This is a genomic window from Noviherbaspirillum soli, from assembly GCF_015352955.1.
Lineage (GTDB): Bacteria > Pseudomonadota > Gammaproteobacteria > Burkholderiales > Burkholderiaceae_D > Noviherbaspirillum_A > Noviherbaspirillum_A soli.
Genome location: NZ_JACYOX010000004.1, coordinates 115,344 through 173,014, shown reverse-complemented (window position 1 = coordinate 173,014; position 57,671 = coordinate 115,344). Strand labels below are relative to the sequence as shown.

The window sequence follows — 57,671 nt, the reverse complement described above, 5'->3', positions numbered from 1 at the left end:
TGGCGCCGGGAACGGGCCGGCCATGGCCTTGACCGTGTTGCGCGAGAACTGCAGGAAGCCTTCGTAATTCGGGTAGTCGATCCTGATGTCGCGCACCTTGGGCAGCGGACGCACATCGGCGACCTTGTTGGCAAAGGCGACCGCGCCCTGCATCAGGTCGCCGTCGATCATCTGGTCGAACAGCTTGGTCTTGGCCAGCTTTTCCGAAGGCACAGGGGTGCCGGAGACGATCATGTTCAATGCCATTTCCAGGCCCACCACGCGCGGCAGGCGCTGGGTGCCGCCTGCGCCCGGCAGGATGCCCAGCTTGACTTCCGGCAGCGCGATCTGCGCGCCCGGCACGGCGACGCGGTAATGGCAGCCCAATGCCAGTTCCAGGCCGCCGCCCATGGCGACGCTGTGAATTGCGGCAACCACAGGCTTGTCGGCGTTCTCGATCGTGCGGATCACGGTATGCAGCGTCGGCTCGGCCATGGCCGCAGGCGTGTTGAATTCCTTGATGTCGGCGCCGCCGGAGAAAGCCTTGCCGGCGCCGGTGATGACCACCGCCTTGACTGCGGCGTCATTGAGCGCCTTGTTGACGCCATCGACGATGCCCTTGCGGGTCGACAATCCAAGGCCATTGACGGGAGGGTTGGCAAGGGTAATGACGGCAACAGCGCCATTGACTTGATATTCGGCAGTCATGTCTCTTCCTTTTAAATTGATGAAGCCTGTGTTGATCCTGTGTTGCGGTGTGGTCATGCGGCGCTGGCACGGGCATTCCAGGGCCAGGCCCGCATGAATGGGCATGCCAAAAACACAGTGCCAAACTATACCGCAGAAAAGAACGATCGTATTATTTCAAATGAAAAAAAAGCGACGCCGGCAGAGGTGCCGGCGCCGCCCTGCCCGCCTTACTGCATGGCGGGGCGCTTCATCTGGCACGAGGTGGGCTGGGCCGCGACGAAGGCATCCACCTTCTGGTCGGTGCGCCAACCATAGCCGGTGTTTTCCTGATCGTATTTCACATCCTTGCCATTGACCTTGACCCAGGTCGCGATGTAGAGCGGCTGCTGCAACTGGTGGTCGGCCTTGCGCATTTCCACTTCGCCATTGAGGCTCTTCAGTTTCATGCCTTCCATGGCGAACGCCACCTTGACCGGGTCGGTGGTCTTGGCCTCATTGAAGGCCTTGGCCAGCATCGCGATGCCGGTGTAGGTTGCCATCGCGTAGTAGTCGTCGTTGTACTTCTTCTTGAAGTTCTCGACGATTTCCTTGCCGACATAGCCTTCATTGTTGACGTTCCAGTAGCCCACGTACTTGACGCGGTCGGCGCCGGCCGCGCCCATCGCGGTCGGCACGCCGGTGGTCGAGCCGTAGTAAGTATAGAAGTCGGCCTTCAGGTCGGCATCCTTGGCAGCCTTGATCAGCAGCGCCAGGTCAGCGCCCCAGTTGCCGGTCACCACCGTGTCGGCGCCGGACGCCTTGATCTTGGCGATATAGGGCGAGAAGTCCTTCACCTGGCCGATGGGATGGAGGTCGTCGCCAACGATCTGGATATCCGGGCGCTTGCGCTTCAGATAGTCCTTCGCTGCGCGGGTGACCTGGTGGCCAAAGGAATAGTTCTGGCCGATGATGTAGACCTTCTTGATCTCCGGCTTCTTGGCCATGAAGCTGGTCATCGCCTCCATCTTCATGTCGGAATTGGCATCGATGCGGAACTGCCAGAAGCTGCACTTGCTGTTGGTCAGGTCGGGGTCGACCGCGGCGTAATTGATGTACACCACTTCCTTGCCGGGGTTGCGTTCATTGTGCTTGTTGATCGCGTCCAGCAAGGCGGCGGCAGCGGCCGAGCCATTGCCCTGGGTCACATAGCGGTAGCCCTGGTCGATCGCGCTCTTCAACTGCGACAGCGATTCCTGCGGGCTGGCCTTGTTGTCGAAGCCGACCACCTCGAAGGTATGGGCGCCGGCCCATTTTTCCTTGTTGGCGATGTCGGCAATCATCTGCCAGCTGTTGAGAATGCCCTGGCCCACCGGCGCGAACGGCCCGGACAGCGGGTCGATGAAAGCAATCTTGATCTTGTCCGCCAGAGCCGCGGACGGCAGGCAGGCAGCGACGAGCGAAGCGATGACAAGCGAGCGAAGTTTGATAGCCATTTTTGTCTCCGTATAAGAATTAATGGACTGCACTGACTTCTGGTAACGCACGGTAACGCACTTTGATTCTAGCGACTTCCCGACCAAACCCAAACGTGTTTCATTGCCTCCTGTTCGTCAGACTTCGAGCCATTCGCGGCGCACCGCCGCATTGGCGCGCAGATCCGCCGGCGTACCCTCGAACACGATGGAGCCATGCCCCATCACATAGACCCGCTGCGAGATTTCCAGCGCGATCGCCAGCTTCTGCTCCACCAGCAGCACCGAAATGCCGCGATCCTTCAGGGTGTTGAGATACTGCGCCACCAGGTCGACGATCTTCGGCGCCAGCCCTTCGGTCGGCTCGTCGATCATGATCAGGTCAGGGTCGCCCATCAAGGTCCGGCACAGGGTCAGCATCTGCTGCTCGCCGCCGGACAGCACGCCGGCAGCCGTATGCTGACGCTCCTTCAGACGCGGAAACATTTCGTACATGTCCGCCAGCGACCAGCGTGATTTCCTGCCTTTCTTCTCTCCCAGCAGCAGGTTCTGCTCCACCGTCAGGGTCGGGAAGATGTCGCGGTTCTCGGGCACGTAGCCCAGGCCCTTGTAGGCTATCCGGAAGGCCTTCTCGCCGATGATTTCCTCGCCCTTGAAACGGATCGAACCGGTCGCCTGCACCTGCCCCATGGCCGCCTTCACGGTGGTGGAGCGCCCTACGCCGTTGCGACCCAGGAGGCTGACGATCTCGCCCTCTCCTACGGTCAGGTCAACGCCATGCAGCACATGGCTCTTGCCGTAATAGGCATGCAGATCCTTGATTTCCAGCATCGCCTTGCTCATGCATGTTCCTCCGCCGGCGCATGGCCGCCCAGATAAGCTTCCTGCACCCGGGCGTTGCCCCGGATATTGGCCGGCGTGTCGCAGGCGATCACTTCGCCATAGACCACGACGGCGATCTTGTCGGCCAGGCCGAATACCACGCTCATGTCATGCTCCACCATCAGCAGCGTCTTGCCCTCGGTGACCCGGCGGATCAGTTCCACCGCATGGTCCGACTCGGAGCGGCTCATGCCCGCTGTAGGCTCGTCGAGCAGGATCACATCGGCGCCGCCGGCGATCGTGATGCCGATCTCCAGCGCGCGCTGCTCGGCATAGGTCAAGAGGCCGGCGGCGGTATTGCGCCTGCGGCGCAGGCCGATCTGCTCCAGCACCGCTTCGGCCCGCTCATGGGCGTCGCGCAGGCCGTTGAGCCGGTTCCAGAAGGAATACTTGTAGCCAAGCGACCAGAGCACCGCGCAGCGCAGATTCTCGTACACCGTCAGGCGGTGGAAGATATTGGTGATCTGGAAGCTGCGCGACAGCCCGCAACGGTTGATCTCGAACGGCTTCATGCCGACGATGCTCCGACCGTTGAGCAGGATGTCGCCGGCGCTGACGCCGAAGCGACCGGAGATCAGGTTGAACAGCGTGGACTTGCCGGCGCCATTCGGGCCGATGATGGCGTAACGCTCGCCCTTGGGTACCTGCAACGTGGCGCCACGGATGATTTCGGACTTGCCGAAACTCTTGCGCACGTCCTTCAGCTCGACGGAATAAGCGCTCATGCATGCTCCTTGCGGATCAGTTCTTCGATTTCCAGGTTGGCCTGATCCCAGGCCTGCCGGAAGGCGGGACGGCCGCGCCAGAACATCAGCGCACCAACCGCGACCAGTACCAGCGCGATCAGCCAGCCGGTGACGCCCGCGGCATCGACCTCGGCGCCGAACAGGCGCATCACGGTGCCATTGGCCGACTCCAGCGTCAGGTGATACAGCATTTCGATCACCATCACGCCGCCTATGCAGGCAAGCAGCGTGGCCGCGATCATCAACAGCAGCCGTGGCGCGACCATGCCGAAGCGCTTGTAGACCATCAGCCGCAGATTCATCATCAGGATGCTGGCAATGCCGCCGGGCGCATACATCACGATCACGATGAAGAAGACGCCGAGATACAGCTGCCAGGCCTTGGTGAAGTCCGACAGCAGCACGGTCAGGAACACGCCTACCACCGCGCCGATCAGGGGGCCGAAGAAGAAGCCCACGCCGCCGATGAAGGTAAAGAGCAGGATGGCGCCGGAGCGCACGGCACTGACGTTTTCCGCGGTGACGATCTCGAAGTTGATGGCGGACAGCCCCCCGGAAATGCCGGCGAAGAAAGCCGACAGGATCAGCGTCAGGTAGCGCACCCACTGGGTGTTGTAGCCGATGAATTCCACCCGCTCCGGATTGTCGCGCACCGCGTTGATGATGCGGCCAAGCGGCGTCTGGGTGAAGGCGAACATGCCGACCGTGCTGATGAACAGCCAGAACGCAATCAGGTAGTAGACCTGGATCTGCGGACCGTAGCTGATGCCGAACACCTTCTCACCCATCACCCGGTTGGTCGAGATGCCGCCCTCGCCGCCGAAGAAGTCGGGAAACATCAGCGAGCAGGCAAACACCAGTTCAACGATGCCCAGCGTGATCATCGAGAAGGTGGTGCCGGACTTCTTGGTGGTGACATAGCCGAACAGCACGCCGAACAGCATGCCGAAGACGCCGCCCACCAGCGGGATCAATGACACCGGTATCGGCAGGCTGCCGCCGCTGGCCAGGTTCATCGCATGGATGGCGAAGTAGGCGCCCAGCCCTGAATACACCGCATGGCCGAAGGACAGCATGCCGCCCTGGCCCAGCAGCATGTTGTATGACAGGCCGAAGATCATCACCGTGCCCATCTGGCACAGGATGGAAAGCGAGGCGCCCTTGTTGAAGATCAGCGGCGCCACCACCAGCAGGATGGCGAACAGGCTCCATACCAGCCAGCGGCCCAGGTTGATCGGCGCAAAGCGCATCGACGTCGTCGTGACGGAAGTGGTGTTGCTCATGATCGTGCTCATCCTTCCCTCGTCCCCATGAGACCTTTCGGCCGGAATATCAGTATCAGCACCAGCAGCAGGTAAGGCAGGATGGGCGCTGTCTGTGCAATCGTCAGGTTCAGCACCGAGAAGCCGGGCGTGCCGGGGCCGATGCTCAGTCCCAGACCTGAAAACAGCGTGACCAGTGAATAGTCCAGGGCCACCGCGAAGGTCTGCAGCAGGCCGATCAATAGCGACGCCACCAGAGCCCCTACCAGCGAGCCCATGCCGCCGACCACCACCACCACGAAGATGATGCTGCCCACCGTGGCCGCCATGCCCGGCTCAGTGACGAAGGCATTGCCGCCGATGACGCCGGCCAGGCCCGCCAGCGCACAGCCGCCGCCGAAGACCAGCATGAACACGCGCGGCACATTGTGGCCAAGCGCCTCCACCGCATCGGGGTGGGTGAGCGCCGCCTGGATCACCAGGCCGATGCGGGTGCGCGTGAGCAGCAGGTAGATCGACACCAGCATCAGCAGCGCGATGAACATCATGAAGCCGCGATACATCGGGAAGGTCGTGGTGTAGAGGGTAAACAGCGGCCCGTCCATTTCGGCCGGTATCGGATAGCGCACCGCGGCGCGGCCCCAGATCAGCTGCACCAGTTCTACGATCACATAGGACAGGCCAAAGGTGAACAGCAGCTCGGGTATGTGCCCATACTTGTGCACGGTGCGCAGTCCATAGCGCTCCACCACGGCGCCCACCACGCCCACCAGCAATGGCGCGATCACCAGCGCCGGCCAGAAGCCGATCTTGGCGCTGATGGTATAGGCGAAATACGCGCCCAGCATGTAGAAGCTGGCGTGCGCGAAGTTGAGCACGCCCATCATGCTGAAGATCAGGGTCAGTCCCGATGACAGCATGAACAGCAGCAGGCCGTAGGCAAGCCCGTTAAGCAAGGTAATTAGCGTGAATTCCATCCGACTTCCCCTTGATGCAGATACATACAGCGAGGTCCGGCGCGTGCGCGTTACGGCGCGACATGGCGTGATGTGCCTTGCGACGATGCAAAACGCCATCGCCGGGATCTCGGGTTGATGGCGAACCGGCGCAGTGAGTCGCGCGCCGGCCGCCGCTGGATCAGGCCGCCAATGCCGCCGCTGGCGCGGCGACGCGGATGTGGGCAGGACAGGGAGGGCTGTGTGCGGGCGTAGCGCCGCTGGTGCGTGCAGTCATGCTGTCTCTTCCTTATAGGTATTTTGTGTTTTGACTATATCGGCGCGAATGCCGACTGTAAAGCCGCATTCGCGCCTGACTGGCATTATTCAGGCACCAGGCAAAACATGGTCGCGGAAGCTTTCACGGATGCGGTTCTTCAGCACCTTGCCGGTGGCGCCGATCGGCAGAGCATCGATGAACGCGACATCGTCCGGCGTCCACCACTTGGCGATCTTGCCTTCGTAGAAGGCCAGCAGTTCCTCCCGGCTGACATCCATGCCAGGCCGCTTCACCACCACCAGCAGCGGGCGTTCATCCCACTTAGGATGGAACACGCCGATGCATGCCGCCTGCAGCACCGCCGGGTGCGACATCGCGATGTTCTCGAGGTCGATGGTGCCGATCCACTCGCCGCCGGACTTGATCACGTCCTTGCTGCGGTCGGTGATCTGCATGTAGCCTTCCGGGTCGATGGTGGCGACGTCGCCGGTCGGGAACCAGCCATCTTCCAGCACGTCGCCGCCCTCGCCCTTGAAGTAGGATTCGATCACCCATGGGCCCCTGACCAGCAGGTTGCCGTAGGTCTTGCCATCCCAGGGCAGCTCCTTGCCGGCATCGTCGACGATCTTCATGTCCACGCCGAAGATCACATGGCCCTGGCTCTCCAGCTTGGCCTCCTTGGCTTCTTCCGGCAGGTCCATGTGCTGCGCCTGCAGGGTGGCGGCGGTGCCCAGCGGCGACATTTCCGTCATGCCCCAGGCATGCACCACTTCGATATCGTACTTGTGGCGCAGTGTCTTCATCATTGCCGGCGGGCAGGCCGAGCCGCCGATCACGGTGCGCTTGAAGCTGGAGAAAGCGAGATTGTTCTGCGCCACGTAATTGAGCAGGCCCAGCCATACCGTGGGCACGCCGGCCGAGAAGGTCACTTTCTCCGACTCGAACAGTTCATAGAGCGACTTGCCATCCAGCGCGGGGCCGGGAAAGACCATCTTGGCGCCGGTCAGCGGTACCGAATACGGCAGGCCCCATGCATTCACATGGAACATCGGCACGACTGGCAGCACCGCATCGCGTCCGGATACATTCAATGCATCCGGCATGGTCGACGCATAGGAATGCAGCATGGTCGAACGGTGGGAGTACAGCGCGCCCTTGGGATTGCCGGTGGTGCCCGAGGTGTAGCACAGGCTGGAGGCGGAGTTCTCGTCGAACAGCGGCCATTCGTAGTCATCGGAATTGTTCTCGATGAGGTCTTCGTAGCACATCAGGTTCGGGATGGCGCTTTGCGCCGGCATGCGGTCACGGTCGCACAGCAGGATATAGCCCTTGATGGTCTTGCAGTGCTGCGCCACCGACTCGATCAGCGGCAGGAAGGTCAGCTCGAACAGCAGGTACTGGTCTTCCGCATGGTTGGTGATGTAGGCGATCTGGTCGGGATGCAGGCGCGGGTTCAGGGTATGCAGCACCGCGCCGGAGCCGGATACCGCATAGTAGGCCTCGAGGTGCCGGTAGCCGTTCCAGGCCATGGTGGCTACCCGGTCGCCCATGCCGACGCCGAACCCCTTCAACGCATTGGCCAGCTTGCGCGAACGGGTATGGCAGTCGTGATAGGTATAACGATGGATGTCACCTTCGACCCGCCGAGACACGATCTCGTTCTTTCCAAAATACCTGTCTGCGTGCTTGATGATGCTGGAGATGAGCAGCGGCTGGCTCATCATCTGCCCCATCAGGGGGCTGCGGGGATACTCCGACATCTGGTCTCCTGGGCTGTTGTAAATGGTGTCACGGATTCTGGTACGACCGTACTAAAACCGTCAATCACTTTCGATGCTGCGACGCATCAACCCCAGCCCAGGCAGCTATTTCATTCGACGGCAGCGCGATAAATCGAGTTTTTCGGCTTTGCCATCACGCGCCGCAACATGGGCTCGAAAAAGCTCAGCGGCAAGGTGTCATAGTCCGGATCGAAGGCCGGCGCATCGTACTTCTCGCAGAACTCCAGCGTCCGGTCATACAGCGGCTGGCCAGCGAACTGGTCGCGCAGGTTGCGGTCCAGCCCAAGATGGTGAAAGAAGTAATAGCCCTGGAAGACGCCATGCTTTTCCACCATCGCCAGGTTCTCCGGGCTGACGAAAGGCTTCAATATCGCCGCGGCGATGTCGGGATGATTGAAGCTGCCCAGCGTGTCGCCGATATCGTGCAGCAGCGCGCAGATCACGTATTCCTCGTCCTTGCCGTCGCGGTGGGCGCGGGTGGCCGTCTGCAGGCTGTGCGTCAGGCGATCCACCGGAAAGCCGCCGCAGTCGCCTTCGAGCAGGCGCAGATGCGCCATCACGCGGTCTGGCAATACGGCCGAGTAATCCCTGAATTCCCTGGAGATGATGGCCCAGTCGGCAGCGGTGCCGTCCTGCATGTCGCGGAAGGTGGCGCGCGCTTCCGGCTTGTCCTTGATGTTTTCCATGTCGTCTCCTCAATCGCGCCAGGATGTATCGACCCGGTCCAGCCGGCGCAGCAGCCCCGGCCATGCCAGCATCCCGCCTTGCGATTTGGTCGCCACCTTGGACTGCCGCATCGCGCCGTCGATGATGGCTTGCGGAATCATGGTCAGTTCGCCGCCGCCGGCCTGGGCACGGATCTGGATGTTGCAGGCCGCCTCAAAAATGTACATGTTCAGGAAGGCATCGGCGATCGTCTTGCCCACGGTCAGAAGGCCATGGTTGCGCAGCATCAGGTAGGTGTTGCGGCCGAGGTCCTCCACCAGGCGCGGCTTTTCCTCTTCGTTCAATGCTACGCCCTCGTAGCCGTGATAGCCCAGGCTGGAAAGCACGAAGATGGATTGCTGCGACAACGGCAGCACGCCGTTCTTCTGGGCCGATACCGCCACGCCATTCAGGCTGTGGGTATGCAGCACGCACAGCGCGTCATGCCGGACCGCATGCACCGCGGAGTGGATGGTGAAACCGGCCGGATTGATCGGGTAAGGCGAATCGTCCAGCTTGTTGCCATGGATATCGATCTTCACCAGCGAGGACGCGGTGATCTCGTCGAACATCAGGCCATAGGGATTGATCAGGAACTGGTCTTCGGTGCCGGGCACGCGGGCGGTGATGTGGGTAAACACCAGGTCGCTCCAGCCAAAGTCCGCCACCAGGCGATAGCAGGCGGCCAGGTCCTGGCGAACCTGCCATTCCTCGGCCGAGACGCGCTCGCGCAGGGAAGGAAAGCTCAAGGTTTCGGGTGCGTTCATATCGGTCTCTCTCATGTCTGTCAAAATACGGGCGCCGCCGCCGGCTGCGCGCTTCGGTTGTTCTGCGAACCGTGGGCGACAAGTATCGACGCAGTACAGGTGCCCAGACTGTCAACTCTTTAACATTTGCATGCCCTCACCCGCGAAATCCGATATCGACAAGGCCGCCCTGCTGCGCGAGTCCTGGCTGGCCGACCTGCCGGACGATGTAATCAACGAAGCCGCCCGCTGCGGCTCGCTGCGTCTCTATGCCGACGCCGAACTGGTGCATGCCCGCGGCGACGCCTGCGACGGCTTCTACACAATCGCCAGCGGATCGGTGCGCTTCACCCGGGCCACGGCGGACGGCCATACCACCACCATCGCCGTGATGGAGCGACCCAACTGGTTCGGCGAGATCTCGATGTTCGACGGCCTGCCGCGCACGCATGACGGCCATGCTGCTGGCCCGACCGTCCTGCTGTACCACGCCCGCACCGACTTCCATCGGCTGCTGATGCGGCATCCGGCAATCTACGAGCGCTTCGCCCGCATGCTGGCGCTGCGCCTGCGGGCGACCTTCGACCTGGTCGAAGAGGCGGCCGTGGCGCCGCTGGCGCAGCGCCTGGCGCGCCGGCTGCTGGAACTGGCGCAGCTGCAGCCGTCGGCGATGTCGGCCGCCGTGATCCCCCGCGGGCGGGAAGTGCCGCTGACCCAGGAGGAACTGGGCCATCTGCTGGGCAAGTCGCGCCAGAGCATTGCCAAGCAGTTGCGGCTGTGGGAACAGGACGGCCTGGTGCAGACCAAATACGGACGGGTGTTCATCGAGGACCCGCAGGCCCTTACCCGCATTGCCTATCCGGATGGCCGCATGGGCCGCCGGGCACGAAAGACGGCGCAGGCGGTCTCATTTCCAGCAAGCGACGCCGATGTCGCGCACAACAGGACCCTCAATGACAGCAAACACTGATTCAGGCACGAAACGCTCTATCGACCAACTGCCCCTGGAACATTCCTACGCCGCCCTGCCGCCCGCCTTCCATACCCGGCTTCAGCCTACGCCGCTCAGCAAGCCCTACATGGTGTGCGGCAGCGCAGCGGCAGCGGCACTGATCGGCCTGGACCCGGCCGAGTTCAGCAGGCAGGAATTCATCGACGTGTTCAGCGGCAACCGCGTCCTGCCGCAATCACAGCCGTTGGCGGCGGTCTACTCCGGCCACCAGTTCGGCGTCTGGGCCGGGCAACTCGGCGATGGCCGCGCCATCCTGCTGGGCGAAGCCGCGGCGCCCGGCATGCCGCCGCCGGGCCGGCTGGAATTGCAGTTGAAAGGCGCCGGCATGACGCCCTACTCCCGGATGGGCGACGGCCGCGCGGTGCTGCGCTCATCGATCCGTGAATTCCTCTGTTCCGAGGCCATGGCAGCGCTGGGCATCCCTACCTCGCGCGCGCTGTGCGTCACCGGCTCCGACCAGCGGGTAATGCGGGAAACGCCCGAAACCGCCGCCGTGGCTACCAGGATGGCGCCGAGCTTCGTGCGTTTCGGCTCCTTCGAGCACTGGTTCTACCAGGGCCGGCACGATGACCTCAAGATCCTGGCCGACTATGTGATCGAGCGCTGCTATCCCGAACTGCGCGACCAGGCGCAGCCCTACCATGCCCTGCTCGGCGAAGTCACCCGGCGCACCGCGGAGATGATCGCCGGCTGGCAGGCAGTGGGTTTCATGCATGGCGTGATGAACACCGACAACATGTCCATCCTCGGCCTGACACTGGACTACGGCCCGTTCGGCTTCATGGAAGCCTTCAACCCCAAGCACATCTGCAACCATACCGACCAGCAGGGTCGCTACGCCTACAGCATGCAGCCCCAGATCGGCCACTGGAATTGCTATGCGCTTGGCCAGGCGCTGCTGCCGCTGATCGGCGATGTCGAGGAGACCAAGGCGGCGCTGTCGGTCTACGAACCGGCCTTCAAGGCAAGGATGGATGCGCTGCTGCATGCCAAGCTGGGCCTTGCGACGGTCGAGGAAAACGATAGTGCGCTGTTCGACAAGATGTTTTCCATCATGACCGACAGCCACGTGGACTTCACACTTTTCTTTCGCCGGCTTGGCCATCTGCGCAGGGACAATGCGGCAGGCGACGAACCCATCCGTGACTTGTTCATCGACCGTGCCGCATTCGATGACTGGGCAGTACAATACCGCGCAAGGTTGCTCAGTGAAAATAGTAACGATATGCAACGACGCCTTGCAATGCATCGCGTCAACCCCAAATATGTGCTTCGAAACTATTTGGCCCAGGTGGCAATCGAAAAGGCCCAGATAAAGGACTTTTCGGAAGTCGCAAGACTGCTGGCGGTGCTGGAACGGCCGTTTGACGAGCAGCCTGAAAACGAACAGTATGCAGCGCTGCCGCCCGACTGGGCCAGCGAACTGGAAGTCAGCTGTTCTTCCTGAAACAGGAAAGCGAGAGAGACCATGACCGAGAAAGTCAGGAAAACCGATGCCGAATGGCGTCAGATGCTGGACCCGATGGAATACCAGGTCACGCGCCACGCGGCCACCGAGCGCGCCTTCACCGGCCGCTACTGGGACCATCATGAACATGGCGTCTATACCTGCGTCTGCTGCGGCACGCCGCTGTTCGAATCCGATGCGAAGTTCGAGTCCGGCTGCGGCTGGCCCAGCTACTTCCGTCCGCTGAACCCGGAAAACGTCACCGAGAAGATCGACCGCAGCCACGGCATGGTGCGCACGGAAATCCTGTGCAACGTCTGCGATGCCCATCTCGGCCATGTCTTTCCGGACGGCCCGCCGCCCACCGGGCTGCGCTACTGCATCAACTCCGCCTCGCTGCGGTTCGATCCCACACCGGAACAAGGGCACAGCCGATGAAGTTTCTGTTTGACATGTTCCCGGTCATCCTGTTCTTCGGGGTGTTCAAATGGGGCGAAGGCCATGCCGACGCCGCCCAGGCCATGGTGGGCCAGTATCTGTCCGGGCTGGTATCCGGCGGCAGCGTCGGGCCGGAGCAGGCGCCCATCCTGCTGGCCACCGCGGTGGCCATCATCGCCACCATCGCGCAGATCGCCTATCTGCTGGTCCGCGGCCGCAAGGTCGACGGCATGCTCTGGGTATCGCTGGCCATCATCGTGGTATTCGGCGGCGCCACCATCTATTTCCACAACGAGGCTTTCATCAAGTGGAAGCCGACCGTGCTGTACTGGGTGTTTGCGGTGGTGCTGATCGGCGCCCAGCTCACCATGGGCAAGAACCTTATCCGCCTGATGATGAAGGCGCAGATCGACCTGCCCGACCCGGTCTGGAACAGGCTGAACCTGGCCTGGGCCGGTTTTTTCGCAGCGATGGGCGCGCTCAACCTGTATATCGCATTCAGCTTTCCGACATCGGTATGGGTCAACTTCAAGCTGTTCGGCTTCATGGGCCTGATGATCGCCTTCGTGGTCGCGCAGACCATGTTCCTGTCCAAGTACATCAAGGATCCGGGATGAGCCGCATCGACCGCATGACCGCCTTGCTGCAGGCTTCCCTGGCGCCGCTGGAATGCCGGATCGAGGATGATTCGGCGCTGCATGCCGGCCATGCCGGCGCCGCTTCCGGCGGTGGACATTACCGGCTGCGTCTCGTATCCTCGCGCTTTGAAGGTCAGTCAAGAATTACGCGTCACCGGCTGGTGTATGATGCGCTGCAAGAAATGATGCAGCAGGAAATCCATGCGCTCGCCATCACCGCCCTGACACCTGCCGAAGCCGGCGCGGCACCATAGCCGCCCTCTCGTTACGTATCAATCCCGCAATATTATTTCCCCAACTCAAGGAACAGACATGACCTTAAAACCCGCTCGCCTGCTCGTCTTTCTTCTCGCAACTGCCGCAGTGCCTGCAATGGCCCAGAACCTCGCGGTTGTCAATGGCAAGCCGGTGCCTTCGTCCCGCGCGGACGCCATGATCAAGCAGATGGCAGCGCAGGGCCAGCAGGACTCGCCGCAGCTGCGCGCGATGGTCAAGGAAGAACTGGTCAACCGCGAAATCCTGATGCAGGAAGCCGACAAGCTGGGCCTGTCGTCCTCGCCGGAAGTGAAGAACCAGATGGAAATGGCGCGCCAGTCCATCGTCATTCGCGCCCTGGTTGCCGATTACGTGAAGAAGAACCCGGTCAGCGAAGCCGACATGAAGGCCGAGTATGACAAGTTCAAGGCCCAGGCCGGCGACAAGGAATACCATGCCCGCCACATCCTGGTGGAAAAGGAAGAGGACGCCAAGGCCATCATCGCCAAGCTGAAGGCGGGCGCCAAGTTCGAAGACCTGGCCAAGCAATCCAAGGACACCGGTTCCGCTGCCAATGGCGGCGACCTCGACTGGGCGCCGCCGAGCGCCTTCGTCAAGCCGTTCTCCGACGCCATGACCTCGCTGCAAAAAGGCCAGATCACCGAGACCCCGGTGCAGACCCAGTTTGGCTACCACGTGATCAAGCTGGAAGACTCCCGCCCGGCCAAGGTGCCGTCGTTCGAGGAAGTCAAGCCGCAGATCGCCGAGTCGCTGCAGCAGCAGAAGCTGCAGGCTTATCAGCAGGAACTGAAGAAGAAGGCAAAGATCCAGTAAGACGCTGTACCGTTTGCACGGCTCTTCGAAGCCCCGCCTGGTTCAGGACGGGGCTTTTTTATTGCCCGCACGGCAAGGGCATCTTATAGGGTGCAATAACCCAAAGGGGCATTGCAGCGGACCGCCGATCAGGGACAGCGTCTGGTACTTTCCCGGTTTTTGATGCCCCCGCTTCTTGCGACGAACGGTGCAATGCCCTTCGGGTATTGCACCCTACTCACAGCGCGGTTGGCATTGCGGCTGCAATGGCGCGATGCGCCTTTTCTTTGCGCACATCCCTTTAGCGCGTCACTAAATTTCCGTTAACGAGGAAAGCCTATCTTCCGGCCTACTGTGGAACATTGAGTGAACGACATGGACGACGCGCATATCAACGCAACCCTGCACAGCCTCTACTGGCACGCGGGCGGCCGCAAGACCGCCGGCGTCACCGCAATGCTGCGACGCATAGTCGATGCTGGCAGCAATCTGCAGCGGCTACGCGCATTTCCGGCGGATTTCGAAGATATCGTCCTGGCATTGCTTGCCAGGGACAGCCTGATGCTGGATGAAGAGTTCCGGCAGGACCTGCTGGAACTGGCTTGCGAGGCCTGCCATGCCAGGCTGGCGACATGCCTGTTGGCAGGCGAACTCGCGCTGACCACGGAAAACGCCGCATTGTGCATGGCCATCGCGCTCCGCCACGGCCATGTCGCGCTGCTCGACTGCCTGCTCAACGCAGGCGTGTCCGTGCATGGCAGCGACGCGTCCGGAACGCCCATGTTGAGCCACGCGATCGCTACCGGAAACAGCGCCGCGATCGAGCGCCTGATCGCATCCGGCGCCCGCCCGGATGCGCAGGGCCATGCGCTGGCCACGGCCGCCATCCACGGCGATGCCGAACTGCTGCAGATGTGCCTGGCACATGGCGCATCGCAGCAAGCGCTGGACGATGCCTTCGCCATGGCGGTCGCCGCGCAACAGCCGGACGCCATGGCAATCCTGCTGAACGCCGGCGCAAGCGCCGAGGCGGCATTGCAACAAGCCCGGCAACGGGGCGATGAGGATGCCTCGGTGCTGATCCGCGCGGCGCTGTTTGCCCAGGGGAACTACGACCAGCTGCTGTCGCCGGAAGAGATCAGGGTGGCGGCGCTTGCCCTGCAGACGCCAGCCGCCCTCGACAAAATGCCTTAGCCGACCCACACCCGCGCATTGCGGAACATGCGCATCCAGGGCGTGTGCTCGCCCCAGCCATCGGGATGCCAGGACTGCTGCACCGTGCGGAATACCCGTTCCGCATGCGGCATCAGCACCGTGAAGCGGCCGTCAGGCGTGGTGACCGAGGTAATGCCCTGCGGCGAGCCGTTCGGGTTGTATGGATAAGCTTCCGTGTGCGCGCCTTTGTTGTCGACGAAGCGCATGGCCACCAGTGCGTCGGCCAGGCTGCCGGTCTGCGAGAAATCCGCATGGCCTTCGCCGTGGGCCACCGCGATCGGCGCCTGGGTGCCGGCCATGCCCTGGAAGAAGATCGACGGCGAATCGGCCACTTCCACCATCGCGAAACGCGCCTCGAACTGCTCGGAACGGTTGCGGGTGAACTTCGGCCAGGCATGGGCGCCGGGGATGATGGACTTCAGGTTGCTCATCATCTGGCAGCCGTTGCAGATGCCCAGCGCAAAGGTGTCGCCGCGGTTGAAGAAGGCGGAGAACTGCTCGGCCAGCTGCATGTTGAACAGGATGGTCTTGGCCCAGCCCTCGCCCGCGCCCAGCACGTCGCCGTAGGAAAAGCCGCCGACGGCGATCGCGCCCTTGAAGTCGGCCAGGCGGGCGCGTCCGGCGATCAGGTCGCTCATGTGCACGTCCACGGCTTCGAAGCCGGCCTTGTGCATCACGTAGGCGGTTTCGATGTGGGAATTGACGCCCTGCTCGCGCAGGATGGCCACCCGCGGCCGGGCGCCGGCGCCGATGAAGGGCGCGGCCACGTCCTGCTCCATGTCGAAGCTGACCTTGGGCGTGATGCCGGGATCGGCCGCGTCGTTGATGCGCTCGTATTCGGCGTCGGCGCAGGCCGGGTTGTCGCGCAGGCGGGCGATGCGCCAGCTGGTTTCGCTCCATAGCTTCTGCAGCGCCATGCGCGGCTGCTTGTAGATCACCTTGGCGTCGCGGGTGAATTCGATGTCGTCGCGCGGATTGGTCTTGCCGATGATGTGGCTGACCGCGCCCAGGCCGAATTCGCGCAGCACATTCATCACCTCTGACTTCTGCTCTGCGCGCACCTGCAGCACCGCGCCCAGTTCTTCGGAGAACAGCGCGCGCAGCGTCAGCTCGTTGCGGCGCTCGCCGACCTGGGTTGCCCAGTTCTTGGAGTCGCCCCAGTCGGAGGCATGCTCGCCTTCCATGGTCAGGATGTCGAGGTTGACCGACACGCCGGCGCGGCCGGCAAAGGCCATCTCGCACAGCGTGGTGTACAGGCCGCCGTCGGAGCGGTCATGGTAGGCCAGCAGCCGGCCTTCATCGTTCAGGCGCTGGACGGCGCCGAAGAAGGCCTTCAGCTGCTCCGGGCTGTCGACGTCGGGCGCCTGGTTGCCGATCTGCTGCATCACCTGCGCCAGCACCGAGCCGCCCATGCGGTTGCGGCCGGCGCCGAGGTCGATCAGGATCAGCGAGGTGTCGCCCAGGTCGGTGCGCAGCTGCGGCGTCAATGACTTGCGCACGTCGGTAACACGTGCAAAGGCGGAGACGATCAGCGAGACCGGCGAGGTCACGGCCTTGGCCTGGCCATCGGCCTCCCTCCAGGTAGTGCGCATGGACAGCGAATCCTTGCCGACCGGGATGCTGATGCCCAGCGCCGGGCACAGCTCCATGCCGACCGCCTTCACAGTGTCGAACAGCGCCGCGTCCTGGCCAGGCTGGCCGCAGGCCGCCATCCAGTTGGCCGACAGCTTCACGTCCGACAGCGCGGCGATCGGCGCGGCGGCGATATTGGTGATGGCTTCGCCGACCGCCATGCGGCCGGACGCCGGGGCGTCGATCACGGCCAGCGGCGTGCGCTCGCCCATCGCCATCGCCTCGCCGACATGGCCTTCGAAGCTCATGGTGGTGACCGCGCAATCGGCCACCGGCACCTGCCACGGGCCGACCATCTGGTCGCGCACGGTGGTGGCGCCGACGGTGCGGTCGCCGATGGTGATCAGGAAGGACTTGTCGCCCACTGTCGGCTGGCGCAGCACGCGCTCGGCGACCTCTTCCAGCGCCATGCCGGTCAGGTCGACCGGCGGCAGTTCGACGGCGACGCGGCTGACGTCGCGGTGCATCTTGGGCGGCTTGCCGAGCAGGACATCCATCGGCATGTCGACCGGATTATTGTCGTTCTGAGGATCGATTACTTTGAGCTGGCGTTCCTCGGTGGCATGGCCGACCACGGCGAACGGGCAGCGTTCACGCTCGCACAGGTACTGGAACAGCGCCAGGTTTTCCGGGGCGACGGCCAGCACGTAGCGCTCCTGCGATTCATTGCTCCAGATCTCCTTGGGCGCCATGCCGCTCTCTTCCAGCGGCACGCGGCGCAGGTCGAAGATGGCGCCGCGCCTGGCGTCGTTGGTGATTTCCGGGAAGGCGTTGGACAGGCCGCCGGCGCCGACGTCATGGATCGACAGGATGGGATTGTCGCCGCCCATGGCCCAGCAGGCATTGATGACTTCCTGCGCGCGCCGCTCCATTTCCGGGTTGCCGCGCTGCACCGAGTCGAAATCGAGGTCGGCGGTATTGCTGCCGGTGGCCATCGAGGAAGCGGCGCTGCCGCCCATGCCGATGCGCATGCCCGGGCCGCCCAGCTGCACCAGCAGGCTGCCGACCGGCAGTTCTTCCTTCTTCGTATGCTGCGCGGCGATGTTGCCGATGCCGCCGGCGATCATGATCGGCTTGTGATAGCCGTACACGGTGCCGCCGACGTTCTGTTCATAGCTGCGGAAATAACCGCCCAGGTTGGGCCGGCCGAATTCATTGTTGAAGGCGGCGCCGCCGAGCGGGCCGTCGACCATGATCTGCAGCGGCGACACGATGCGCTCGGGCTTGCCGTAGATGCCGCCCTGCGCATGGGCATCGCGGGCCGCCGCCGGCTGGGCCACGTCGCGCGCGTTTTCCCAGGGCTGCACCGCATGGGTCAGCATCAGGTTGGACACCGTGAAGCCGGTCAGGCCTGCCTTGGGCTTGGCGCCGCGGCCGGTGGCGCCTTCATCGCGGATCTCGCCGCCGGCGCCGGTGGAGGCGCCCGGGAAGGGAGAAATCGCGGTCGGGTGGTTGTGGGTTTCCACCTTCATCAGGATATGGGTCAGCTCCTCGCTGGCCTGGTAGACATTGCCCTCCTTCGCGCCGCGCGGATAGAAGCGCTGCACCTGCGCGCCCTCGATCACCGAGGAATTGTCGCTGTAGGCGACGATGGTGCCCTGCGGATTCAATTGATGCGTGTTGCGGATCATCGCGAACAGCGACTTGTCCTGGCGCTCGCCGTCGATGGTCCAGTCGGCATTGAAGATCTTGTGCCGGCAGTGTTCGCTGTTGGCCTGCGCAAACATCATCAGCTCGACGTCGGTCGGATTGCGCCGGGCCTGGGTGAAGGCCTGCAGTAGGTAATCGATCTCGTCCTCCGACATCGCCAGGCCCAGCTCGGCATTGGCCGTCACCAGCGCCGCCTTGCCGCCTTCCAGCACATCGACGAAGGCCAGCGGCCTGGCGGCCAGTTCGCGGAACAGGCCGACGGCATCGTCGGCGCTGCGCAGCACCATCTCCGTCATGCGGTCGTGCAGCGCGGCGGCAACCGGCAGGGCGCTGCCGTCAGCCAGGCGGCGCGCGCCGCCCAGCAGGCCGGACTTCACCGTGACGCGGTAAGCCACGCCGCGCTCGATGCGGTGGATATGGCTCATGCCGCAGTTGTGCGCGATGTCGGTGGCCTTGCTCGCCCAGGGAGAGATCGTGCCGAAGCGCGGGATCACGACGAACAGGTCGCCTTCCTGCTGCTCGCCGGCCGGCTCGCCATAGGTCAGCAAGGCGCCGAGCCGCGCCGCCTCGTCGCCGGACAACGCGCTGGCGGCGTCGATGAAATGCAGGTAGCGGGCGGAGACGCCGGTAATGGCGGCATCGATGCCTTGGAGCTGGGTCAGCAAACGTTGGGTGCGAAAGGCGGACAGGGCATTGGAGCCCGGCAGAATCAGCATGGCGAGAAGAGAGTTGATGCACCGCGGCTAGTGTGTTTCATCCGCCGTGCGGGTTGCGTCGGGAAAACGCGATTATAACCTGCCGCATCGGACTGCCGATCCGGCATCGGCACAAGCCGATGCTTGGCTGGACAGGGGCCACCTGCGGTGCTTTTGACATTACGATGGACAAGCCAAGTCAGTCGTGTTAGTTTCCACTGCAATTAAGAAGCTTGAATATTTCCAAGGAAAGGCCTTTATCATGAATGCCTATTCTCATCATTCTCCCGCGTCGATTGCCGGCTCACAGCCCGACCCCGCCTCCACCCTCAGCAAGGCGGTACGCAACGTCGCCACCCTGCTGGAACTGCGACAAAACTCCCTGGCCCGAATACTCGGCATCAGCGCCGCCACGGCTTCCCGCCTGTGCGCCGGCAGCTATCAGCTCAGCCCCGAACGCGGCAAGGAATGGGAACTGGCGCTGCTGCTGGTCAGGCTGTTCCGTTCGCTCGATGCCATGCTGGGCCATGGCGCCGATGCCCGCACCTGGCTCAATTCCGACAACCTGGCATTGGCCAGCAAGCCGCTGGCCCTGATGGAAAGCGCTGAAGGACTGGTTCGCGTGCTGCACTATGTCGATGCCCATCGTGGCCGGATCTGACGACCTGGCCAGCCATGCCGCCAGCCTGACGCTGGCGATATGGCGCGCGGTGGAAGCGCAGCACCAGGTCGCCACCATGGTCCTGGTGGACACGCTGGACGAGCAGGCGCTGCTGGAAAGCCTGCTGGACGCATCCAAGCCGCCGCTGCCGGACGCGATGCGCAGCCTGCACTGGCTGCTGTTTACCCCGTTTCGTTATCCGCCGCTGCCCTCCGGCTCGCGCTTTCGCGGTCCGGCCGAACCGGGCGTGTTCTACTGCGCCGACGAAAAACGTACCGCCTGCGCCGAACTGGGATACTGGCGCTGGCGCTTCCTCAACGACAGCCCGGCCCTGGACACCCTCGGCCCTATAGCCCAGACCCTGTTTCTGACGCCGGTGGCGGGACAAGGCATCGACCTCAGGCTGCCGCCGTTCGACGCGATGCGCCCTGCCTGGATGCACCCGACCGACTACGCCGCCTGCCAGGCGCTGGCGCGCCAGGCCAGGCAGGCCGGGCTGCATCTGATCCGGTATGCCTCCGTGCGCGACCCCGAATCCGGCGGCTGCGCCGCGCTGTTGTCCCATACCGGCTTTGCCGCCGACAAGCCTTCGGCAAATGAAGCATGGACGCTCCTGGTGTCGCGCGAGCATGCCCTCTGGCGCCAGACCTCGGTGTTCGAGAACCAGGCATTCGAATTCAGCGCCGCCGCATGGCGTGCTGTTGCCTGAATCGCCCGGGTCGCTCAGCCGTTGATCACCTCGCCGCCGTTCGGATGCAGCACCTGGCCGGTCATGTAGCTGCCGCCATCGGAGGCCAGGAACACATAGGCCGGCGCCACTTCCTCAGGCTGGCCTGGCCGCTTCAGCGGCACGCTTTCGCCAAAGCTCTCCACTTTCTTCTCGTCGAAGGTGGACGGGATAAGCGGCGTCCAGATCGGTCCGGGCGCGACGCCGTTCACATGGATGCCCTTCTCCGCCAGGCCCTGCGACAGGGAACGGGTAAAGGCTACGATGGCGCCCTTGGTCGAGGCATAGTCCAGCAGCTGCGGGCTGCCCCGGTAGGCCGTGACCGAGGTGGTATTGATGATGCGCGCGCCTTCCTTCAGGTGCGGCAGCGCTGCCTTGACCATGAAGAACATCGAAAAGATGTTGGTGCGGAAGGTGCGTTCAAGCTGCCCGGCGCTGATGTCGGTGATGGCAGGCTGCGGATGCTGCTCGGCGGCATTGTTGACCAGTATGTCGAGATGGCCCAGTTCATCCACCACGCGCCGTACCGCATCCTGGCAGAAGGCCTCGTCGCCGACGTCGCCGGCGATCAGCAGGCACTTGCGGCCCGCCTCTTCCACCAGCTTGCGGGTTTCGGCCGCGTCCTGGTGCTCGTTCAGATAGAGCACGGCGACATCCGCGCCTTCCTTCGCAAATGCCGCCGCCACGGCGCGGCCTATGCCGCTGTCGGCGCCGGTGATCAGCGCCACCTTGCCATCGAGCTTGCCGCTGCCGCGATAGCCGGGCGGTATGGTGTTGGGCTGGGGTGACATCTGTTTCTGTGAACCCGGCTGCTGCTCCTGGTGCTGCGCCGGTACGCTGCTTGGCTCGTCCATGACTGGCTCCTTGCTGTGTGTGTCGGCTACCGGCGCTGCCGCCGGCATCTTGCGCAAATCATAAAAGGCGCGGCCTGTTCGATCTGTCGGACAACGCTCCAAAGCGAAGTAGGACAATGGCGAGCCGTGATCAGCGCAGACGCCCGGCGGGCAGTCGCCGCGAACTAGCGCCCCGCATCGGGCTCTAATCAGCCTGCCAACATTGATGCGGAGCCATGACATGACAACGACCACCGACGTCGCCCGCGCTGCCATCCCCCGGGAGCCGGGCATCGACCACACCCTGGCGCTGCTCAAGGAAGGCTACCGCTTCATCGGCGAGCGCTGCCAGGCCTATGGCAGCGATGTCTTTGAAACCAGGCTGATGATGAGCCGGGTGTTCTGCGTCAGCGGCGAGGACGCCGCCAGGATGTTCTATGTGCCGGACCGCTTCACCCGTCGCGGCGCCCTGCCGCCGAATGCGCTGACGCTGCTGCAGGACTATGGCAGCGCAATCATGCTGGACGGGCCGGCGCATCGCCATCGCAAGCGCCTGTTCATGTCGCTGATGCAGCGGCAGTCGATCGAGCGCATGACGCGGCTTGCCACCGAGCAGTGGCGCGCACGCATGGATGCCTGGGAGGGCATGAAGCAGGTGGTGCTGCATGATGAAGTGGAAGGCATATTGTGCCGGGCCGCATGCGCGTGGGCCGGCATCGAGCTGGGCGCCGGGGAAGCCAGGGAGCGCACCATCGAGTTCTCGGCAATGATCGACGGCGCAGGCTCGGTCGGGGCGCGCAATGCGCGCGGCCAGATGTTGCGGGCACAGACCGAGCGCTGGGCGCGGGGCCTGGTCGAAGGCGTGCGTGACGGCAGCCTCGATGCGGCGCAGGACAGCGCGCTGGCCGTCATTGCACGACATCAGGATGAGAACGGGAAAGCATTGCCCCTGAACGTGGCGGCGGTGGAACTGATCAACCTGCTGCGGCCAACCGTGGCGGTGGCGCGCTACATCACCTTTGCCGCGCTGGCCCTCCACCAGAATCCGCAATACCGCGACGGCCTGGCCGGCGGCGACGACGACAAGCTGCAGTGCTTTGCCCAGGAGGTGCGGCGCTTCTATCCGTTCTTCCCGATGGTGGGCGGACGCGCGCTGCAGCCTTTCGAATGGCGCGGCCATCTGTTCCTGCCGGGCGACTGGGTACTGCTGGACCTGTATGGCACCAACCATGACCCGGCCCTGTGGCCCAAGCCGAATGCATTCAAGCCGGAACGCTTCGAGCACTGGGACGGCAATCCCTACACCCTGATTCCGCAGGGTGGCGGCGAGCATGACAGCGGGCACCGCTGCGCCGGGGAATTCCTGACCATTGCGCTGATCAAGAGCCTGGCAAGGGAACTGGCCGCGATGCGCTACGTGGTGCCGCGCCAGAACATGTGGATAGACCTGGGCCGCCTGCCGGCGCTGCCGGCCAGCCGCTTCATCATGAGCAACGTGCAGCCGGCCTACTGAGTTCAAGGGAGTTCAAGGCCGGCTGCGTGGAAGGGTCGCCGCGTCAGCGATTGACCAGGCTGCGCGGCTGCAGCAATGCCAGCAACGCGCCGAGGAACAGCGCGGCCGACACCACATACATGCCGGCGTTGGTGCTGTGCGTGACATCCTTCATCCAGCCGATGATGGACGGACTGACGAAGCCGGCCAGGTTGCCCACCGAGTTGATCAGCGCGATGCCGGCCGCGGCAGCGGTGCCGCCGAGGATGGCGCTCGGATAGGTCCAGAACACCGGCATGGTGGCCAGCAGGCCGGCCGTGCCCAGGGACAGCGCCGCCATGGCCAGCATGACGTTGTCGCCGAAGATGGTGGCCAGCATCAGGCCCAGGCCGCCCAGCGCGCTGGCGATGGCGAAGTGCCAGCGCCGCTCGCGGTTGCGGTCGGCGCTCTTGGCGTTGAACAGCATCGCGACCACCGCGCAGCCATAGGGAATCGCTGTCAGCATGCCGACATCGAGCGGGTCTTTCACGCCGGCCGCCTTGATCAAGGTGGGCAGATAAAAGCCGACGCCGTACAGGCCCATCATGCAGCAGAAATAGATTGCCGCCATCAGCCAGACGCGGCCATTGCCGAACACGCCCGACAGGCCATGGTCGGCCTTGCCGCTGCTGTCGCCGGCGATGTTTTCTTCCAGCAGCCGCTTTTCCTCGGCATTGAGCCAGGAAGCGCCGGCAATGCTATTGGGCAGGTAAAAGATGGTGATGACGCCGAGGATCAGCGACGGCACCGCCTCGATCACGAACAGCCATTGCCAGCCTGCCAGTCCGTTCGCGCCGTGGAAGGCGTTCAGGATCCAGCCCGACAGCGGTCCGCCGATCACGCCGGCGATCGGGATGCCGATCATGAACAGCGCATTCATGCGGCTGCGGCGCTGCGCCGGAAACCAGTAGGTCAGATACAGCACGATGCCCGGAAAGAAGCCGGCCTCGGCCACGCCCAGGAAGAAGCGCAGCACATAGAACATGGTCGGGCTGCTGACATACATCATCGCGCCGGACAGGATGGCCCAGGTGATCATGATGCGGCCGATCCAGACCCTGGCGCCCACCTTGTGCATGATGATGTTGCTCGGCACTTCGAAGAAGAAATAGCCGATGAAGAAAATGCCGGCGCCGAGGCCGTAGACGGTTTCGCTGAATTGCAGGTCATTGAGCATCTGCAGCTTGGCGAAGCCGACATTGACGCGGTCGAGGTAGGCCGCGACATAGCAGATGAACAGGAAAGGCAGCAGGCGCCAGGTGACCTTGGCATAGGTCGCGGCTTCCAGCTGCTGGCGCGCGGAAGCGGCTGCGCCGTAGGGTAGCGTGGTGGTGTTCATGGGTTTCAGGGGAAGGGAGAGGAAAGAAATCGCGCTGCCGTGCGGGCGGCAGCCATACAAAAAACAAGGGTGCAATTGTTACATCGACATCAGCACCGGGAGGTGAATGTTTTTTGTCGATTGCAACGGCTTTGCGGCGGAATGCCGGAATAATTTTCATCTGAACGAGCCGCTACCGCGATAGGCAACCCGCGGCAGACACGATCATGCGCTTGAATTTCCAGGTCGCAGCCACGCACTAATGCGCCCACCTGCCGCAGGCCCGTAGGGTGGAATACCCCAGAGGGGCATTCCACCGGCTGCGATCGTCGACGATAGCCCTTTCGGGGCCCGGCTTCATGCCTCATACAGCAGATATGTGCAAAGTGTCACCTTGATCGACTGCTTGGCGAAATGCCCCTGCGGGGTATTCCGCCCTACAGCGGAATCGGTAGTCCGGTAATGACCGGCCATTCCGGCTTTCCTGCCCCGCAAACAAGCCTCTGGCCCGTCACGGAGTCCCCTGCCCCGTCCACCCGCCGCCCAGCGCCTGGATCAGCGCCACCGCCACGATCTGCCGGTCCGCCTGCAACTGCGCCAGCGTGCGCCGCGCCTGCAGTGCGGTGGCTTGTGCCGTGACGACCTCGGTATAGCTGACCTGCCCGGCGCGGTAGCGGTTCAGCACCTGCTGCTCGGCCTGGTCCGCCGCGCTGGAAGCAGTGCGGCGCAGTTCGAGTTGCTGCGCCAGCACGCGGCTGGCGGCGAGCTGGTCTTCCACCCCCTGGAATGCCGCCAGCACGGTCTGCCGGTACTGGGCCGCAGTGCGTTCATGCGCGGCGCGGGCGCTGGCGACCTGGGCACTGACGGCGCCGGCGTCGAAGACGCGCTGCGCCAGCGACAGCCCGAGCGACCAGGCCGCGGCCGATGCATTGAACAGGTCGCCGACCCGGCTGGCGCCGTAGCCGTAGGACGCGGAGAGGCCGATGCCGGGGAAATAGCCGGCGCGGGCGACGCCGATGGCGGCGTTGGCGGCGGCCACCCGACGCTCGGCGGCGGCGATGTCCGGGCGCCGCTGCAGCAGGGTTGCCGGCAGCACCAGGGGAATGTCAGGCACCGATGGCTGCCAGGCCGCCGGCGCGAGGCTGAATTCGGCGGGCGCCTTGCCGAGCAGCACAGCGATCGCATGTTCCAGCTGCGCACGCTGCCGCTGCAGCGCCACCAGGTCGGCGCGGGAAGTGGCCAGCTGCGTCTGCGATTGCAGCAGGTCGGTCTTCGGCGCCACGCCGGCATCGTAGCGATTCTGCGTGATCTGCAGCACCCGCTCGTAGCCGGCAATGGTGGCCCGCAGCAGTTCGGCCTGGATGTCGGTCTCGCGCAGGTTCAGATAGTTGGCCGCCAGCTCGCCCTGCGCCGACAGCGTGGCCAGCGCCAGGTCGGCGGCGCTGGCCTGGGCCTGGGCGGCGGCATTCTGCACGCCGCCGCGCAGCCTGCCCCACAGGTCGGGCTCCCAGCTGCCGCCCAGGCTGACCTGGTAACTGTTGCCCAGCCGCGCGCCCGGGGCGCCGGAAGCGGTGCTGCGCGAGCTGCTGCGGTCGGCGCCAGCGTCCAGCGACACCGCCGGAAACAGCGCCGCGCGCTGTCCCGCCACCAGCGCCCTTGCCTGCGCATAGGCGGCGCCGGCGGCGGCCACGTTCTGGTTCGACACCTGCACCGAGGCTGCCAGGTCATTGAGCACCGGGTCGTTGAACACCGTCCACCAGGCGCCGCGCGGCACGTCGTCGGCGGGCGTGGCCGGCACCCAGTCGCCCGCCTCCTTGAAACCGGCGGGCAGATCGATGGCCGGGGCTTCGTAGGCCGGCGCCAGCGCGCATCCGTCCAGGACGGCGCACAGGGCCGCGGCCAGCAGGAGGCGACGCGATGGAACAGGCAGGATATGGTCGGACAGGGTTAGGCGCATGGTGTTCAGATGGATTGCGGTTCGGCGGTGCGGGCAAGCGCCCGCTCGCCCGGGCTGCGCCGGCGCAGCTTGTCGAGCAGGATATAGACCACCGGCGTTGTCAACAGGGTCAGCAGCTGGCTGGCGATCAGGCCGCCGATGATGGCGATGCCCAGCGGCCGGCGCAGCTCGGCGCCTTCGCCAAAGCCGATCGCCAGCGGCAGCGCGCCCAGCGCGGCGGCCATGGTGGTCATCAGGATAGGACGGAAGCGCAGCAGGCAGGCCTCGCGCACCGCCTCCAGCGCCGACAGGCCGCGGGCGCGCTCGGCCTCCAGCGCGAAGTCGATGATCATGATCGCGTTTTTCTTCACGATGCCGATCAGCAGGAAGATGCCGATCAGCGCGATGATGGAAAAGTCCATGTCGAACAGCAGCAGCGCAATGATGGCGCCGACGCCGGCCGAGGGCAGCGTCGACAGCACCGTGACCGGATGCACCAGGCTTTCATACAGCACGCCCAGCACGATGTAAATCACGATCAGCGCGGCGGCGATCAGCATGGGCTGCTGGTCCTGGCTTTCCTGGAAGCCGCGCGCGGTGCCTTCGAAGCTGCCGCGCACATTGATCGGCATGCCGATGTCGGCCTCGGCCTGGCGCACCGCCGCCTGCGCCTGGGTCAGGCTCGCGCCTTCGGCCAGATTGTAGGAGATGGTGGTCGCCAGCTCCGCATCCTGGTGGCTGATCGAGGTGGCCGTGGCGCGCTCGCTGAAGCTGGCGAAGGCCGACAGCGGCACCATGGTGGTCGGTGCAGTGCTGATCGCCTGGCCGCTGGCGGCGTCGCGCAGGCCCGGGTTGACGGCGGTGCTGGTGCCGGTGGTCGTGGTGGCTGTCGTGGCTGTGGTGGCTGTAGTGCCTGTGCTGGTCCCGGCGCCAGCCGTGGCATTCGTGCTGGCCGCCGCCGTCAACGGCGCGCCCACCACGCTGGTCCCGGCTGCCAGGCCGGTGGCGGGCGTGGTGGCGGCGACGCCGCGGGCCGGCACATACACATCGCGCAGCGACTCCGGGCTGCTTGCATAGGCCGGCGCCACTTCCATGATCACCCGGTACTGGTTCAGCTCGTCGTAGATGGTTGACACCTGGCGCTGGCCGAAGCTGTTGTAGAGCGCATTGTTGACGTCGCGCGAATTCACGCCCAGGCGCGACGCGGTGTCGCGGTCCACGCTGACGAAGGTCTCGACGCCGTTCTCTTCCTGGTCGGTGTCGATGTCGATCAGCGCCGGCTGGCTGCGCATCGCATCGGCCAGCCGGCTGGACCAGCGCTTCAGGTCGGCGATGTTGTCGCTCTTCAGGGTGTACTGGTAGGTGGAATTGCTGGAGCGCCCGCCCATGCGCAGGTCCTGCACCGGGTTCAGGAAGATGCGCACGCCGGTCACCTGCGCGAGTTGCGGCCGCAGCCGGGCAATCACCGCCTGGCCGCGCTCGGTGCGCTGGTCCGCGGGCTTCAAGGCGATATACATGAAGCCGCCGCCGGCGCGGCTGCCGCCGGTGAAGCCGACCACGGTGTCCACCGCCGGGTCGCGCCGGATGATGTCGACCACGCGGCGCAGCTTTTCCTGCATCGCCTCGAAGGAAATGCTCTGGTCGGCGCGGATGCCGGCGGCGATCTGCCCTGTGTCCTGGGTTGGAAAGAAGCCCTTGGGCGCGGCCTTGAACAGGTAGACGTTCATGCCCACCACCGCCACCAGGATGAACAGCACCAGCCAGCGGCTGGCCAGCGCCCAGTCCAGGCTGTGCTCATAGGCACGCTGGGTCAGCGCAAAGCCGCGCTCGAAGAAGCGCGACAGCCGTCCGGGCGGCTTGTGCTCAACGCCAGGCTTGAGAAGCCAGGCGCACATCATCGGCGTGGTGGTCAGGGAAATCAGCAGCGAGATCATCACCGCCGCCGACAGCGTGACCGCGAACTCGCGAAACAGGCGGCCGACCTGGCCGCCCATGAACAGCAGCGGGATGAACACCGCCACCAGCGACAGGCTGATTGACAGCACCGTGAAGCCGACCTCGCGCGCGCCCAGGAGCGCCGCCTTGAAGCGGTCCATGCCGGCCTCGATATGGCGGCTGGTATTTTCCAGCACCACGATGGCGTCGTCGACCACGAAGCCGGTAGCCACCGTCAATGCCATCAGCGACAGATTGTTGAGCGAGAAGCCCAGCGCATACATCACGCCGAAGGTGCCCAGCAGCGACACCACGGTGGCCACCGCCGGGATGATGGTGGCGCGCAGGCTGCGCAGGAACACGCTGACCACCAGCACCACCAGCACGATGGAAATGATCAGCGTCATCTCGATCTCGTGCAGCGAGGACCGGATAGACAGGGTGCGGTCCGACGCCACCTGCAGTTTGATATCGGGCGGCAGCTGGGCCTGAAGCGACGGGATCAGTGCGCGCACGCTGTCGACGGTCTTGATCACGTTGGCGCCTGGCTGGCGGGTGATGATCACCACCACCGCCGGCTGGCCGTTGAACAGGCCCAGCGTGCGCTTGTTTTCCTGGCCGTCGTACACCCTGGCCACGTCCGACAGCCGGATCGCCGCGCCATTGCGCCATGCCACCACCAGGCCGCGGTAGTCGACCGCGGTGCGGCCGCCGCCTGCCGAGGAGCGTGTATAGATCTGCAGCCGCCTATCGTCGCCCTCGATGGCGCCCTTGGGCCGGTTGGCATTGCTGGCCTGGATCGCCGCGCGCACGTCTTCCATGCTGACGCCATAGCGGTTCAGCGCGAACGGCAGCAACTCCACCCGCACCGCCGGCAGCGAGCCGCCGCCCAGCTCCACATCGCCCACGCCTTCCACCTGCGCCAGGCGCTGCTGCACGATGTTGGAGACTTCGTCATACACCTGCCCCGGCGTGCGGCTGCCCGAGGTCAGCGCCATGATCATCACCGGCGCATCCGACGGATTGATCTTGCGGTAGGTCGGATTGCTGCGCAGCGTGGCCGGCAGGTCGACCCGCGAGGCATTGATCGCGGCCTGCACCTCGCGCGCGGCGGCATCGATCTTGCGCGACAGGTCGAACTGCAGGTTGATGCGGGTCGAGCCATTGCCGCTGGTGGAGGTCATCTCGTTGACGCCGGCGATCACGCCCAGCCTGCGCTCCAGCGGCGTGGCCACGCTGGTGGCCATGGTGTCCGGGCTGGCGCCGGGCAGCGTGGCCGAGACCGAGATCGACGGAAAATCCACCTGCGGCAGCGGCGACACCGGCAGCACCAAAAAGGCGGCGATGCCGGCCAGCGCCAGGCCGATGGTCAGCAGCACGGTGGCGATGGGCCGCCGGACGAAAGGCGCCGACAGGTTCACGCGCCCGCCTCTTCCGCCGCCTGGCCGCGCTGGTTGCGCCCGCCGCGCAGGCGCTGGCCGAGCCGGTCGAATGCCAGGTAGATCACCGGCGTGGTGTAGAGCGTCAGCATCTGGCTGACGATCAGGCCGCCGAAGATGGACAGGCCGAGCGGCCGCCGCAATTCCGCGCCCTCGCCCCAGCCCAGCATCAGCGGCACCGCGGCGAACAGCGCCGCCAGGGTCGTCATCAGGATGGGCCGGAAGCGCAGCAGCGCGGCCTGGTGGATCGCCTCTTGCGGCGCCCGGCCCTCGTTGCGTTCGGCATCGATGGCGAAGTCGATCATCATGATCGCGTTCTTCTTCACGATGCCGATCAAGAGGATGATGCCGATGATGCCGATCACGCCGAGGTCTTCGCCGCTGATCATCAGCGCCAGCAGCGCGCCCACGCCGGCCGAAGGCAGCGTCGACAGGATGGTCAGCGGATGCACATAGCTTTCGTACAGCACGCCCAGCACGATATAGACGCACACCACCGCGGCCAGGATCAGCCACAGCTGGTTGGTCAGCGAGGCCTGGTAGGCGCCGGCCGCGCCGAGGAAGGTCACCGATACGCTGGCCGGCATGCTGATCTCCTGCGCGGCCTTGCGGATGGCGTCGACCGCCCTGCCCAGCGACACGCCGGGCGCGGTGTCGAAGCCCAGCGTGGTGGCCGGATACTGCGCCACGTGGGTCACCTGCAGCGGCGCCGGCTGCTCGCTGATGCGGGCAATTGCCGACAGCGGCGTGGGCTTGCCGGCGCTGGTGCGCAGCTGCAGCCCGCCCAGCGTCTGCGGCGTGGCCAGGCCCTGCTGCTGCGCTTCCAGGATCACCCGGTACTGGTTGGTCTCGGTGAAGATGGTGGAGACGATGCGCTGGCCGAAGGCGCTGTACAGCGCCTCGTCCACCGCGGCCGCGGTGATGCCCAGCCGGGACGCGGTATCGCGGTCGATCTCGACCACCGCCGCCAGGCCCGATGCGCCGGCGTCCGACACCACGTTGCGCACCTGCGGCACCTCCTGCAGCCGGCGCGCCAGCTTGCCCGCCCACTCGTTCACGGTGGCGCTGCGCGCGCCTTCCAGCGACAGCCGGTACTGGGTCGGGCCGCTCTCGGCGTCGATGGTCAGGTCCTGGGTCGGCTGCAGGTACAGCGTCACGCCCGCCACCCGGCCGATCCGCTCGCGCAGCCGGCCCATGATGTCGGCCAGCCTGCCGTCGCGCTGGTCCTTCAGGTTGATCAGCATGCGGCCGGTATGCAGCATGGTGTTGTTGGCGGCATCGACGCCGACGAAGGAACTCAGGTTTTCCACCGCCGGATCTTCCAGGATTGCTTGCGCGGCGGCCTGCTGCAGCTCGGTCATGCGCTGGTACGACACCGACTGCGCCGCCTCCACCCGGGCCTGCAGCTGGCCGGTGTCCTGGGTCGGGAACAGGCCCTTCGGGATCAGGATGTAGAGCACCACCGTCAGCGCCAGCGTGGCCAGGGCCACCAGCAGCGTCAGGGGCTGGCGCGCCAGCACCCATTGCAGCGAGCGGTCGTAGCGCACCATCACCCGGTCATAGACGCGCTGCAGGCGGCCGGCAGGCTGTGGGTGCGCGGCATCGGCATGGCCCTTGAGCCAGCGGCCCGACATCATCGGCACCAGCGTCAGCGACACCACGGCCGAGATCAGGATGGTGATGGCCAGCGTAATGGCGAATTCCCGGAACAGCCGGCCGACCACGTCGCCCATGAACAGCAGCGGAATCAGCACCGCGATCAGCGATACCGTCAGCGAGATGATGGTGAACCCGATCTGCGCCGCGCCCTTCAGCGCCGCCGCCATCGGCGTCTCGCCCTCCTCGATGTAGCGGGCGATGTTCTCGATCATCACGATGGCATCGTCGACCACGAAGCCGGTGGCGATCGTCAATGCCATCAGCGACAGGTTGTTCAGGCTATAACCCAGCAAATACATCACGCCGCAGGCGCCGATCAGCGAGATCGGCACCGCCAGGCTGGCGATCAAGGTGGCGCGCAGGTCATGCAGGAAGGCGAAGATCACCAGCACCACCAGCACCACCGCCAGCAGCAGCTCGATCTCCACGTGGCGCACCGAGGCGCGGATGCCGGTGGTGCGGTCCGACAGCACATCCACCCGAAGCGACGCCGGCAGGCCGGCCTGCAATTCGGGCAGGCGGGCCTTGATCGCGTCCACGGTGGCGATCACGTTGGCGCCCGGCTGGCGCTGCACGTTCAGGATGATGGCGGGCTTCATGTTGGCCCAGGCGGCCAGCTTCACGTTCTCCGCGCTGTCGACCACCTTCGCCACCTCGGACAGCCGCACCGGCGCGCCATTGCGATAGGCAATGATCAGCGCGGAATAATCCTGCGCCGTCACCAGCTGGTCATTGGCATTGATGGTGAAGGAACGGGTCGGGCCGTCGAAGCTGCCCTTGGCGCTGTTGGCATTGGCCGCGCTGATCGCATTGCGCAGGCTGTCCAGGCCCAGGCCGTAGGAGGCCAGCGCCTGGCTGTCGGCCTGGATGCGCACCGCCGGCCGCTGGCCGCCGGACAGCGACACCAGGCCAACGCCGGACACCTGGCTGATCTTCAGGGCCAGCCGGGTGTTGACCAGGTTCTGCACCTCGGTCAGCGGCAGGGTGTCGGAGGTGATGGCCAGCGTCAGCACCGGCGCATCGGCCGGGTTGACCTTGGCATAGACCGGCGGCGCCGGCAGGTCGGCCGGCAGCAGCGAGGAACCGGCATTGATCGCGGCCTGCACCTCCTGTTCCGCCACGTCGAGCTTTTCACCGAGGTCGAACTGCAGGGTGATCACCGAGACGCCGGCGGCGCTGGTGGAGCTCATGCGCTGCAGGCCGGACATCTGGCCGAACTGGCGTTCCAGCGGCGCGGTGACGGTCTGGCTCATCACTTCGGGACTGGCGCCCGGATACAGTGTCTGGACCTGGATCGTCGGGAAATCCACCTGCGGCAGCGCCGACAGCGGCAGGAAGCGAAAGCCCATGAAGCCGGCCAGCACGATGGCCAGCATCAGCAGCGAGGTCGCGACCGGGCGCTGGATGAAGGGTGTTGAAGGGCTCATGCCTGGTGCGTCCTCGAAGCGGGCATCAGCGCGGCGTGGCTGGCGCAGTGGCTGCTGGCGCTGCGCCGGGCACGGACGAATTCGCGCGGTTCGCCGGGCCTGTGCTTTCCGCCGGCGCTGCCGGCCGCGCGCCTTCAGGGGCCGCCACGGCCGGTGCGCCTTCCGGCGCCCCGGCGCTACCGGCGCCACGCCGGCGCTCGCCCTGACGACGTCCGCCGCCACCTGCCCCCGCACCCGGCCGCTCGCCCGGCAGCGACACCTTGTCGCCATCCTTCAGCCGGTCGGCGCCTTCGGTGATGACCCGCTCGCCCGCTTCCAGGCCGCTGACGATCTGCACCCGGTCCGCCGTGGCCTGGCCGCGCTGCACCTTGCGCTGCGCGACCGTGCGCTCCTTCTGGTTCAGCACGTAGACATAGTCGCCGTTGCTGCTGTGGCGCAGCGCATTGACCGGCACCACGATCGCGCCGGAGATGGTGCGCAGCATCATCTTCACATTCACGAACTGGCTGGGAAACAGCGCGCCATCCTGGTTGTCGAAACGGGCCTTGGCGCGCACCGTGCCGGTCTGGGTGTCGACCTGGTTGTCGAGCGCGCGGAAGCGGCCTTCGCCCAGCACCGTCGCGCGGCTGCGGTCGAGCGCGCTGACCTGCATCGCGCCGGCCTGGCGCAAGCCTTCCTGCACTTCGGGCACACGGTCCTGGGGAATGGCGAACTGCACATCGATCGGCGAGACCTGGGTGATGACGGCGATGCCATTGGCATCGTTGGGCCCGATCACATTGCCCACGTCCACGCTGCGCAGGCCGACCCGGCCGCTGATCGGGGCCACCACCTTGCTGTAGCCGAGATTGAGCTTGGCGGTGCCTTCGGCGGCGCGGTCGGCCAGCACCGTGCCTTCGAGCTGACGCACCAGCGCGGCCTGGGTATCGACGTCCTGGCGCGCAATCGAGTCCTGCGCCAGCAGCGTGCGGTAACGCTGCAGCGTCAGCTTCGCATTCTCCAGCTGCGCCTCGTCGCGCTGGCGCTGGCCGGTGGCCTGCATCAGCGCCATCTCGAACTGGCTGGGATCGATCACGGCCATCACCTGACCCGCTTTCACCAGCTGGCCTTCGGTGAACAGGATCTCGCGAAACACGCCCGATACCTGCGGCCGCACGGTGACGGTGGCGGCCGACGTCACCGTGCCGATCGCTTCCAGCGTTACCGGCAGGTCGACCCGCTCGGCCGTTCCGAAGCCAACCGTGGTGGTGGGCGCGCCGCGCCCTCCTGGGCCACCCGGCCCGCCGGCGCCGCCGGGCCCGCCTTCCGGCTTGGGACGGGTCAGATGCCAGACCAGCCAGCCAAGCGCAAGCAGGGCCGCGATGGCGATCACGGTGCCGAGCAGGCGGCCGCGGGTCTTGCGTGGAATGGTTGAGTTGGTTGTGCCGGAAGGCGTGTCGTTGACGCGTGAATCCATTAACTGTCCTTGGTATGCGGCGCCCTGGCTGCGGCGAGCGGATCAGATACTAGCATGGTGATGTATCGGGTTTGTATCGCCTGTTCAACATGCCGGCACATGCGCGCCCCTGCCAATGCGGCCAGCGAAAAGCCGGAACTTGCATCGCCGGCGCGCCTCTCAAAACGGTGGCGCGCCACTTCCCTGGCGTGCATGGCCAGGGCGGATAATCGCCCGCAGGCGTCGGGCTCATTGCCCGCCATGCCACGCCCATTCCCATTCACCAGTCATCAAGCAGCAGGAGCCAAACTTGTTTCGCATTCCATCCATGATCGTCAGCACGCTATTGATTGCCGCCACGGCGCAGGCCGCGCCACCGGGAGACGTCGCTCCCCGCCCCGGGCTGTGGGAAGTCAGCGCCACCTCCGCCCTGCTGGGGCTGGTGCCGCAGATTCCGGCCGACCAGATGGCAAGGCTGCGCGGACTGGCGCGCCAGCACGGCTTCGACATGCCGAAGATAGAAAACGGCGCGGCCAGTTCGCGCATCTGCATCACGCCTGACATGGCGGCGCAGAACACCATGCCCGATCTGTATCAGCAGCAGTCGGGCTGCACCAGCCGCAACGCGGTGCGCGACGGCGCGCGCTATGCAATGGATGTGCGCTGCGACGGACCGCGGGTGCGTGGCACAGGCCGCGCCGAAGGCATGCTGGAAAGCTCCGAGCGCTTCAGCGGCACGTCCAGCTTCGACGGCACGGTCGACGGCGCACCGGTAAGGGAACAGGCCCAGACCAGCGGCCGCTGGATCGCGGCCAGCTGCAACGGCCTGCCGCCGCCGCGCTGAGCGGCGTCAGCGTCAGCGTCAGATCTTCGGCTGCGACTTCACCACCTGCAGCGCGCTGGCGATCATGCTGCTCATGTTGCCCAGGTCGCCGGGCACGATCAGCGTGTTGTTGGTCTTGGCCAGCTTGGCGAAGGCATCCACATACTGCTCGGCGACTTTCAGGCTGACCGCGTCCTGGCCGCCCGGTTCGCGGATCGCCGCGCCGGTCTGGCGCAGGGCTTCGGCGGTGGCATTGGCGATGGCCACGATGGCTGCCGCCTCGCCTTCGGCACGATTGATGGCGGCCTGCTTGTCACCCTCTGAACGGGCAATCGCCGCCTCGCGCTCGCCGGTGGCGATATTGATCTGTTCCTGCTTGCGGCCTTCCGATGCCGCGATCAGGGCCCGCTTCTCCCGTTCGGCCGTGATCTGCGCCTGCATCGCATGCAGGATCTCCTTCGGCGGCGTGAGGTCCTTGATCTCGTAGTTATGGCTTGTAAGTGTATCGTACTGTGCGAACGAACGAAATAATCTCTTTATATTCAAAAAGTTAGATGGCACTATAGGATAGAAGCAACCAAAGCATTTTGATAATCATAGAAATCGTTGCATACGATTACACTACTGTGGACAACCTGAAAATTTTCTTTAGAACCAGCGAAAAAAGCAGCTTAGAACATTCCAATTTGCAATATTGTTTCCAGGAAAACCATTCCTGGTCTTATTGTTTTCGAAACCAGTCACTGTTTCGTGATCAATAACTAAATTGTAGGCCGAGTAAAAACTTATCCCTTTAGCTACCGTTTTCACAAAACAAGAAGGCCTGCCTGCATGAAATGCACTATAGCTGACGGGGCATTGCCTATATCGGCATTTATGAAGTTCCCCGCCATGGTTCACTTTAGTAACCTATGTGTCGGATGCTCAACGTATCCTATGTACACGCCAATTACCTTTAGTCCGAAGTTACAGGATTTTTTTAGCAGTGTAGTGGCCATGACATCTCATTGTTTTTATGCATTTTTCATTTGCGTTGATGATCCCAATTTAGAAGCGCTTATAAATCCATAGCAGTGAGATGGTTGTATATAGTCTATTTATGGGATAAGCTTAACAAACATTGCTACATTGAAAATGTTGTTTTGTGACCACAATAGGAGAATCACTATGGCTACATACAAAGAACTACAAGAAGAAATTGCGAACCTTCGAAAACAAGCTGAAGAAGTTCGTACAAATGAAATTAACTCCGTGATCGCCGATATCAAAGAGAAAATGGAAATGTACGGTATAACGGTTGACGACCTTGCGTCTTCAAAAGCATTCAAAAAGGCAAAGAACAAGTCTCAGGCATCTGCAAAGTATTCAGATCCTGAAACAGGGGCCACTTGGTCTGGCCGAGGACGACAACCAAAATGGCTGACTGGGAAAAACAAAGAGCAGTATCTGGCTCAATAGCGCTTTGTTATAGAACTGCAAATAGCTCCACACGCCCGAATGCAGGGCGCTTTACACGACTGCCGGGCGAGAACACTGCAAATGCGAAACACAGGGATCAAGAAGTTTTTTCGCAAACTTTTTATCTAGCGCTCATTCAAAAATTATGGCTTGGGGCACCATCAATAAATCATTTTTATTACTAAAGAAGTTCCACCAAATGCCACAGCTAATATTGTGACGACGATAGAGCGAAATACTAGTCGCTCCTTTTTTCGTATCACGATTGATATTGCGAAATGCTGCTCTAATGCCTCCTGAGCAAAGTCAGCAGAGTCCATATTTGCCGAGTCTGCCTCTAACTGTGCAAAGTTGCATGGACCATACTCATCAGCGACATAACCATAAAAGCTGACAGGTTTGTATTTTGATGTCCAGCGCACTCTTTTACCACTCAGTACGGACACACCGCCGCGTGGAGATATAACCGCAACTGCGGACACTAACCCAAGCAGCGACAAAATTGTTGCAATTATACCAAAGCCCTTCACCGGTCCGACTTGTTCGAATATCTTTACGCCTGCCGATAAGAAAGCAAGCATCGCTCCATTTAAGGCCGATATGAATGCAGCTTTTGCGTCCATTACCGCCGTCCACCTGCGACTAATATCGGCAAACGCCGTGTAGGTTTTCATGCGATCGCCGATATCCATTTGATGCACTTTCAACTCATATAACGCAATACACTTTTAGCTCCAGACGATTTGGCTACTTCGCCTCAGCTAGCGAGGCCCTAACACCAAGTTTCTGAATAAGGGCAGAAATTTTGTCTATCGTGGGACCGAGTGCAACCGCCAAATCCGATCCCTCTTTCGAGACTGTGTAGTCAATTGGTGTTAGCCCCTTAAAGTCGGATGGCAATTTTATGTCCTCTCCACGTGGGACTAGAAGAAGAGTACGAGCCCTTCCCAGTCTTGACATAAAAAATCCAAGCTCAAAGATTACATTGTCCCGAGGCGTGACCTGACTTTTTCCTCGGGAAGATAAGAGGTCATCAGGTTGGGCTAAAGCAATCCCGAAATCCGCCAAATTGACTTGCTCTTCGAGCGATTCCAAAGGATATGCACCGGTTGAGAAAATCATATCGTCGCTCCATAAGATTACGTCAGCGTCATCGTGTTCTAGACCGATCCGGATAGCCTTAGCGACTTTTAGTGCCTCGGCTGAGCAAATAATGAATACGCGGGGCCGTTTGTTCACCCGATTGACAAAACGGTTACGCTGTTCAAGTCGGCCTGATAGCTCAATTGCAAGAAGGTGCCAGATATCTGGATACTGTTTTCCTACGTCACCAAGGGCGCTATGCGCAATTTTCCAAGCCACGGTTGTGTCTACTGCTTCAATAGTGGCAGCCCTACAAATTTGCGAGTTGATAGCGGACATCTCGCCTACGGTGACGTTCGCCTCACGTGGATAGAGACGCACACCATTCACGATCACTTGTGTTTTTCCAGCAAGCAGGAAGTACATATGCCGATCGGTTCCACCTTGTTCGATAAGACGTTCACCAGGCGCGTACTCAATCAGTTCCCCAGTCGCTGCGATGGCTTCCGCAATGTCTAAACGGCCAAATATAATTTTCTGGCGTGCCAAAGCCTCAACCAAATCATCTTTTCTTTCAAATCTTGATTTCAATGACATTTTTACCTCGGTGATTTGTCTGTAGCCAATTACTTATGAGCAGCACATCAATTTAGACGCCTTCATCTCTGCCAGTTCTAATTTCCGTGATTACAGTTTTATTATGGCAATGCTGCACAAGGACATTTTGAACAGAGCCATCGCGCATATATGCGGACGCATGCAGTTGCAATTTGCTTCGGCTGTCAAGCCTAACTATTATCAGGATTACAAATGGGCCACTTTGTGTGGGATCTTTTGCAATAGCTGCCATTTGGGATAGGTCCGTTCCACTAGGTATTGCAGGAAACGATGGATGAGAATGCCACTCTCCCAAATAGTTGTATCTTTGATAGTCGTGTCCGGTTTTATCAAAAAATGTTTTTAGAAATTTCTGGTGAGTTTTCGGGGTACGATTGAAGCATACGCTTGTACCACCGTTTTTTTGTACCGAAAAATCTACAATTTCAAACACATTATTCGCAATATGCTCACCGGCTAAAACGCCACCAATTTCCTGGTGCCGAGCATCGCGCAGTGCTGCCTCGAACTTTTCTAAAGCGCTTTTTGCAATGGTAAGGACGATCACTTTTTATTTTCCAACAACGCAAGCAGAGTGCTGAAAGCCTGCTGGTCTTCGTGCGCAGCGACAGGCGGCTTTTCCGCACTAGCTGCAGGGGTGTGAAGCTCAATGGGATACACGTCGAATGGCTGGGAGAAAAGCCACTGTGGCGCAAGGCCGATAAAATAAGCGGAGCACGGAAAAATCGACGGCGATCGTTCCAAAAGAAGATCGATCCCGTAACGTGCGAGGTGCGCGGCGATTACCGAAATGTCGGCATCGTCAGCGACAAATACTGTTTCGCCGTTCTGTATTGAATAATCTTTTGGCGCAGTTGGAGTATTGACGCCTTGATCAGCACACCACTGAAGAATCTGGGCTCTTGCCAATTGCGGCTCAGGATCCAGTTTTGGCCTGGAACGAGCGATTAGCCCGCCAAACCCGCCACCAAAAACCTCAGCCCAAATCACAGGTTTATCCTTGCTGACAGCGACAGATGACGCATAGTTGAAGGCCTTGCCATTCGCAGACGTGTCAATAATCAAATCGCAACCACCCAACGCGGACAACGTTCCATCCGCAGTTGAACCTGCCTCTTGACCACCGAGCTTCTGTCGGCGCACGTCAACGGTCGCTTTGGCATTCACCAGGTCGATTCGATGCTTCAACGCGTCTACTTTATGATCTCCAACCGAACGCCAATCGAGATCATTCCGCACCACGTTTTCAGGCGCAAAAATATCGTCATCGACTAGGACGAAATGGCCAACTCCAGAGCGAGCCAACATCGTAGCGACCTTTGTCCCTACTGATCCACATCCGATTACTGCAACCTTTTTCGTTGCCAGGTTTATAAAGTTTTCTGCAAGCCTAGTGCCGGGAGTCGGTGGTACCGATCCAAACTCAAAAACGCTATTTTTCTCATGCATCAGTCGGAATAATCTTTTGCTGGAAGGCGTACAGACTAAAACCAGTTCCAATGAAGTGAGTTTTTCGACGGAGCGCTGTAAAAGTTCTGGAGCAACTTGATCCAAAAAAGATGTTATATCTTCAACACAGATTTTTATGTCTTGATCAAGGCGCACAAGAGAGCCGGAGAAGGTAAAACTGTTTGCACTCAGGACTTCCGGAATACTAGGGTCCTTCCAGAGCGAAGTTTCTCCGTCCAAAAGTTCATTCAGGTAAACCCGCCATTCAGACTTTCCACCAATATCGGTAAACTTGGCCTTTGCCAGCCTTGGTAATGTATGAAGAGCGTCTTCAAAGGCCGTCGTGTAAAAAAATCTGGTTTTTTTATATCTGAGCTTTTGTCCCAGCGTGACGGCATGCTGGTCTGAGACGACCCCTCGTGCTTCAGTGGCGGGCACATAGGCTTCGCCCAAGAGCAGGCGATGGGCGCTTTCCAGCATGTTGGCCCCTGTAATGCTTTGGACCCAATTATCGGATCGGTACTCCAGACAAAGCTCTCCACCGATATATTGGTGACTTGACCACTGCTCTTCGACCTGCGGTATAACCGACGGTGGAGAAAACGGGAAATTTTGGCTGTAGCATAAAGTAACGGGATAGTTGCGCCCCTGGACCGTAATATCTCCATCTGCACATAAACGAAAAGCGTCATCGAACCGCCACTGATGCAGGGAAAACCATTCGTTATCAACATCCAGTGCTGTGACCGCATCCGTCTCGGCGCGGTATCTTGCGACGTTTTGGATAGCCCAAATCATGCAAAACCTGCTGGCTTCGTTGGCCCAGCGGCATATTGCGGGAAACCGACGACAGGCGCTGCCGCTGCTGTACGAATCAAACTTTGAGGTACTGACCGCAACGCTTTGGACGCTTTTGCGTCAGCATCCTGGCTTGCTGCAAGTTCATCAACGGCGACTGCATATGTGAGGTACGCCCGTTTGCGCTTTTCACCAAGTAGTTTCTTCACAGGCTCTGATGCCGCAGCAAAGGCGGTTTTGCCCAGTTCTGTTTCATCACCATCGCAGTTCAACTGCGCATTTTCTGAAGCGAGTACCGCCCTACTCACGCAGCACCGAATCTTCTCCCCCTTGATTCCCAACCTTGTTACAGCGACCGGCCCATATTCCAGCCCAATGGCGATACCAAGTCCATCGACGTTCTTATTGCTATCCGACAATATTTTCAGTGAGAGATCAAAACTGCTGCGGATCGCACCTGCACAGAGAACAGCATTGGTGATAGTTTGCTTGATTTCAGTCTGTGCTGCCGTGCCCTCAACGAGAATGCCATGAACGCAATCGCCGATGAAACGGATTTTCCGGCCGGCGAAGTCACTGGAAAGGACCGCGTCCATTTCACTGCGCAGGACATGGAGAACACGCACAACATCCTTGGCACTGAAGTCATTGTTTATATGATTGGCCACATAGCCGGTAAAACCATCAATGTCTGCGTAAATAGATATAGCATCCTGGCGACGAGAATTTGCCGGCGTCAAAACTTCAAGGTCCAAGTTGCTATACGGCGGGGTGTGTGCAGTGAACTCAAACACGCCGATTGGAGACTCCGCCAGGTCTTTTTTCCAGTCTTTGATGATTTCATCGCACGTAACGTCCAGCGATGCCACTTCTTCGCTATTCCAAATTTGCAGTGGAGTAAGCGCAGTGAGCGCATCATCTTTTACCGTGTCAAAGCCAGCAGTGTCCCGTGCCGTATTCGTTAGGTAGATACCATCAAGCTCATGGCCGGAAGCCAGCTTTGCTGCCAAATTGGCCGCAGGACCAAGAAATAGCGGCTCTCTGTGACCACGACGACCATTGTTGACAGCCAAAGTCACCCCTGAATCGATGCCGATCCTGATTTCGGCTGCCGGGATAGGATCTTCACTTTCTTCGCCGGTATTTTGAAGGACATTGGCAATTAACTTCGCGATGGCCACCGCTTTATGGATTCGTTCAGCTTCATCACCATATGGCTTTACGACCACCGCATGGAGGCGCTGATTATGAAAATCCACGTGAATCGCGCCTACCCGGTTCAGAATGCGGTGTACGGCACGGAAATGAAGATTCAAAAATCGCAAGGTACGCCGGTGACATGTGGGACCCTCCGTGGCGGTCACGCCCAACATGTCATCGACGTTTAAAATTTCCACATAAATATGGACACCGTCTACACGGTATGCACAGTTCCGCCTTAGGTTAGACAGGTCCGTGTCACGCACATATTCTTTGACTTCAACCGAGGCGACTTCTGCAAGCCGTGCCTTGATCCGCTTTTCTGCGGTGTCTTGTCGCCATGTTCGAGCAGCCATATGTGCCTGTTCCTTCCTGTTCGGTTTGGATTTCACTTTTAAGATGACGGTGGTAGCAGACACGACTCTGCCGCCTGCGATGCATGCGAAAGTCATCAAGGTTCATTAATACACAGCATTATAAACCACTATATACAGTATTCAATACCATATTATAATCTACATATAGTGGTTCCATGCCCCAGTGGATAAAGTACCAACTACACTAATAGTGTTGCTCAAATTCAATTTACGAAGCAACAACACTAAAACAGAGAAAGTAAGACACAGCTCACGTTTACGAAGATCTTCGTAAAATGTTAGGTATAATATGGGATATAAAGAAGCAAAGCGAATGGTGCTAAAAGCGTTGCAAGAGGGAAATTACATACACGATGAACGCGACGATATTGACGTCAAGAACAAATTTGCCATGGGCGAAGTTACACAGGCGCAGGTTATCGATTGGATAAAGCGTAGCAACGGGATCAATCATACGAGTAGCCCATTACATGGAGATAATTCTGTAACAGTACATATCATCAAAAGCTGTGGTTGGTACATCAAATTTTATATTCTTGATCCACAAGCTACTTTTATCAGTGTGCACCAATAGGAGAGTTTGATGAAAGTTTTCTACGAAGGCGAAAAGGGACAAGCAGTATGTAGGGATTGTGGGCGCGTCTCAACAACGTTTGGGTATCATAATGTTCCCTTCAGCGATGGAAATGGAACTGCAAAGAACATTTTGGCTGCGACCTGCGATAAATGCGGGCGAGTAGTTGGCATTCCTCCACAATCTACTCCAGCAATAAAGGCTGCACGAGAAAGAGCCTTAGCACCACTTGAGGCAAAGTTGCCTGCGCCGTATCTGGAGGTGTTGGATTTGGCCTGCTACCGTATCGCCCCATCGAACGCACCAGATTTTCGTAAACGTCTTCTTATGTACTATGTAAGGCGTTATAGGAACGACACAAAGGCGGCCGAATTTTTGGGCAATGAACTCAAATCGGCAAAAGCACTGTTTGAGTCTCAGATCAAATCAACCGCTCAAAAACGTTTATCACTCAAAGTTTCAGAGTCGATGTCGCGAGATGTCCAAGACGTTATGAATGTAGCTCATTTATCCAAAACAGATCTTTTTAAATCTATAGTGTTAAAAATTAAAGAAGATATTGTTGAGCCCGATAAGCCGCAAGAGCTTGATCGTTTGCAGGAAATTGCAGCGATTTTAAATTGCTGAATATTAGGTTCTACATTTCCTTATTTTGCGCACAAAAAAGGACGCAGGTTTCGGTATTTTTATGAGTATATGAGACAAAACTAGATTTTCAATCTTTTGGGTATAAAGTTTATTTAGTGACAGCTTGAAGATCACCTACAAGGAGTTGACTATGAATAATAATTCACAGACTAACCACTTTGTCGCAGAGGGTGGCTCGGAACGCGTTGGGGAAGCTGTAGCAGAAAAAGAATTGGCCAAGACACTATTTGAGCGGGCGAAAACTGCGTCGGAAGAAGATAACGCTTTTTGCTTTAGCGGCAACATGACAAAACAGCAAATTCGCGCCAGACTTGACGCATTGGCTCAGCTAGCGGAAACCGACGTACACGCATAACCATATCAACTTCATCTAAAGTCCGGATTAATCCGGACTTTTTATTTTATGGATCTGATAAAAAAATATTTTTGCACCCAAAGTTCATTACGGGGGAGCGAAGTGAAAACTTCGTTTTGGGTTGCCCAAATTTTTAATGCCTTCGTCCTATCGCGCCTACGCCTCATGAGACAGTATGTGCCTTAAGTACCTACTACCAATACGACTACTACTGCAGCCATTCCGAGGAACGGGTATAACTCGGCCGGTATGCCTCTCGCATCAGTTAGGCGCATATGGTCGTTTCCTGAAAAGACGGTAAATTATGAATCACAAAATGCATATGCCCGCTAGCGTTTCAAACTGACAAGATCGTCTCGCAAAACGGTTAAAGCGCCAATTTTTTCATTTATTGAATTCAATGTCGCTTCCAGGTCCCGAACGTCTTCCTTGGTTTGAGCGTCCTGCGAGGAACGAAGCTTTATGAGCTTTTGGATTTCAGGCAACGAAAATCCAAGACTTTTTGCCACCCGTATGAAGCGGATCGCGTCAACTGCCTCATAAGGAAAATGACGAAATCCGCTTGATCCACGAGGGGGCTTTGAAATCAAGCCCTGCCGCTCGTAAAACCGTATCGTCTCTACGTTGACCGACGCTAAACGGGCCAATTGAGAGATTGTCAGGGTTTGAGCCATGATGGAAGCGGCAAGGCTTATTGATTAGTTAGCGGTTTCCAACTTCGTCACAGCCAAGGCACCATCAACCTTCTCAGCCATGAAGTTGATCTTGTCTCCCGCTTTTACCTGCTCCAACATGGAAGCATCCTTGACCCTGAAAACCATGGTCATGCCAGGCATGTCCAGATTGACAAGAGGACCATGCTTGATGGTGATTTTGCCGGCATCCTTATCGACTTTCCTCACTTCACCAGCAGCCAACGATTGTGCATCGCTGCCGGATGTGGATGCTGCCTGCATGTTGCCGTGCGCAGAATGATCCTCCGCCGCACTTGCTACCAGCGGGAATGGGAGAGCGATAGCCAGCAATACTGCTGCGACGTTTGATTTGATTTTCATGATTTATCCTTAGTAAATTTAGATTACTTAACTGCCACTTGGCCTTTCATACCAGCCTCATAGTGGCCTGGCTGAAGGCATGCAAAATCAACCTTCCCGGCCTTGGTGAACTGCCATACGATCTCGCCGGACTTGCCTGGGTCAACGGTGACCGCGTTTTCATCGGCGTGCTCCATTTCCGGCATCTTGCGCATCATCGCCGCGTGTTCCTGAAGCTCAGCAATCGAACCGATTACCATTTCGTGTTTTAGCTTGCCGGAGTTCTTCACAATGAAGCGAACGGTTTCGCCCTGCTTTACCGAAACCGACTCAGGGTTGAATCGCATTGCATCAACCATATCCACCGTGACGGTGCGCGACGCCTTTGCGGCCTCACCGGGTTTACCAGCAGCGGAGTCGTGCCCGCCTTTTTGTCCTTCAGCATGCGCATGGCCACCGTGCCCTTCTTTGTCATGTCCCGGTCCAGCATAGGCTGCGCCAGCAAAAGCCAGCACAGCAAACGAGCACGCTACGAGTAAAGCTGATTTCATATTTATTACCTCTTCATGTTGTTGTAAGTAGATCTACACACGGCGTTTACCGCGCACGACTTCAGTGACCGCTATGGCCATTTCCTTTTCTTACCTGCAGAACCGTTTCACCGGGTTTCGCTGCCGATCGCTTGGTTTCCGGTGCCGAAGGAGCGTCCGGCATAGCTGAAGCATCGCCCTTCCATTCGTAGGCGACCGTTCCCGCTGGATGTTTGTACCAACCTGGGTCCTTATAGTCATTCCGAGCAAGTCCACTTCGCACTTTCACGGTCGTGAACATGCCGCCCATCTCAAGCCCGCCAAATGGGCCGGTACCTGTCATCATCGGCAAGGTGTTATCGGGTAGCGGCATCTCCATTTCTCCCATGGATCCACCACGCTCGCCCATGACCATGTAGTCAGGAACCAGCTTATTAATCTTGCTTAGGACATTTCGCTGATCTACCCCAATCATCGTCGGAACGTCATGTCCCATTGCGTTCATGGTGTGATGAGACTTATGGCAGTGGAATGCCCAATCGCCAAGGTCAGTTGCATCGAATTCAATCGCACGCATTTGACCAACCGCGATATCAGCAGTAACTTCCGGCCAGCGTGATGCTGGAGGCGTCCATCCGCCATCGGTGCCCGTCACAACGAATTCGTGGCCGTGCAGATGAATTGGATGGTTAGTCATCGTGAGATTTCCAACCCGGATGCGGACACGATCATTGAGTCCTACAACCATCGGGTCTATTCCAGGAAATACACGGCTGTTAAACGTCCAAAGATTGAAGTCCAGCATCGTGGCGGTCTTGGGAGTGAAGCTGCCTGGCTCGATATCAAATGCGCTCAAGAGGAAACAAAAGTCGCGGTCCACGCGGTGTTGGCTGATATCTTTCGGGTGCGTTACCCAGAATCCCATCATCCCCATTGCCATTTGCGTCATTTCGTCAGCGTGCGGATGGTACATAAATGTGCCAGGCCGCTTTGCAATGAATTCATAGACAAACGTCTTACCGGGTGGAATACCAGGCTGGTTCAAGCCTGTTACACCGTCCATGCCGTTCGGCAGACGCTGGCCATGCCAATGGACGCTGGTATGTTCGGGGAGTTTGTTGGTGACGAAGATACGTACACGGTCTCCCTCAACAACCTCAATCGTGGGGCCAGGCGACTGGCCGTTGTAGCCCCATAGATTCGCTTTCATTCCCGGCGCGAATTCACGGACGATTGGCTCAGCGACCAAGTGAAACTCTTTCACGCCATTGTTCATCCGCCACGGCAGAGTCCAACCATTTAGCGTTACAACGGGGTTGTAAGGACGACCATTTGGCGGCGCAAGAGGAGCCTGCGTAGTTGCCTTATCCATCAACGGTGCTTCAGGCAAGGAAGCAGCACCGACGCGGCTCACTACGCCAGCGCCAACAAGTGCTGCCCCTGCCCCAAAAAAATCTCTGCGTGAGACCATCTTGTTACTCTCTTTCATTCAAAATTAGTTCAGTCAGCAGTGGCAGCCGTCAATTTGCTCTCGCTCATAGTGGCCCCCTCGACCGAGCGACCGGTTTGGGCCATTTGCAGTGCAGAATCAGAAATCCAAAAATCGCGTAAGGCATCGATCGAGGCATTGACGCTTTGGACCTGCGAGCGCGCATCAGCTAAGAGCGTAAATACGCTGACCAGCATTCCGTTGTAGCGCAGCATTTGTTCATCTGATATCCGCTTCTTGAGCGGAACGACTTCATCTCGGTAGTGCTTTGCAACGTCATAGGAAGTGCGATAGGCGGCATAAGCTGTACGGACTTCAGACTGCGCATCAATAGCTAATGCACTTGCACGGTTGACCGCCTGCATGTACATCGCTTCAGCACGCGCAACACGCGCACCGCCAAAATCGAACACAGGAATGAGCAGTTCGATTTCGTAACCGGTTTCTCGCGGCCCGCCGTCGTTAAAGGAGTTACGCAGGTAACCGACATCAAGTACGTTGACGAACCTTGTTGCCTTGGTAAGGCCCAGAGAATCTGCCAAGCCACTAAGCTCCCGCCGAGCCATCAGCACATCAAGTCGGTTCTGGAGCGCTTGTGCTTCTATATCTACTCCGCTCTTCACCTCTTTAGGCAGGGCCGGCAGCCGATCAGGAAGCTGAAAAACGGCTTGCGGTCCGGTCAGGCCCATCAGGCGTGTAAGCTTCTCGCGTTCAATTACATGCGTCTGTGTTGCGCGGGCAAGGGCAGTCGTGACATCAGCGTAAAACGCCTGCTCCCTGGCCAAATCGAGCCTGCTCCAATTCCCGACTTCGGCCATCTTCCGTGCCAGATCCACACTTGCCTCTGCAGACAGTTTTACCTGCTGCATATACTTGACGGTCTCCTGCGCCGCTATGGCGGAGAAATAGGCCCTCCTAGTGTCATCAGCTACTTGAAGCGCGTCTCCGGCTGCTCGCAGTTGTGCCTGCTCGAAGCGCCGCCGCTCAATACGTGTCGCTATGGGCATCGTTAGAAGACTAACTACGGGCACCATGAGGCGGCGTTCAATTTCTATTTCGTCGCCACGCTTCAATCGACCGAATGAAAAGGCTGGATTCGGTAACCGTCCTGCTTGTACCAAGTCAGCTTCTGCAATACCAAGGTCAGCATATGCTGCTTGCAAATTTTTGTTATTTAAGAGTGCAATAGTTACAGCATTATCAACGGTCAGTTGCTTAGCAAGGAGAGGCCTTATAGTGCTATCGACAGCGCCTTCCGGCGAATTCGGGTTTGGTCGCTGGACCTCTTTCCCGATCCGCTCCTTGGTCAATGTGCTGACCTTCGAGAAACCGCCGTCTTGAGAAAATGAAGCACAACCTCCAAGGAACACTACGGATACTGCCAATGCGATCGGCCTTACGCTCTTACTAAATATTTTCATTGTTTTTCCTTCCCTTGCATGTTGTGCATGCCTTCCATGTCACCGTGATTCATTCCCTTCATATCACCGTGCTTCATCCCGCTCATGCTGCGCATTGCGCTGCCTACTTTGCTCGACGCCGCAGCCGTTGGCGTGGTCGCTGTCGGCTCCTCTTTTTTCATCGTGCTCATGTCGTGGCCTGGCATGCTCGACATATCGTGGCCAGCATGTTCTGACGTCTCTGCAACTTGTTCGTTGGCTTTCTTCCATGAAGTCAGTTCGGGATCCTGATAGCCCCTGTAATCCGAAAACACCGATTGGTACTGAACAGACGTAGCTGTTACTTGTGTAATAGGCAGATCACTTTTCCCGACCTGAGCAAAGGCAGAAAACGACACGGCGGCCAGCCACGCAAAAGCTGCGCAACTCATAACGCGAGTTGAAAACATAATGACTCCAGAAATCGTATTAATTAAGCTGGCAAGATCCGAACGGATAAGCGAGCGTTACATCAAGTGAAACCAGCGGCGCAATTGCGCTGCAAGGACCAGCGTGGACGCTGGACTTAAAGGAGGGAGAACAACGGCGGTCGTTGGGGCGTGCCGGGTATATGGCCAGTGAACTGAGATGGATAGAACGAACCAACTGTCAGCCCTGCCGGCTCAAGCGTTGGCATTTCATTCAAGGGCTCTGGTACTACTGCCATACCAAAACATGAAGCTGCACACTGGCTGCACTTGGCTTTTTTGTCTGCCTTCGCACCAAGAGAATGCCCCATTTCTTCGCCCGTGCCACCAGTGACACTGTCATGATGAAGGGCTGTGGACTGCACTTTCACGTCCTCATGATCCGCCCCAATGTCGAATGCTTCGGCGACCCGTGCATTCGAATGATGCGTTTGATTAAGGGCAGACATCATTTGATTCGACCCGCAGCAAAGCATGGTCGCCGCAGCAAAGCCTTGGACAGGCAGTGCCAGCGCGATGAACCACACTAATGCGTATTTGAGGAATCGAGTCATGTTGCTTAGTATAAATCAGCTTTCCCGGTTAATTTCCGTAATGAAGCAAGTTGCATTGCTTTTTCAATTTTTCCTAGTATAAATCTTTGCGAATGACGGACCATTAACGTTCACATTACAAATTTGTAATGAACTAACCCTGAGAAACCCGCGAGAATAACAATTAGGCAAGGTCAACTGAACAAAGCAACGTAAAGGAACCGATTATGGACGAGCCGAAGAAAAACGTTCGAGACCAAGAGAGCTTGAATGATGATCGAGTCCTTCGCAGCCCCTCCTCGGTAGAAAAGGGAATCGGACATACGGACCACGCTCCCCCATCGGCAAATCCAGCTTCTAGCACTAGTTATTCCCACCATTCGGAGGCACAGTCAGCTAGTCCGAGTACGTCAGTGATGGCGAAAGATCCCGTATGTGGAATGCCCGTTGTTCCCTCACCCGAAAAACAAGCAGATTATCAAGGGCAAACTTATTACTTTTGTAGCGCCCGTTGTTTGTCCCGGTTTCAATCGAGTCCTGCTGCTTATGTTGAAGGCAAACCTGGAGCAGCCGCGCACAAGGGGCATGACCATAACGTTGTGCATTCGAACACAATAGAGAAGCCACATACCGACCCTGTTTGTGGGATGAAGGTGGCTGCGAACCCAACAAGAATGGTCGACCATGAATCTGAACATTACTATTTCTGTAGTGAACGGTGCATGGAAAAATTCCGAGCGAATCCGGCACAATATCTCGCTAATAAGACCGTTGCCGTTTCCGCTGAGCGTCGTCCTGATGTTCGCAAGGTGCTCTATACCTGTCCAATGCATCCCCAGATTCAGCAGGTCGGTCCTGGTACCTGCCCTATATGCGGCATGGCGCTGGAACCAATGGATGCAACGGCTGAAGAGGACACGACCGAACTGGAGGATATGACCAGGCGGTTTTGGATCAGCCTTGCTCTGACCGTGCCGCTGCTTCTCGTAACGATGAGCGAATTTATTCCAGGAGCAAACGTGCCTGGACGTATTGGCGTCGACCGCTATAACTGGCTACAGGCCATACTTGCAACGCCGGTGGTGCTATGGGGTGGATGGCCTTTTTTTGTTCGGGGCTGGGCATCTTTCAAAACATGGAATCTCAACATGTTCAGCTTGATCGCCTTGGGTACCGGCGCTGCGTTCGCATTCAGTGTCTTCGCACTTTTGTTTCCTGCCGCGCTTCCCGAAGCATTCAAGATGCACGGCGTGGTTCCGCTTTACTTCGAGGCAGCCGCCGTTATTGTCACCTTGGTTTTGATGGGCCAAGTTCTTGAACTGCGCGCAAGGTCAAGGACCAACAGTGCAGTCAAGTCGCTACTGGAACTGGCTCCCAACACGGCACTTCGCGTCAGGCCGGATGGGACAGAAGAAGATATCCATCTCGACAAAGTGATATTGGGAGACATTCTGCGGGTGAAACCTGGTGGAAAAATTCCGGTAGACGGTGAGATCACTGACGGCCATTCCAACGTCGATGAGTCCATGATCAGCGGTGAACCAGTGCCAGTTGAGAAGCGACCTAGGGACAAGGTGACGGCCGGCACGGTCAATCAGACTGGCACGTTCCTCATGAAAGCGCAAAAGATAGGCTCGGACACATTGCTTTCTCGCATTATTCAGATGGTCAACGAGGCAGGCCGATCCCGAGCCCCTATACAGAAGCTCGCTGACCAGGTTTCTGGATGGTTTGTACCGGCCGTAATTGCGATCGCCGTAGTCGCGTTCATTGTGTGGGCTGTCTACGGTCCATCGCCGGCACTCGCCCATGGTTTGGTTGCTGCTGTTTCCGTATTGATCATTGCGTGCCCCTGCGCTCTTGGATTGGCGACCCCTATTTCTATCATGGTTGGTGTCGGCAGAGGGGCGACGGAAGGCGTTTTGATCAAAGATGCAGAAGCGCTTGAGCTTATGGAGAAGGTTGACACCTTGGTAGTTGACAAGACTGGTACGCTCACCGAGGGCAAACCAAAGGTTCAAAAAGTTATGCCAACCGCTAATTTCAATGAAACAGAAGTATTGAGTTATGCGGCAAGTTTGGATGCATTGAGTGAACATCCTCTGGCGGTAGCAATCGTGCTCCACGCAAAACAGTTGGCCACCACTATCAAGGCGGTGGAACAATTTGAGTCCGTTACGGGCAAAGGGGTACAGGGCAAAATCGACGGACGACGCGTTCTTCTTGGCAATGCCAAAATGATGGCGGCCGAGGGAATCGATGTGGGTCCAGTCGACACGCAAGTTCAGCAACTGAGGGAATTAGCGCAGACGGTAGTGTTTCTGGGGGTTGACGGCCAGCTTGCCGGACTTGTAAGTGTTGCAGATCCCATCAAGGCGACAACACGCGAAGCGATTGAGCGACTACATCATGCTGGGTTGCGAATCGTTGTCCTCACTGGTGACAATGCGACCACCGCAGCCGCTGTTGCCAAACAGCTTGGGTTGGATGATTTTAAAGCCGATGTGTTGCCAGAAGACAAACTGAACTATTTGAAAGCTCTGCAGCAGGAGGGACGAATTGTTGCAATGGCTGGCGACGGCGTGAATGATGCACCTGCACTGGCCCAAGCGAACGTAGGCATTGCAATGGGCACTGGCACCGATGTGGCTATGAACAGTGCCAGAATTGTGCTTGTGAAGGGTGACCTGCGCGGTATTGCGAACGCGAGGCTGCTCAGCCAGGACACCATGAAAAACATTCGGCAAAACCTGTTTTTTGCCTTTGTTTACAACTTCCTCGGCGTACCGGTTGCAGCCGGGATTTTGTATCCGTGGTTTGGGATACTGCTGAGTCCGATGATCGCTAGCGCTGCCATGGCACTCAGTTCGGTGTCGGTCATCGGGAACGCATTACGTCTCAGGAACCGCGTCGTCTAGTGGTAATGAAAACGCCTCTGTAGTGTTGCTGCAAAGTACGATTCATGTCCATGTACACGCCTGACGGGACAGGGGTTACTATTGAGTTGATCAAGCGCTCGAAACGCCTTGATGGAGCTAACTATGTCCACGCATTCACTGCTCGATCCTTGCAACCGCCCTCTTGGTGGCGGCTACGACGAGGCCATTCGTCAAGGGAACCTACTTGTGCAGCAGCTTTGGTCAGGTCGTGAGATGCTCACCACTGAAGAAGCGGCAAAACTGCTCGGGGTCACGAAGCAGACAATCTATCGACGTAAGAACGCAGGACAGTTACTTGGCTTAGCTGCAGATACGACAGCATACCGTTATCCAAGTTGGCAATTTGATTCAGATGTTATGCCTTACGTTCCTGATGTTATCAAAAAACTAAAATCCTACAGCGCTTGGGGTGTCTATTTGTTTTTTACGCAAAAAGAACCACTTCTTGGAGGTGAATCTCCTCTACAAGCCATTAAACGCAGAAAACTTGACGAAGTAATAAGGGTCGCCGAAATCCTGGGAAAGGAAAATGAGTGAAATTGTATTCCGCGTCTTATAAAGCAGTGTCTCACAATGCGCCAGCCAATCCAATTGCCCCGTCTTTACTTCCCGAATAGCCTCGCCTATTTATCGGTCCATACTTTATTAAGCATCCCTATGAAAGCCAGATCGAAGAGTATCAAATGATTTTTAAAAATGCCAATTTTTTATTTAACACCACCATTCTAACTGCGCAAGACATTAACGCAATCACCGATTATTTTTGCTCTAGTTAAAAAATTAACAAATATTGCCATATATGAATTTTTCACAGAATTTTTTGACACAACACCAAAACACCAAACAGCGACATTTGTATCAAATCCTTGTGCAGATTTTTAAACTCAATATGGCATGAACGATCTATTTACGCTGCGACCCTATGCGAATCAAGTGCGGATGAGATTGCAATCACACCCTTTAAACCGCTCCCAAATCGACCGATTGCTTCTCTATTGGATTTGAGATTATCGTAACCAAGATACCGTACATCGAGATCGGCGACCCGTGAAAACGCGGGCCTAGCGAACTGAGCGCGAACATCTTTCTCTCTGGCGTCAGGAGCAACCAGGAAGAATGAAGCATTTCCATGTTCTGGGAAGCCGAGCGCTAAATCGAGCATCCGAACAATACCTGAATAGATACTGGTGCTGTGCTCAACCTCAAAGGCGGCTGCGATCTTGCCTTCTCCTTTAGAGAGCCAAATAACATCTATCAACGAAATGAGACTGGCACCCTGGTTCTGTTGCAATGCCAACGGCAACTCGGCCAGACAGCCCTGCCCGAGGCGCTCACCCTGATAGGTCCTGCCTTTGTCGTTGTTAGCAATCCAGACGTCATAGCCAAGATTCATCCCTAAGTCCCTTAACCATCCCTGAATCTCGGTGTGGGTATGGTCATTTTCACGAGCCAAAGCGAGCGCCTTTTGGCTTGCGGCATTCTCAGCTCTTATTGCTGCCAAGTCGCTTTCCCAGTCAAGCCGCCCATCTGCGTTTGCAGTCACCCCATATCGACCGTTTCCGATGTCAAACAAAAGGCCGGCGAGTGCACCGTAGTCGTTTGACAATAGTTGCCGATACGTATCGTTCAAAGTGCGCGTGCCCTGCCGCATTGCCAGATACTCATCCCATTTGCCGAGTTTGACGTTCGCACCCGTCAGCAAGTTATAGCCTTTGATAATTGCGGTGTTCGTCGGCGGCACAACTGTAGGATGAAGAAAATAAAGCAGGTTCGCGCTTGCCGGCCCAAGGCCTTTAATTTTTTTGCCGTCTATTTCACGAATCGCAGCGACAATTTCCTCTTCGCTTTGACAGCAAAGGCAAACATCTAAAAATCTACCGAATGCAACTTGATTTGCGCGGTCTTCATAAATATCTGGAATACGAAGCTTTGGCTTCCAAAGAAAAGCGTGATCCGCACCCTTGAATATCTGTCTTTGCTCTGCAATGGAATGAACAACTGTTTCAAGGGAAGAGTCTCGATATGCGTTCCCAAATTTGTCTTCTCGAATCTCTTGTACAACCGCCTGGAGGCCTCGGCGAATAGAGCGAAAGTTTTTTAAACGTTCTTCCCACAGAAACCAGGATTGATATGTACCGCCGATGTCTGCCTTCCAAGCCTGTATAAGACTCCAATGTTTCATTCTTGAATTTCCCTCAAAATCGCCGCTTTTTAAATCAGATTTTTGCGTCTGCTCAAAGACTTGCCGGCATTATACAAGCGATACGCCACCATTTTAATTCTCCTCTGCTATCTTTTTGAAGCAAGTTGCATGGTTAAATTTCAAAGGCATAGACGTCGTTTCGACCGGATTCGCTATTGGGGGATATGTGTACAGATCAGGAAAGCCAAGTGCCGACAAAGATGTCAATTTTCGTCGTCGCCGGTTTGTTCAGGGAATAGCTTCAGGGGGTGTAATGGCCGCATTGGGCGCTTGGAGCCTGCCGAATGCCGCATACGCTGCACCCAATCAGCAAAGTATTCTCGAAGGGACTAGTTTCGATTTAACCATTGCTAATACTCCGGTGAACTTCACCGGAAAAGAGCGAACCGCAACGACGGTCAATGGACTTTTTCCGGGGCCGACGCTGCGAATGAAGGAAGGAACATCGGTAACCATCAAGGTGACCAACCGTATGGATGAGCCAACGTCCATCCACTGGCATGGTCTTCTTTTACCGTTTGATATGGATGGCGTTCCCGGCATCAGTTTTCCTGGCATCGAGCCAGGTGAAACGTTCGTTTATCGCTTCAAGGTTCAGCAAAGTGGTACGTATTGGTATCACAGTCACAGCAAATTTCAGGAACAAACGGGTTTGTTCGGCGGAATTATTATTGATCCCGCAGGTAGCGATCCAATTCGCTCTGACCGGGATTATGTTTTGATGCTCAACGACTGGACAGATCAAAATCCAGAGTGGGTATTCCGGCGACTTAAACAGGAATCGGACTTTTTCAATTACCAAATGCCGACCGCTGGAGACTTCTTCAGAGATGTGTCAACCATGGGTTTTTCCCAAGCGACGCAGAAGTGGAAAATGTGGAACCAGATGCGCATGAATCCGACAGACCTCGGAGATGTATCTGGTGCAACGTTCACTTATCTCGCCAACGGCATGCCACCCAACGCCAATTGGACAGCGCTGGCAGAACCAGGACAAGCCATCCGATTACGCATCATCAACGGCGCAGCGACAACAATCTTTGACGTGCGAATTCCCGGACTGAAGATGACCGTGGTATCTGCAGACGGACAAGATGTCGAGCCGGTTGACGTGGATGAATTTCGCATCTCTGTAGCAGAGACGTACGACGTACTAGTGAAGATGCCAGACTCTCGTGCGTATACGATATTTGCTCAGTCGATTGATCGCTCTGGCTTTGCGCGAGCAACATTGGCACCCCGAATGGGAATGAGCGCACCGGTCCCGGAAATGGATCCGAAAACGTGGCTTTCCATGGTGGATATGGGTATGGGCGACATGGCCGGGATGGAAGGAATGGCTGGCCATAATATGTCTTCTATGAATAGCCAACCCAAAGCCGCTCAGGACAGCATGCAAGGACACGACATGTCCTCCATGAACGGAAGCGCGCAAACCTCTCAAGCTGGCATGCAGGTCCATGATATGTCTGCGATGAAGGACCATGACATGTCTTCCATGAAAGGAAGCACGCAAACCCCTCAAGCAGGCATGGAAGGTCGCGATATGTCCTCAATGAAGGGCCATGACATGTCTTCCATGAAGGAAGGCGCTCGTACCCCTCAAGCGGGCATGCAAGGCCATGATATGTCCGCCATGAAGAGCGGCTCTCAAAGCATGCAGGGTATGAAGGATCATGATATGTCGTCCGCGCTCCCAACTGGCCCCTCGGTGGATTCACGTGCGATGACTCCCTCAAAATCGCTTAGCGATCCGGGACCAAGGTTGCGTGATAACGGCCGCCGAGTTTTGACGTACGCAGACCTTCGAACTGTAGGCGGGGTGATAGATAAACGACCACCTAGTAGGGAAATTACGTTGCGATTGACCGGAAATATGAAACGGTTTATCTGGGGATTTGACGGCAAGAAGTTTTCGGAGGCGGAGCCGGTGTATTTCAATTATGGAGAACGCCTGCGTATTACGTTAATTAACGATTCGATGATGAACCACCCGATTCATCTTCATGGAATGTTCAGTGATATTGAGAACGAAGAGGGTCAATTCCAGGTTCGCAAACACACTGTGAACGCACAGCCAGGTAAGCAAATAAGTTTTCGCGTAACAGCAGACGCACCGGGGCAATGGGCGTTTCACTGTCACCTTTTATATCATATGGAGGCAGGCATGTTTCGAATGGTGGTAGTGCGATGAAGGGCCTATCTCGGCGATTTGCCCTACGCTCCGCAAAGTCGAAGGTAGTAGGATCGGCGTTCTTGTGTGGGGTGTTATCAGTATCTGCACACGGTCAGACTCCCATGCAGGGGATGGACCACAGCAACATGCCTGGAATGCAGCAAAGTCCAAACCAACCGAGCCCAGCTACACCCTCTGCTGTTCCACCTTCCTCGACCATGCCAGGAATGGACCATAGCAATATGCCGGGTATGCAGCAGACGCCGAGCCAACCGAGCCCTGTTGCGCCTTCTACCGCATCGCCTCCCCCTGCCATGCCGGGAATGGATCACAGCACTATGCCTGGCATGCAGCCCTCGCCAAGGCAACCGCCTTCTACTACTCCCGTTATTCCTGCTCCGTCGTCAATGCCAGGTATGGATCATGGAAACATGCCGGGCATGGACCATCGCAACATGCCTGGTATGAAGACGCCGCCGCCTCAACCTAGGCCTGCATCGCCCTCCACTACAACGCCATCGTCTTCAATGCCAGGAATGAATCACGGGAACATGCCGGGCATGGATCACGGTTCAATGCCCGGCATGCAACACGATATGGGCCAGCCAAAATCGACAGCGCCGCAGAGCGAGATGCAACGTACGTCTCCTGTTTTGCCATATCCAAGAAACCCTGACGGCTCCATCCCAATACCAGGGAAAGGTATGGCAATGTCCGACGACGCCGTTATTTATATGGCACTTTTGGACCGCCTTGAATATGCGAAAAGCAAGGACGATCACGGGTGGATCTGGGATGGTCAGTTCTGGGTCGGGAAAGACTACAACAGGCTTTGGGTTAAAACAGAAGGTGAGCGCACTTCCGGCCAATCGAATGGCCGATTGGAAGCATTATGGTCCAAACCGGTGGCTGCCTTCTGGGACCTCCAGGCTGGGGTGCGTCATGACTTTGGAGCGGGAAAGAGCCGTCAGTGGGCCGCGTTCGGCGTACAGGGAATTTCTCCGTATTGGTTTAACGTGGAGGCTGCTGCCTATGTCGGTCCGTCAGGGAGAACAGCAGTACGAGGAAAAGCCGAGTACACCATTCGCTTGAGCCAAGTGCTCTTGTTGACGCCGGAAATTGAAGCGAACGCGTATGGCAAGGCAGATAAGGAGCGCGGAATAGGAAGTGGACTATCAGATGTCGAACTCAGCTTGCGTCTGCGCTATGAAATTCGAAGGGAAATAGCACCCTACATCGGAATAAATTGGGGTCGGAAGATTGGGCAAACTGCTGATCTTGCACGTCAAGCGGGAGAATCCCCTATCGAACGCCAAGTGGTTGCGGGTGTGCGTCTATGGTTTTAAAGTGTAATGGCTTAGAAT

General features: G+C 59.0%; 49 protein-coding genes and 1 pseudogene (1 of these 50 only partly in view). 19 read left to right on the top strand and 31 right to left on the bottom strand.

Annotation, left to right across the window (positions count from 1 at the left end; translation table 11 throughout):
• The 9 genes from IGW04_RS06260 to IGW04_RS06220 all read right to left on the bottom strand — a co-directional run.
• A protein-coding gene (locus tag IGW04_RS06260; RefSeq protein ID WP_194712187.1) for a 3-hydroxyacyl-CoA dehydrogenase NAD-binding domain-containing protein crosses the window boundary here: on the bottom strand, positions 1-687 show its 5' end (the start). It extends 1,392 nt beyond the left edge of the window; 687 of the gene's 2,079 nt are visible here — the first part of the coding sequence; the start codon lies at positions 685-687; the stop codon falls past the left edge of the window.
• A 209-nt stretch (positions 688-896) separates the two neighbouring features.
• Positions 897-2,141 carry a branched-chain amino acid ABC transporter substrate-binding protein gene (locus IGW04_RS06255; RefSeq protein ID WP_194712186.1) on the bottom strand — a complete coding sequence of 415 codons (1,245 nt, stop codon included), beginning with the start codon at positions 2,139-2,141 and terminating at the stop codon, positions 897-899.
• A 117-nt stretch (positions 2,142-2,258) separates the two neighbouring features.
• Positions 2,259-2,963 (bottom strand): ABC transporter ATP-binding protein, encoded by a 705-nt coding sequence (locus tag IGW04_RS06250; RefSeq protein WP_194712185.1) that lies wholly within the window; start codon positions 2,961-2,963, stop codon positions 2,259-2,261.
• Positions 2,960-3,727: an ABC transporter ATP-binding protein gene (locus tag IGW04_RS06245; RefSeq protein ID WP_194712184.1), complete on the bottom strand. Its 768-nt coding sequence runs from the start codon at positions 3,725-3,727 to the stop codon at positions 2,960-2,962. Before IGW04_RS06245 ends, IGW04_RS06250 begins: the two co-directional genes overlap by 4 nt.
• Positions 3,724-5,031 (bottom strand): branched-chain amino acid ABC transporter permease, encoded by a 1,308-nt coding sequence (locus tag IGW04_RS06240; RefSeq protein WP_228526892.1) that lies wholly within the window; start codon positions 5,029-5,031, stop codon positions 3,724-3,726. The genes IGW04_RS06245 and IGW04_RS06240 overlap by 4 nt, the downstream gene beginning before the upstream one ends.
• A gap of 8 nt (positions 5,032-5,039) precedes the next feature.
• A complete protein-coding gene (locus IGW04_RS06235; RefSeq protein ID WP_194712182.1) occupies positions 5,040-5,987 on the bottom strand; it encodes a branched-chain amino acid ABC transporter permease in 948 nt (315 codons plus the stop codon).
• Positions 5,988-6,332: 345 nt separating this feature from the next.
• The gene (locus IGW04_RS06230; RefSeq protein ID WP_323744820.1) at positions 6,333-7,985 is read right to left on the bottom strand and encodes a 3-(methylthio)propionyl-CoA ligase; all 1,653 of its coding nucleotides are present in this window, start codon (positions 7,983-7,985) and stop codon (positions 6,333-6,335) included.
• 110 nt (positions 7,986-8,095) lie between these two features.
• Positions 8,096-8,692 carry an HD domain-containing protein gene (locus IGW04_RS06225; protein ID WP_194712181.1) on the bottom strand — a complete coding sequence of 199 codons (597 nt, stop codon included), beginning with the start codon at positions 8,690-8,692 and terminating at the stop codon, positions 8,096-8,098.
• A gap of 9 nt (positions 8,693-8,701) precedes the next feature.
• Positions 8,702-9,478, bottom strand: coding sequence for a class II aldolase/adducin family protein (locus IGW04_RS06220; protein WP_194712180.1), 777 nt, complete (start codon positions 9,476-9,478; stop codon positions 8,702-8,704).
• 130 nt (positions 9,479-9,608) lie between these two features.
• Here IGW04_RS06220 and IGW04_RS06215 point away from each other — a divergent pair, with 130 nt between their 5' ends.
• The 7 genes from IGW04_RS06215 to IGW04_RS06185 all read left to right on the top strand — a co-directional run bounded on the left by IGW04_RS06215 (position 9,609) and on the right by IGW04_RS06185 (position 15,254).
• Positions 9,609-10,427, top strand: coding sequence for a Crp/Fnr family transcriptional regulator (locus IGW04_RS06215; protein ID WP_194712179.1), 819 nt, complete (start codon positions 9,609-9,611; stop codon positions 10,425-10,427).
• Positions 10,411-11,916, top strand: coding sequence for a protein adenylyltransferase SelO (locus IGW04_RS06210; RefSeq protein ID WP_194712178.1), 1,506 nt, complete (start codon positions 10,411-10,413; stop codon positions 11,914-11,916). The genes IGW04_RS06215 and IGW04_RS06210 overlap by 17 nt, the downstream gene beginning before the upstream one ends.
• A 21-nt stretch (positions 11,917-11,937) precedes the next feature.
• On the top strand, positions 11,938-12,354 hold the full coding sequence (msrB, locus tag IGW04_RS06205) for a peptide-methionine (R)-S-oxide reductase MsrB (protein ID WP_194712177.1): 417 nt from the start codon (positions 11,938-11,940) through the stop codon (positions 12,352-12,354).
• Complete coding sequence (locus IGW04_RS06200) at positions 12,351-12,971, top strand: septation protein A (RefSeq protein WP_194712176.1); 621 nt, start codon at positions 12,351-12,353, stop codon at positions 12,969-12,971. The genes msrB and IGW04_RS06200 overlap by 4 nt, the downstream gene beginning before the upstream one ends.
• Positions 12,968-13,246, top strand: coding sequence for a BolA family protein (locus IGW04_RS06195; RefSeq protein ID WP_194712175.1), 279 nt, complete (start codon positions 12,968-12,970; stop codon positions 13,244-13,246). Before IGW04_RS06200 ends, IGW04_RS06195 begins: the two co-directional genes overlap by 4 nt.
• A 58-nt stretch (positions 13,247-13,304) precedes the next feature.
• Positions 13,305-14,081 carry a peptidylprolyl isomerase gene (locus tag IGW04_RS06190; protein ID WP_194712174.1) on the top strand — a complete coding sequence of 259 codons (777 nt, stop codon included), beginning with the start codon at positions 13,305-13,307 and terminating at the stop codon, positions 14,079-14,081.
• 345 nt (positions 14,082-14,426) lie between these two features.
• The gene (locus tag IGW04_RS06185) at positions 14,427-15,254 is read left to right on the top strand and encodes an ion transporter (protein ID WP_194712173.1); all 828 of its coding nucleotides are present in this window, start codon (positions 14,427-14,429) and stop codon (positions 15,252-15,254) included.
• On the opposite strand, the gene purL is transcribed toward IGW04_RS06185, so the two are convergent.
• The gene (purL, locus tag IGW04_RS06180; protein WP_194712172.1) at positions 15,251-19,273 is read right to left on the bottom strand and encodes a phosphoribosylformylglycinamidine synthase; all 4,023 of its coding nucleotides are present in this window, start codon (positions 19,271-19,273) and stop codon (positions 15,251-15,253) included. The two genes, IGW04_RS06185 and purL, sit on opposite strands and share 4 nt — an antisense overlap.
• 241 nt (positions 19,274-19,514) lie before the next feature.
• Here purL and IGW04_RS06175 point away from each other — a divergent pair, with 241 nt between their 5' ends.
• Positions 19,515-19,913, top strand: coding sequence for an antitoxin Xre-like helix-turn-helix domain-containing protein (locus tag IGW04_RS06175; protein WP_194712171.1), 399 nt, complete (start codon positions 19,515-19,517; stop codon positions 19,911-19,913).
• Positions 19,885-20,622 (top strand): RES family NAD+ phosphorylase, encoded by a 738-nt coding sequence (locus IGW04_RS06170; protein ID WP_194712170.1) that lies wholly within the window; start codon positions 19,885-19,887, stop codon positions 20,620-20,622. Before IGW04_RS06175 ends, IGW04_RS06170 begins: the two co-directional genes overlap by 29 nt.
• A 14-nt stretch (positions 20,623-20,636) precedes the next feature.
• On the opposite strand, the gene IGW04_RS06165 is transcribed toward IGW04_RS06170, so the two are convergent.
• Positions 20,637-21,494 (bottom strand): SDR family oxidoreductase, encoded by an 858-nt coding sequence (locus IGW04_RS06165; protein WP_194712169.1) that lies wholly within the window; start codon positions 21,492-21,494, stop codon positions 20,637-20,639.
• Between the two features lie 220 nt (positions 21,495-21,714).
• Here IGW04_RS06165 and IGW04_RS06160 point away from each other — a divergent pair, with 220 nt between their 5' ends.
• Positions 21,715-22,986 carry a cytochrome P450 gene (locus IGW04_RS06160; protein ID WP_194712168.1) on the top strand — a complete coding sequence of 424 codons (1,272 nt, stop codon included), beginning with the start codon at positions 21,715-21,717 and terminating at the stop codon, positions 22,984-22,986.
• 43 nt (positions 22,987-23,029) lie between these two features.
• Here IGW04_RS06160 and IGW04_RS06155 read toward each other — a convergent pair whose 3' ends face one another.
• The 6 genes from IGW04_RS06155 to IGW04_RS06130 all read right to left on the bottom strand — a co-directional run bounded on the left by IGW04_RS06155 (position 23,030) and on the right by IGW04_RS06130 (position 34,416).
• Positions 23,030-24,343 carry an MFS transporter gene (locus IGW04_RS06155; RefSeq protein WP_194712167.1) on the bottom strand — a complete coding sequence of 438 codons (1,314 nt, stop codon included), beginning with the start codon at positions 24,341-24,343 and terminating at the stop codon, positions 23,030-23,032.
• 490 nt (positions 24,344-24,833) lie between these two features.
• Complete coding sequence (locus tag IGW04_RS06150) at positions 24,834-26,279, bottom strand: efflux transporter outer membrane subunit (protein WP_194712166.1); 1,446 nt, start codon at positions 26,277-26,279, stop codon at positions 24,834-24,836.
• A 5-nt stretch (positions 26,280-26,284) separates the two neighbouring features.
• A complete protein-coding gene (locus tag IGW04_RS06145) occupies positions 26,285-29,614 on the bottom strand; it encodes an efflux RND transporter permease subunit (protein WP_194712165.1) in 3,330 nt (1,109 codons plus the stop codon).
• Complete coding sequence (locus IGW04_RS06140; protein WP_194712164.1) at positions 29,611-32,718, bottom strand: efflux RND transporter permease subunit; 3,108 nt, start codon at positions 32,716-32,718, stop codon at positions 29,611-29,613. The genes IGW04_RS06145 and IGW04_RS06140 overlap by 4 nt, the downstream gene beginning before the upstream one ends.
• A gap of 25 nt (positions 32,719-32,743) precedes the next feature.
• Positions 32,744-34,174 carry an efflux RND transporter periplasmic adaptor subunit gene (locus tag IGW04_RS06135; RefSeq protein ID WP_194712163.1) on the bottom strand — a complete coding sequence of 477 codons (1,431 nt, stop codon included), beginning with the start codon at positions 34,172-34,174 and terminating at the stop codon, positions 32,744-32,746.
• Complete coding sequence (locus IGW04_RS06130) at positions 34,174-34,416, bottom strand: hypothetical protein (protein WP_194712162.1); 243 nt, start codon at positions 34,414-34,416, stop codon at positions 34,174-34,176. Before IGW04_RS06130 ends, IGW04_RS06135 begins: the two co-directional genes overlap by 1 nt.
• A 47-nt stretch (positions 34,417-34,463) precedes the next feature.
• Between IGW04_RS06130 and IGW04_RS06125 the strand changes: the two genes are divergently transcribed.
• Positions 34,464-34,997: a DUF3617 domain-containing protein gene (locus IGW04_RS06125; protein ID WP_228526891.1), complete on the top strand. Its 534-nt coding sequence runs from the start codon at positions 34,464-34,466 to the stop codon at positions 34,995-34,997.
• A gap of 18 nt (positions 34,998-35,015) precedes the next feature.
• On the opposite strand, the pseudogene IGW04_RS06120 reads toward IGW04_RS06125, so the two are convergent.
• Positions 35,016-35,462: pseudogene (locus tag IGW04_RS06120) on the bottom strand (band-7 C-terminal domain-containing protein); the annotation flags it as partial.
• Positions 35,463-36,143: 681 nt separating this feature from the next.
• On the opposite strand from IGW04_RS06120, the gene IGW04_RS06115 reads away from it, so the two are divergent.
• A complete protein-coding gene (locus IGW04_RS06115; RefSeq protein ID WP_194712161.1) occupies positions 36,144-36,434 on the top strand; it encodes an H-NS histone family protein in 291 nt (96 codons plus the stop codon).
• A gap of 161 nt (positions 36,435-36,595) precedes the next feature.
• On the opposite strand, the gene IGW04_RS06110 is transcribed toward IGW04_RS06115, so the two are convergent.
• The 5 genes from IGW04_RS06110 to IGW04_RS06090 all read right to left on the bottom strand — a co-directional run bounded on the left by IGW04_RS06110 (position 36,596) and on the right by IGW04_RS06090 (position 42,001).
• Positions 36,596-37,108 carry a hypothetical protein gene (locus IGW04_RS06110; protein WP_194712160.1) on the bottom strand — a complete coding sequence of 171 codons (513 nt, stop codon included), beginning with the start codon at positions 37,106-37,108 and terminating at the stop codon, positions 36,596-36,598.
• A 73-nt stretch (positions 37,109-37,181) separates the two neighbouring features.
• A complete protein-coding gene (locus IGW04_RS06105) occupies positions 37,182-38,114 on the bottom strand; it encodes a TIR domain-containing protein (protein WP_194712159.1) in 933 nt (310 codons plus the stop codon).
• Between the two features lie 52 nt (positions 38,115-38,166).
• A complete protein-coding gene (locus tag IGW04_RS06100; protein WP_194712158.1) occupies positions 38,167-38,682 on the bottom strand; it encodes a Mov34/MPN/PAD-1 family protein in 516 nt (171 codons plus the stop codon).
• The gene (locus tag IGW04_RS06095) at positions 38,679-40,382 is read right to left on the bottom strand and encodes a ThiF family adenylyltransferase (RefSeq protein WP_194712157.1); all 1,704 of its coding nucleotides are present in this window, start codon (positions 40,380-40,382) and stop codon (positions 38,679-38,681) included. Before IGW04_RS06095 ends, IGW04_RS06100 begins: the two co-directional genes overlap by 4 nt.
• A complete protein-coding gene (locus tag IGW04_RS06090) occupies positions 40,379-42,001 on the bottom strand; it encodes an adenylate/guanylate cyclase domain-containing protein (protein ID WP_323744819.1) in 1,623 nt (540 codons plus the stop codon). The genes IGW04_RS06095 and IGW04_RS06090 overlap by 4 nt, the downstream gene beginning before the upstream one ends.
• 247 nt (positions 42,002-42,248) lie before the next feature.
• Between IGW04_RS06090 and IGW04_RS06085 the strand changes: the two genes are divergently transcribed.
• The 3 genes from IGW04_RS06085 to IGW04_RS06075 all read left to right on the top strand — a co-directional run bounded on the left by IGW04_RS06085 (position 42,249) and on the right by IGW04_RS06075 (position 43,536).
• Entirely contained in the window at positions 42,249-42,533 is a 285-nt protein-coding gene (locus IGW04_RS06085; RefSeq protein ID WP_194712156.1) for a hypothetical protein, read from the top strand.
• A gap of 9 nt (positions 42,534-42,542) precedes the next feature.
• Positions 42,543-43,160 (top strand): hypothetical protein, encoded by a 618-nt coding sequence (locus IGW04_RS06080; RefSeq protein ID WP_194712155.1) that lies wholly within the window; start codon positions 42,543-42,545, stop codon positions 43,158-43,160.
• A gap of 151 nt (positions 43,161-43,311) precedes the next feature.
• Positions 43,312-43,536, top strand: coding sequence for a hypothetical protein (locus tag IGW04_RS06075; protein WP_194712154.1), 225 nt, complete (start codon positions 43,312-43,314; stop codon positions 43,534-43,536).
• A gap of 329 nt (positions 43,537-43,865) precedes the next feature.
• Here the strand turns inward: IGW04_RS06075 and IGW04_RS06070 are convergent, their stop codons facing one another.
• The 7 genes from IGW04_RS06070 to IGW04_RS06040 all read right to left on the bottom strand — a co-directional run bounded on the left by IGW04_RS06070 (position 43,866) and on the right by IGW04_RS06040 (position 49,010).
• Positions 43,866-44,210 carry a MerR family transcriptional regulator gene (locus IGW04_RS06070; RefSeq protein ID WP_194712153.1) on the bottom strand — a complete coding sequence of 115 codons (345 nt, stop codon included), beginning with the start codon at positions 44,208-44,210 and terminating at the stop codon, positions 43,866-43,868.
• A gap of 24 nt (positions 44,211-44,234) precedes the next feature.
• On the bottom strand, positions 44,235-44,591 hold the full coding sequence (locus IGW04_RS06065; RefSeq protein ID WP_194712152.1) for a copper-binding protein: 357 nt from the start codon (positions 44,589-44,591) through the stop codon (positions 44,235-44,237).
• Positions 44,592-44,614: 23 nt separating this feature from the next.
• Positions 44,615-45,121, bottom strand: a complete 507-nt coding sequence (locus IGW04_RS06060) for a cupredoxin domain-containing protein (protein ID WP_194712151.1) — start codon at positions 45,119-45,121, stop codon at positions 44,615-44,617.
• Between the two features lie 61 nt (positions 45,122-45,182).
• Complete coding sequence (locus tag IGW04_RS06055; protein ID WP_194712227.1) at positions 45,183-46,571, bottom strand: multicopper oxidase family protein; 1,389 nt, start codon at positions 46,569-46,571, stop codon at positions 45,183-45,185.
• A 29-nt stretch (positions 46,572-46,600) separates the two neighbouring features.
• Positions 46,601-48,010, bottom strand: a complete 1,410-nt coding sequence (locus IGW04_RS06050; RefSeq protein WP_194712150.1) for a TolC family protein — start codon at positions 48,008-48,010, stop codon at positions 46,601-46,603.
• Positions 48,007-48,438, bottom strand: a complete 432-nt coding sequence (locus IGW04_RS06045) for a hypothetical protein (protein WP_194712149.1) — start codon at positions 48,436-48,438, stop codon at positions 48,007-48,009. The genes IGW04_RS06050 and IGW04_RS06045 overlap by 4 nt, the downstream gene beginning before the upstream one ends.
• Positions 48,439-48,554: 116 nt before the next feature.
• The gene (locus IGW04_RS06040; RefSeq protein ID WP_194712148.1) at positions 48,555-49,010 is read right to left on the bottom strand and encodes a hypothetical protein; all 456 of its coding nucleotides are present in this window, start codon (positions 49,008-49,010) and stop codon (positions 48,555-48,557) included.
• Between the two features lie 395 nt (positions 49,011-49,405).
• Between IGW04_RS06040 and IGW04_RS06035 the strand changes: the two genes are divergently transcribed.
• Both IGW04_RS06035 and IGW04_RS06030 read left to right on the top strand, forming a co-directional pair.
• Positions 49,406-51,907, top strand: a complete 2,502-nt coding sequence (locus IGW04_RS06035; protein WP_194712147.1) for a heavy metal translocating P-type ATPase — start codon at positions 49,406-49,408, stop codon at positions 51,905-51,907.
• A gap of 123 nt (positions 51,908-52,030) precedes the next feature.
• Positions 52,031-52,465, top strand: coding sequence for a helix-turn-helix domain-containing protein (locus IGW04_RS06030; RefSeq protein WP_194712146.1), 435 nt, complete (start codon positions 52,031-52,033; stop codon positions 52,463-52,465).
• A gap of 370 nt (positions 52,466-52,835) precedes the next feature.
• Here IGW04_RS06030 and IGW04_RS06025 read toward each other — a convergent pair whose 3' ends face one another.
• Positions 52,836-54,110, bottom strand: a complete 1,275-nt coding sequence (locus tag IGW04_RS06025) for a type II restriction endonuclease (RefSeq protein ID WP_194712145.1) — start codon at positions 54,108-54,110, stop codon at positions 52,836-52,838.
• A 187-nt stretch (positions 54,111-54,297) separates the two neighbouring features.
• On the opposite strand from IGW04_RS06025, the gene IGW04_RS06020 reads away from it, so the two are divergent.
• A complete protein-coding gene (locus IGW04_RS06020; RefSeq protein WP_323744822.1) occupies positions 54,298-56,325 on the top strand; it encodes a copper resistance system multicopper oxidase in 2,028 nt (675 codons plus the stop codon).
• Positions 56,326-56,858: 533 nt separating this feature from the next.
• Positions 56,859-57,653, top strand: a complete 795-nt coding sequence (locus IGW04_RS06015) for a copper resistance protein B (RefSeq protein WP_228526889.1) — start codon at positions 56,859-56,861, stop codon at positions 57,651-57,653.
• Positions 57,654-57,671: the final 18 nt, after the last annotated feature.

What these genes read in the sequence shown, in the direction of transcription:
- IGW04_RS06255 (WP_194712186.1), bottom strand. Translation starts at nt 2,141, where the DNA reads ATGGCTATCAAACTTCGCTCGCTTGTCATCGCTTCGCTCGTCGCTGCC.
- IGW04_RS06250 (WP_194712185.1), bottom strand. Translation starts at nt 2,963, where the DNA reads ATGAGCAAGGCGATGCTGGAAATCAAGGATCTGCATGCCTATTACGGC.
- IGW04_RS06245 (WP_194712184.1), bottom strand. Translation starts at nt 3,727, where the DNA reads ATGAGCGCTTATTCCGTCGAGCTGAAGGACGTGCGCAAGAGTTTCGGC.
- IGW04_RS06240 (WP_228526892.1), bottom strand. Translation starts at nt 5,031, where the DNA reads ATGAGCAACACCACTTCCGTCACGACGACGTCGATGCGCTTTGCGCCG.
- IGW04_RS06235 (WP_194712182.1), bottom strand. Translation starts at nt 5,987, where the DNA reads ATGGAATTCACGCTAATTACCTTGCTTAACGGGCTTGCCTACGGCCTG.
- IGW04_RS06230 (WP_323744820.1), bottom strand. Translation starts at nt 7,985, where the DNA reads ATGTCGGAGTATCCCCGCAGCCCCCTGATGGGGCAGATGATGAGCCAG.
- IGW04_RS06225 (WP_194712181.1), bottom strand. Translation starts at nt 8,692, where the DNA reads ATGGAAAACATCAAGGACAAGCCGGAAGCGCGCGCCACCTTCCGCGAC.
- IGW04_RS06220 (WP_194712180.1), bottom strand. Translation starts at nt 9,478, where the DNA reads ATGAACGCACCCGAAACCTTGAGCTTTCCTTCCCTGCGCGAGCGCGTC.
- IGW04_RS06215 (WP_194712179.1), top strand. Translation starts at nt 9,609, where the DNA reads ATGCCCTCACCCGCGAAATCCGATATCGACAAGGCCGCCCTGCTGCGC.
- IGW04_RS06210 (WP_194712178.1), top strand. Translation starts at nt 10,411, where the DNA reads ATGACAGCAAACACTGATTCAGGCACGAAACGCTCTATCGACCAACTG.
- msrB (WP_194712177.1), top strand. Translation starts at nt 11,938, where the DNA reads ATGACCGAGAAAGTCAGGAAAACCGATGCCGAATGGCGTCAGATGCTG.
- IGW04_RS06200 (WP_194712176.1), top strand. Translation starts at nt 12,351, where the DNA reads ATGAAGTTTCTGTTTGACATGTTCCCGGTCATCCTGTTCTTCGGGGTG.
- IGW04_RS06195 (WP_194712175.1), top strand. Translation starts at nt 12,968, where the DNA reads ATGAGCCGCATCGACCGCATGACCGCCTTGCTGCAGGCTTCCCTGGCG.
- IGW04_RS06190 (WP_194712174.1), top strand. Translation starts at nt 13,305, where the DNA reads ATGACCTTAAAACCCGCTCGCCTGCTCGTCTTTCTTCTCGCAACTGCC.
- purL (WP_194712172.1), bottom strand. Translation starts at nt 19,273, where the DNA reads ATGCTGATTCTGCCGGGCTCCAATGCCCTGTCCGCCTTTCGCACCCAA.
- IGW04_RS06175 (WP_194712171.1), top strand. Translation starts at nt 19,515, where the DNA reads ATGAATGCCTATTCTCATCATTCTCCCGCGTCGATTGCCGGCTCACAG.
- IGW04_RS06170 (WP_194712170.1), top strand. Translation starts at nt 19,885, where the DNA reads ATGTCGATGCCCATCGTGGCCGGATCTGACGACCTGGCCAGCCATGCC.
- IGW04_RS06165 (WP_194712169.1), bottom strand. Translation starts at nt 21,494, where the DNA reads ATGGACGAGCCAAGCAGCGTACCGGCGCAGCACCAGGAGCAGCAGCCG.
- IGW04_RS06160 (WP_194712168.1), top strand. Translation starts at nt 21,715, where the DNA reads ATGACAACGACCACCGACGTCGCCCGCGCTGCCATCCCCCGGGAGCCG.
- IGW04_RS06155 (WP_194712167.1), bottom strand. Translation starts at nt 24,343, where the DNA reads ATGAACACCACCACGCTACCCTACGGCGCAGCCGCTTCCGCGCGCCAG.
- IGW04_RS06150 (WP_194712166.1), bottom strand. Translation starts at nt 26,279, where the DNA reads ATGCGCCTAACCCTGTCCGACCATATCCTGCCTGTTCCATCGCGTCGC.
- IGW04_RS06140 (WP_194712164.1), bottom strand. Translation starts at nt 32,718, where the DNA reads ATGAGCCCTTCAACACCCTTCATCCAGCGCCCGGTCGCGACCTCGCTG.
- IGW04_RS06135 (WP_194712163.1), bottom strand. Translation starts at nt 34,174, where the DNA reads ATGGATTCACGCGTCAACGACACGCCTTCCGGCACAACCAACTCAACC.
- IGW04_RS06130 (WP_194712162.1), bottom strand. Translation starts at nt 34,416, where the DNA reads ATGGCGGGCAATGAGCCCGACGCCTGCGGGCGATTATCCGCCCTGGCC.
- IGW04_RS06115 (WP_194712161.1), top strand. Translation starts at nt 36,144, where the DNA reads ATGGCTACATACAAAGAACTACAAGAAGAAATTGCGAACCTTCGAAAA.
- IGW04_RS06110 (WP_194712160.1), bottom strand. Translation starts at nt 37,108, where the DNA reads ATGAAAACCTACACGGCGTTTGCCGATATTAGTCGCAGGTGGACGGCG.
- IGW04_RS06105 (WP_194712159.1), bottom strand. Translation starts at nt 38,114, where the DNA reads ATGTCATTGAAATCAAGATTTGAAAGAAAAGATGATTTGGTTGAGGCT.
- IGW04_RS06095 (WP_194712157.1), bottom strand. Translation starts at nt 40,382, where the DNA reads ATGATTTGGGCTATCCAAAACGTCGCAAGATACCGCGCCGAGACGGAT.
- IGW04_RS06085 (WP_194712156.1), top strand. Translation starts at nt 42,249, where the DNA reads ATGGGATATAAAGAAGCAAAGCGAATGGTGCTAAAAGCGTTGCAAGAG.
- IGW04_RS06080 (WP_194712155.1), top strand. Translation starts at nt 42,543, where the DNA reads ATGAAAGTTTTCTACGAAGGCGAAAAGGGACAAGCAGTATGTAGGGAT.
- IGW04_RS06075 (WP_194712154.1), top strand. Translation starts at nt 43,312, where the DNA reads ATGAATAATAATTCACAGACTAACCACTTTGTCGCAGAGGGTGGCTCG.
- IGW04_RS06070 (WP_194712153.1), bottom strand. Translation starts at nt 44,210, where the DNA reads ATGGCTCAAACCCTGACAATCTCTCAATTGGCCCGTTTAGCGTCGGTC.
- IGW04_RS06065 (WP_194712152.1), bottom strand. Translation starts at nt 44,591, where the DNA reads ATGAAAATCAAATCAAACGTCGCAGCAGTATTGCTGGCTATCGCTCTC.
- IGW04_RS06060 (WP_194712151.1), bottom strand. Translation starts at nt 45,121, where the DNA reads ATGAAATCAGCTTTACTCGTAGCGTGCTCGTTTGCTGTGCTGGCTTTT.
- IGW04_RS06055 (WP_194712227.1), bottom strand. Translation starts at nt 46,571, where the DNA reads ATGGTCTCACGCAGAGATTTTTTTGGGGCAGGGGCAGCACTTGTTGGC.
- IGW04_RS06050 (WP_194712150.1), bottom strand. Translation starts at nt 48,010, where the DNA reads ATGAAAATATTTAGTAAGAGCGTAAGGCCGATCGCATTGGCAGTATCC.
- IGW04_RS06045 (WP_194712149.1), bottom strand. Translation starts at nt 48,438, where the DNA reads ATGTTTTCAACTCGCGTTATGAGTTGCGCAGCTTTTGCGTGGCTGGCC.
- IGW04_RS06040 (WP_194712148.1), bottom strand. Translation starts at nt 49,010, where the DNA reads ATGACTCGATTCCTCAAATACGCATTAGTGTGGTTCATCGCGCTGGCA.
- IGW04_RS06035 (WP_194712147.1), top strand. Translation starts at nt 49,406, where the DNA reads ATGGCGAAAGATCCCGTATGTGGAATGCCCGTTGTTCCCTCACCCGAA.
- IGW04_RS06030 (WP_194712146.1), top strand. Translation starts at nt 52,031, where the DNA reads ATGTCCACGCATTCACTGCTCGATCCTTGCAACCGCCCTCTTGGTGGC.
- IGW04_RS06025 (WP_194712145.1), bottom strand. Translation starts at nt 54,110, where the DNA reads ATGAAACATTGGAGTCTTATACAGGCTTGGAAGGCAGACATCGGCGGT.
- IGW04_RS06015 (WP_228526889.1), top strand. Translation starts at nt 56,859, where the DNA reads ATGCCGGGCATGGATCACGGTTCAATGCCCGGCATGCAACACGATATG.